The sequence below is a fragment of the Hyphomicrobium sp. GJ21 genome (assembly GCF_001006785.1).
GTDB lineage: Bacteria > Pseudomonadota > Alphaproteobacteria > Rhizobiales > Hyphomicrobiaceae > Hyphomicrobium_B.
On sequence record NZ_CDHO01000003.1, the window covers coordinates 1,412,036 to 1,468,736 of the forward strand.

Annotated in this window: 55 protein-coding genes and 1 pseudogene (2 of these 56 cut by a window edge); 28 read left to right on the forward strand and 28 right to left on the reverse strand. The window is 59.5% G+C overall.

From position 1 onward, the window contains the following. The 6 genes from HYPGJ_RS15055 to HYPGJ_RS15080 all read left to right on the forward strand — a co-directional run. Nucleotides 1-669, forward strand: the 3' portion of a protein-coding gene (locus tag HYPGJ_RS15055) for a DUF4238 domain-containing protein (RefSeq protein ID WP_046847855.1). 186 nt of this gene lie to the left of the window's left edge; only the last 669 of its 855 coding nucleotides appear in the window; the start codon falls outside the window, past its left edge; its stop codon occupies nt 667-669. A 55-nt stretch (nt 670-724) separates the two neighbouring features. Next, entirely contained in the window at nt 725-1,030 is a 306-nt protein-coding gene (locus HYPGJ_RS15060) for a dihydrofolate reductase family protein (protein ID WP_280136167.1), read from the forward strand. A gap of 541 nt (nt 1,031-1,571) precedes the next feature. Further along, complete coding sequence (locus HYPGJ_RS15065) at nt 1,572-1,784, forward strand: hypothetical protein (RefSeq protein WP_046847856.1); 213 nt, start codon at nt 1,572-1,574, stop codon at nt 1,782-1,784. 228 nt (nt 1,785-2,012) lie between these two features. Then, a complete protein-coding gene (locus tag HYPGJ_RS15070) occupies nt 2,013-2,195 on the forward strand; it encodes a hypothetical protein (RefSeq protein ID WP_046847857.1) in 183 nt (60 codons plus the stop codon). A gap of 9 nt (nt 2,196-2,204) precedes the next feature. Next, nucleotides 2,205-2,474, forward strand: a complete 270-nt coding sequence (locus HYPGJ_RS15075; RefSeq protein WP_037042825.1) for a helix-turn-helix transcriptional regulator — start codon at nt 2,205-2,207, stop codon at nt 2,472-2,474. Nucleotides 2,475-2,575: 101 nt separating this feature from the next. Beyond that, nucleotides 2,576-2,989: a nucleotidyltransferase substrate binding protein gene (locus HYPGJ_RS15080; RefSeq protein ID WP_028866884.1), complete on the forward strand. Its 414-nt coding sequence runs from the start codon at nt 2,576-2,578 to the stop codon at nt 2,987-2,989. Here HYPGJ_RS15080 and HYPGJ_RS15085 read toward each other — a convergent pair. From HYPGJ_RS15085 to HYPGJ_RS15155, 15 genes are all read right to left on the reverse strand, one after another. Further along, nucleotides 2,973-3,818, reverse strand: coding sequence for a hypothetical protein (locus HYPGJ_RS15085; protein ID WP_028866885.1), 846 nt, complete (start codon nt 3,816-3,818; stop codon nt 2,973-2,975). The two genes, HYPGJ_RS15080 and HYPGJ_RS15085, sit on opposite strands and share 17 nt — an antisense overlap. A 352-nt stretch (nt 3,819-4,170) precedes the next feature. Continuing rightward, on the reverse strand, nt 4,171-4,956 hold the full coding sequence (locus tag HYPGJ_RS15090; protein ID WP_052750926.1) for an abortive infection family protein: 786 nt from the start codon (nt 4,954-4,956) through the stop codon (nt 4,171-4,173). 91 nt (nt 4,957-5,047) lie between these two features. After that, complete coding sequence (locus HYPGJ_RS15095; RefSeq protein WP_052750927.1) at nt 5,048-7,333, reverse strand: S8 family peptidase; 2,286 nt, start codon at nt 7,331-7,333, stop codon at nt 5,048-5,050. A 227-nt stretch (nt 7,334-7,560) separates the two neighbouring features. After that, nucleotides 7,561-8,550 (reverse strand): ATP-binding protein, encoded by a 990-nt coding sequence (locus tag HYPGJ_RS15100; protein ID WP_046848459.1) that lies wholly within the window; start codon nt 8,548-8,550, stop codon nt 7,561-7,563. A 614-nt stretch (nt 8,551-9,164) separates the two neighbouring features. After that, nucleotides 9,165-10,070, reverse strand: coding sequence for an NAD(P)-dependent oxidoreductase (locus HYPGJ_RS15105; protein WP_046847860.1), 906 nt, complete (start codon nt 10,068-10,070; stop codon nt 9,165-9,167). Continuing rightward, nucleotides 10,067-10,900 carry a sugar phosphate isomerase/epimerase family protein gene (locus HYPGJ_RS15110; RefSeq protein WP_046848460.1) on the reverse strand — a complete coding sequence of 278 codons (834 nt, stop codon included), beginning with the start codon at nt 10,898-10,900 and terminating at the stop codon, nt 10,067-10,069. Before HYPGJ_RS15110 ends, HYPGJ_RS15105 begins: the two co-directional genes overlap by 4 nt. 34 nt (nt 10,901-10,934) lie before the next feature. After that, nucleotides 10,935-12,641, reverse strand: a complete 1,707-nt coding sequence (locus tag HYPGJ_RS15115; protein ID WP_046847861.1) for an FAD-dependent oxidoreductase — start codon at nt 12,639-12,641, stop codon at nt 10,935-10,937. After that, nucleotides 12,638-13,348: an SDR family oxidoreductase gene (locus tag HYPGJ_RS15120; RefSeq protein ID WP_046847862.1), complete on the reverse strand. Its 711-nt coding sequence runs from the start codon at nt 13,346-13,348 to the stop codon at nt 12,638-12,640. The genes HYPGJ_RS15115 and HYPGJ_RS15120 overlap by 4 nt, the downstream gene beginning before the upstream one ends. A 21-nt stretch (nt 13,349-13,369) precedes the next feature. Further along, nucleotides 13,370-14,323, reverse strand: a complete 954-nt coding sequence (locus tag HYPGJ_RS15125) for an NAD(P)-dependent oxidoreductase (RefSeq protein ID WP_046847863.1) — start codon at nt 14,321-14,323, stop codon at nt 13,370-13,372. A gap of 10 nt (nt 14,324-14,333) precedes the next feature. After that, nucleotides 14,334-14,756: a cupin domain-containing protein gene (locus tag HYPGJ_RS15130; RefSeq protein ID WP_046847864.1), complete on the reverse strand. Its 423-nt coding sequence runs from the start codon at nt 14,754-14,756 to the stop codon at nt 14,334-14,336. A 32-nt stretch (nt 14,757-14,788) separates the two neighbouring features. Beyond that, nucleotides 14,789-17,362: a branched-chain amino acid ABC transporter ATP-binding protein/permease gene (locus tag HYPGJ_RS15135; RefSeq protein ID WP_046847865.1), complete on the reverse strand. Its 2,574-nt coding sequence runs from the start codon at nt 17,360-17,362 to the stop codon at nt 14,789-14,791. After that, nucleotides 17,359-18,228 carry a branched-chain amino acid ABC transporter permease gene (locus HYPGJ_RS15140; protein WP_046847866.1) on the reverse strand — a complete coding sequence of 290 codons (870 nt, stop codon included), beginning with the start codon at nt 18,226-18,228 and terminating at the stop codon, nt 17,359-17,361. The genes HYPGJ_RS15135 and HYPGJ_RS15140 overlap by 4 nt, the downstream gene beginning before the upstream one ends. Nucleotides 18,229-18,267: 39 nt before the next feature. Next, a complete protein-coding gene (locus HYPGJ_RS15145; protein WP_197433601.1) occupies nt 18,268-19,503 on the reverse strand; it encodes an ABC transporter substrate-binding protein in 1,236 nt (411 codons plus the stop codon). 34 nt (nt 19,504-19,537) lie between these two features. Next, nucleotides 19,538-21,328 carry a thiamine pyrophosphate-binding protein gene (locus HYPGJ_RS15150; protein WP_046847868.1) on the reverse strand — a complete coding sequence of 597 codons (1,791 nt, stop codon included), beginning with the start codon at nt 21,326-21,328 and terminating at the stop codon, nt 19,538-19,540. A 30-nt stretch (nt 21,329-21,358) separates the two neighbouring features. Continuing rightward, a complete protein-coding gene (locus HYPGJ_RS15155; RefSeq protein WP_046847869.1) occupies nt 21,359-22,813 on the reverse strand; it encodes an aldehyde dehydrogenase family protein in 1,455 nt (484 codons plus the stop codon). Between the two features lie 131 nt (nt 22,814-22,944). Here HYPGJ_RS15155 and HYPGJ_RS15160 point away from each other — a divergent pair, with 131 nt between their 5' ends. Next, nucleotides 22,945-23,898: a LysR substrate-binding domain-containing protein gene (locus tag HYPGJ_RS15160; protein WP_046847870.1), complete on the forward strand. Its 954-nt coding sequence runs from the start codon at nt 22,945-22,947 to the stop codon at nt 23,896-23,898. A 426-nt stretch (nt 23,899-24,324) separates the two neighbouring features. Here HYPGJ_RS15160 and HYPGJ_RS15165 read toward each other — a convergent pair whose 3' ends face one another. Next, the gene (locus tag HYPGJ_RS15165) at nt 24,325-24,717 is read right to left on the reverse strand and encodes a hypothetical protein (protein ID WP_046848461.1); all 393 of its coding nucleotides are present in this window, start codon (nt 24,715-24,717) and stop codon (nt 24,325-24,327) included. A 430-nt stretch (nt 24,718-25,147) separates the two neighbouring features. Continuing rightward, nucleotides 25,148-26,557: a DUF2130 domain-containing protein gene (locus HYPGJ_RS15170; RefSeq protein WP_046847871.1), complete on the reverse strand. Its 1,410-nt coding sequence runs from the start codon at nt 26,555-26,557 to the stop codon at nt 25,148-25,150. A gap of 811 nt (nt 26,558-27,368) precedes the next feature. On the opposite strand from HYPGJ_RS15170, the gene HYPGJ_RS15185 reads away from it, so the two are divergent. Together HYPGJ_RS15185 and HYPGJ_RS15190 are read left to right on the forward strand one after the other, a co-directional pair. After that, on the forward strand, nt 27,369-27,683 hold the full coding sequence (locus HYPGJ_RS15185) for a hypothetical protein (protein ID WP_046847874.1): 315 nt from the start codon (nt 27,369-27,371) through the stop codon (nt 27,681-27,683). Nucleotides 27,684-27,711: 28 nt separating this feature from the next. After that, nucleotides 27,712-28,272, forward strand: coding sequence for a hypothetical protein (locus tag HYPGJ_RS15190; protein ID WP_046847875.1), 561 nt, complete (start codon nt 27,712-27,714; stop codon nt 28,270-28,272). A 75-nt stretch (nt 28,273-28,347) separates the two neighbouring features. On the opposite strand, the gene HYPGJ_RS15195 is transcribed toward HYPGJ_RS15190, so the two are convergent. Genes HYPGJ_RS15195 through HYPGJ_RS15215 form a run of 5 tightly spaced genes read right to left on the reverse strand, consistent with a single transcriptional unit; the run spans nt 28,348 to nt 31,888 of the window. Further along, nucleotides 28,348-29,727: a metallophosphoesterase gene (locus HYPGJ_RS15195; RefSeq protein ID WP_046847876.1), complete on the reverse strand. Its 1,380-nt coding sequence runs from the start codon at nt 29,725-29,727 to the stop codon at nt 28,348-28,350. Beyond that, nucleotides 29,720-30,019, reverse strand: a complete 300-nt coding sequence (locus HYPGJ_RS15200; protein ID WP_046847877.1) for a hypothetical protein — start codon at nt 30,017-30,019, stop codon at nt 29,720-29,722. Before HYPGJ_RS15200 ends, HYPGJ_RS15195 begins: the two co-directional genes overlap by 8 nt. 15 nt (nt 30,020-30,034) lie before the next feature. Further along, nucleotides 30,035-31,030, reverse strand: a complete 996-nt coding sequence (locus HYPGJ_RS15205) for a caspase family protein (protein ID WP_046847878.1) — start codon at nt 31,028-31,030, stop codon at nt 30,035-30,037. Nucleotides 31,031-31,047: 17 nt separating this feature from the next. Then, a complete protein-coding gene (locus HYPGJ_RS15210) occupies nt 31,048-31,374 on the reverse strand; it encodes a TIR domain-containing protein (protein WP_046847879.1) in 327 nt (108 codons plus the stop codon). 31 nt (nt 31,375-31,405) lie between these two features. Continuing rightward, nucleotides 31,406-31,888 carry a toll/interleukin-1 receptor domain-containing protein gene (locus HYPGJ_RS15215; protein ID WP_046848462.1) on the reverse strand — a complete coding sequence of 161 codons (483 nt, stop codon included), beginning with the start codon at nt 31,886-31,888 and terminating at the stop codon, nt 31,406-31,408. A gap of 219 nt (nt 31,889-32,107) precedes the next feature. On the opposite strand from HYPGJ_RS15215, the gene HYPGJ_RS15220 reads away from it, so the two are divergent. From HYPGJ_RS15220 to HYPGJ_RS15235, 4 genes are all read left to right on the forward strand, one after another. Next, nucleotides 32,108-33,277: a Fic family protein gene (locus HYPGJ_RS15220; RefSeq protein ID WP_082528932.1), complete on the forward strand. Its 1,170-nt coding sequence runs from the start codon at nt 32,108-32,110 to the stop codon at nt 33,275-33,277. A gap of 158 nt (nt 33,278-33,435) precedes the next feature. Beyond that, nucleotides 33,436-33,822, forward strand: coding sequence for a hypothetical protein (locus HYPGJ_RS15225; RefSeq protein WP_046847880.1), 387 nt, complete (start codon nt 33,436-33,438; stop codon nt 33,820-33,822). Then, nucleotides 33,819-34,787, forward strand: coding sequence for a caspase family protein (locus HYPGJ_RS15230; RefSeq protein ID WP_046847881.1), 969 nt, complete (start codon nt 33,819-33,821; stop codon nt 34,785-34,787). The genes HYPGJ_RS15225 and HYPGJ_RS15230 overlap by 4 nt, the downstream gene beginning before the upstream one ends. A 47-nt stretch (nt 34,788-34,834) precedes the next feature. Beyond that, nucleotides 34,835-35,863: a hypothetical protein gene (locus HYPGJ_RS15235; protein ID WP_046847882.1), complete on the forward strand. Its 1,029-nt coding sequence runs from the start codon at nt 34,835-34,837 to the stop codon at nt 35,861-35,863. Nucleotides 35,864-35,975: 112 nt separating this feature from the next. On the opposite strand, the gene HYPGJ_RS15240 is transcribed toward HYPGJ_RS15235, so the two are convergent. Together HYPGJ_RS15240 and HYPGJ_RS15245 are read right to left on the reverse strand one after the other, a co-directional pair. Then, nucleotides 35,976-36,863, reverse strand: a complete 888-nt coding sequence (locus HYPGJ_RS15240) for an ImmA/IrrE family metallo-endopeptidase (protein ID WP_046847883.1) — start codon at nt 36,861-36,863, stop codon at nt 35,976-35,978. A gap of 2 nt (nt 36,864-36,865) precedes the next feature. After that, nucleotides 36,866-37,192 carry a helix-turn-helix transcriptional regulator gene (locus tag HYPGJ_RS15245; RefSeq protein WP_046847884.1) on the reverse strand — a complete coding sequence of 109 codons (327 nt, stop codon included), beginning with the start codon at nt 37,190-37,192 and terminating at the stop codon, nt 36,866-36,868. A gap of 151 nt (nt 37,193-37,343) precedes the next feature. Between HYPGJ_RS15245 and HYPGJ_RS15250 the strand changes: the two genes are divergently transcribed. The 4 genes from HYPGJ_RS15250 (at nt 37,344) to HYPGJ_RS15265 (ending at nt 40,242) form a co-directional block, all read left to right on the forward strand. Next, a complete protein-coding gene (locus HYPGJ_RS15250) occupies nt 37,344-37,553 on the forward strand; it encodes a hypothetical protein (RefSeq protein WP_046847885.1) in 210 nt (69 codons plus the stop codon). A 10-nt stretch (nt 37,554-37,563) separates the two neighbouring features. Beyond that, nucleotides 37,564-38,286 carry a toll/interleukin-1 receptor domain-containing protein gene (locus tag HYPGJ_RS15255; RefSeq protein WP_046847886.1) on the forward strand — a complete coding sequence of 241 codons (723 nt, stop codon included), beginning with the start codon at nt 37,564-37,566 and terminating at the stop codon, nt 38,284-38,286. Between the two features lie 215 nt (nt 38,287-38,501). After that, entirely contained in the window at nt 38,502-39,341 is an 840-nt protein-coding gene (locus HYPGJ_RS15260; protein ID WP_046847887.1) for a type IV toxin-antitoxin system AbiEi family antitoxin domain-containing protein, read from the forward strand. Then, nucleotides 39,331-40,242 carry a nucleotidyl transferase AbiEii/AbiGii toxin family protein gene (locus HYPGJ_RS15265; protein WP_046847888.1) on the forward strand — a complete coding sequence of 304 codons (912 nt, stop codon included), beginning with the start codon at nt 39,331-39,333 and terminating at the stop codon, nt 40,240-40,242. Before HYPGJ_RS15260 ends, HYPGJ_RS15265 begins: the two co-directional genes overlap by 11 nt. A 465-nt stretch (nt 40,243-40,707) precedes the next feature. On the opposite strand, the gene HYPGJ_RS15275 is transcribed toward HYPGJ_RS15265, so the two are convergent. After that, the gene (locus HYPGJ_RS15275; RefSeq protein ID WP_083984148.1) at nt 40,708-41,079 is read right to left on the reverse strand and encodes a hypothetical protein; all 372 of its coding nucleotides are present in this window, start codon (nt 41,077-41,079) and stop codon (nt 40,708-40,710) included. A 142-nt stretch (nt 41,080-41,221) separates the two neighbouring features. Here HYPGJ_RS15275 and HYPGJ_RS15280 point away from each other — a divergent pair. Together HYPGJ_RS15280 and HYPGJ_RS15285 are read left to right on the forward strand one after the other, a co-directional pair. Further along, nucleotides 41,222-41,838, forward strand: a pseudogene (locus tag HYPGJ_RS15280) (IS5-like element IS1355 family transposase); the annotation flags it as partial. 65 nt (nt 41,839-41,903) lie between these two features. Further along, nucleotides 41,904-43,139: an IS701-like element IS1357 family transposase gene (locus HYPGJ_RS15285; protein ID WP_013214745.1), complete on the forward strand. Its 1,236-nt coding sequence runs from the start codon at nt 41,904-41,906 to the stop codon at nt 43,137-43,139. Nucleotides 43,140-43,396: 257 nt separating this feature from the next. Here the strand turns inward: HYPGJ_RS15285 and dcmR are convergent, their stop codons facing one another. Further along, entirely contained in the window at nt 43,397-44,194 is a 798-nt protein-coding gene (gene dcmR, locus HYPGJ_RS15290; RefSeq protein WP_013214746.1) for a transcriptional repressor DcmR, read from the reverse strand. Nucleotides 44,195-44,884: 690 nt separating this feature from the next. On the opposite strand from dcmR, the gene dcmA reads away from it, so the two are divergent. The 8 genes from dcmA (at nt 44,885) to HYPGJ_RS15330 (ending at nt 51,821) form a co-directional block, all read left to right on the forward strand. Next, on the forward strand, nt 44,885-45,751 hold the full coding sequence (gene dcmA, locus HYPGJ_RS15295) for a dichloromethane dehalogenase (protein ID WP_046847890.1): 867 nt from the start codon (nt 44,885-44,887) through the stop codon (nt 45,749-45,751). Nucleotides 45,752-45,928: 177 nt separating this feature from the next. Next, on the forward strand, nt 45,929-46,915 hold the full coding sequence (locus tag HYPGJ_RS15300; protein ID WP_013214748.1) for a CmcJ/NvfI family oxidoreductase: 987 nt from the start codon (nt 45,929-45,931) through the stop codon (nt 46,913-46,915). Between the two features lie 61 nt (nt 46,916-46,976). After that, nucleotides 46,977-47,522: a hypothetical protein gene (locus HYPGJ_RS15305; protein WP_244466186.1), complete on the forward strand. Its 546-nt coding sequence runs from the start codon at nt 46,977-46,979 to the stop codon at nt 47,520-47,522. Nucleotides 47,523-47,729: 207 nt separating this feature from the next. Next, nucleotides 47,730-48,062: a nitrate/nitrite transporter NrtS gene (nrtS, locus tag HYPGJ_RS19365; protein WP_173390158.1), complete on the forward strand. Its 333-nt coding sequence runs from the start codon at nt 47,730-47,732 to the stop codon at nt 48,060-48,062. A gap of 466 nt (nt 48,063-48,528) precedes the next feature. Then, complete coding sequence (locus tag HYPGJ_RS15315) at nt 48,529-49,698, forward strand: hypothetical protein (RefSeq protein WP_015822499.1); 1,170 nt, start codon at nt 48,529-48,531, stop codon at nt 49,696-49,698. Nucleotides 49,699-50,151: 453 nt separating this feature from the next. Further along, nucleotides 50,152-50,610 (forward strand): helix-turn-helix domain-containing protein, encoded by a 459-nt coding sequence (locus tag HYPGJ_RS15320; RefSeq protein WP_046847894.1) that lies wholly within the window; start codon nt 50,152-50,154, stop codon nt 50,608-50,610. Between the two features lie 2 nt (nt 50,611-50,612). Beyond that, on the forward strand, nt 50,613-51,203 hold the full coding sequence (locus HYPGJ_RS15325; protein WP_046847895.1) for a PIN domain-containing protein: 591 nt from the start codon (nt 50,613-50,615) through the stop codon (nt 51,201-51,203). Between the two features lie 279 nt (nt 51,204-51,482). Continuing rightward, complete coding sequence (locus HYPGJ_RS15330) at nt 51,483-51,821, forward strand: hypothetical protein (protein ID WP_046847896.1); 339 nt, start codon at nt 51,483-51,485, stop codon at nt 51,819-51,821. Nucleotides 51,822-51,831: 10 nt separating this feature from the next. Here HYPGJ_RS15330 and HYPGJ_RS15335 read toward each other — a convergent pair whose 3' ends face one another. Beyond that, the gene (locus HYPGJ_RS15335) at nt 51,832-52,569 is read right to left on the reverse strand and encodes a hypothetical protein (protein ID WP_046847897.1); all 738 of its coding nucleotides are present in this window, start codon (nt 52,567-52,569) and stop codon (nt 51,832-51,834) included. Nucleotides 52,570-53,136: 567 nt separating this feature from the next. Next, nucleotides 53,137-55,386, reverse strand: a complete 2,250-nt coding sequence (locus tag HYPGJ_RS15345) for a hypothetical protein (protein ID WP_046847899.1) — start codon at nt 55,384-55,386, stop codon at nt 53,137-53,139. Between the two features lie 376 nt (nt 55,387-55,762). Between HYPGJ_RS15345 and HYPGJ_RS15350 the strand changes: the two genes are divergently transcribed. Further along, a protein-coding gene (locus HYPGJ_RS15350) for a helix-turn-helix transcriptional regulator (protein ID WP_046847900.1) crosses the window boundary here: on the forward strand, nt 55,763-56,701 show its 5' portion. The gene runs 33 nt beyond the window's last position; only the first 939 of its 972 coding nucleotides appear in the window; its start codon is at nt 55,763-55,765; the stop codon falls past the right edge of the window.

Genomic DNA, 56,701 nt, shown 5'->3' on the forward strand with positions numbered 1-56,701 from the left:
CACGCCGTCGAGGCCAAGTTCCTTTCACGGCTCGATGATGAAGGCGCGAAGATCCGCCGCAAACTGATCGAGGGCAAACCACTAACAGGAGACGAGGTGGCGGTCTGGACGACCTTCGTCATGGGCCTGCGCGCGCGCCAACCCGCCATGGTTTCCAAGATCAAAAGCGCGGTGGCCGAGGCGATGAGGGAGAGCATCGCCAAAGACCCGGAACAGTACCAAGCGTTGGCCAAGGCCGTTGATCCGCCAACGCTGGAGGAGTGGGCCGAGCAGCATTTCCCGGGGCTCATTGAAAACTACGGGCTGTCCATGCTGGCCGATATTGCCGGCCACGAGGACGTGGCGGCCAAGGTTCGGAAGTTGTTGTGGGGCGTGATGGACGTCTCCAAAGGCAAGCACGACTTGATGCTCAGCGACCAGCCCTGTGTTTGGATTGGGGGCATCGACGCACCGCAGCTGATCATCGCGCTCCCACTATCACCAGCAAAGGCTTTCCTTGCCGTTCGGGGAGAGGCGACGGCCAATGCGCTTGTTCGCGCTGACACGGCGGAATTGGCCAAAAGATTGAATGAGAATTCGGTCGGCCAGGCTCAACGGCGCGTCTACGCTCGGGACGAAACGGCCGCTGACTTCGTCCGTGATGCGATGGTCAGAAAGAAGGCCTCTTAAAGCCCAGAGGCTTCGCTTACTACACCGTCGGTAGCCCGTCCGACAGATCGCGGGTTTGCGCTCAAACTGTTACAGTACTGAACAGGCCACCCTCAAACTAAAACACTACCGTATCGAGGCGGCACTTGCGCAAGCAAAAGCAGCTGCTGGTGATTTGGATGTGAAAATCGGCGGTGGCGTCTCTACCGTTCGCCAATACCTAATGGCGGGCGCAATCGATGAAATACATCTTGCGGTGTCGCCGGTCATTCTGGGCCAAGGGGAAAACCTGTTCGCTGGCGTTGATCTGCCTGGCCTTGGCTATCGTTTGGCGGAGGTGGTGCCTGCGAAATTGGCAACGCACGTGGTGATCGTGCGCTGAGTGGGGAATGAGGCTGGCGGTTCTTGACACGCCGGATGGCAGTAGTTGCTGGAAGTCCGGTGAGTGCGGCGTAACTTCATCGTATTTGATATGTAGAAGGAGCTTTAGTCGGCAAAGACGCGGAGCGATGGGAGACATATGGAGACGCGGACAAAGGCATGCTTCATCCTCGCGGCACTTGCTGTTGTGGTGGTCGCCACGACTGAGCAAGGTCAAGACATGGTGCGTGCTGTGAGCGCGTGGTTGCGCCCAGTACCCGTGTCGATCGCCATAGAAGGAGCAGCTTCGGATACCGCGGCGGCAACATTTTCGGGCGAAAAGCCCGACCGGCTTCCCGGGCCCACTGTCGGCATCATCGCGAAGCCGCCTAAAGTAAAAATTACCGCCACGATTAATTGCACTTGGGGAATCGCATGCCCAATCGTGGCTCCTGCTCAAGGGCCAGAGACACAGGCAGGTCACGGGAAATAGGTTTTAGGCAAAAGGACAGCCACGCGACAAGCAAAGCACCTGCCTGACTAACTATGAGGACGTCATCGGCATGTCGGAAGCGATCTCCTACGAAGAGTGGAAAGCCAAGCTCGCCAACGCGCTTGATGTTCAATTCAACTGGAAGCCAGGGTCTGGTCTGCTTTACGTCGCGGATGAAGCGGAAGAGGTGTGGCGCGACGCATACGACCATGGCCTCTCCCCGGATGAGATGGCTTACCAGGAGTTCGCGGGCATGCTTGCGGATGAGGGCGATCCTACGTGAAGGGCGCGGGCATCGAGGACGCGGCAAGGGATGGTGTTTGGGCGAGCCGCCAGCCCGTCAAGGGCGTCACTTACTCGATCATCACCGAAACGCCGGCGGGCATTTTCTGCGGCGAGAAGTGCGAAGGTGCAACAGGGGTCCTAAGGACGTCGCGGTGAACACATGGCCCGTGTGTACACCGTAGGCAACCGCTTTGCCGGGGTTGATAGCCCGGCGTAACCTTGGCGCATGGAACTGAGGGAATACGCGTTGCCCGCGCTGCAAATCATGGGCTTGGGAATTGTGTGGTTGTTCAAGGCGGGCGCCATCGCCGCGTGCATTGCGCTTTACATCATGTTCGAGTTGATGCGCGTTGCCTTGGTTGGCATGGTGTTCGGCCGGTTGCCGCGCAACTGGATGCGGTACTTGTAAGCCGCCGCGATGCCGAAGAATGTACCGACCAATTGGCACGCCGAAACCGGCAAGCGCATCCGGATTGCGCGCCTGGCTGTAGGCTTGAGCCAGGAGGACGTGGCGAGCGAGCTTGGCATGACGTATCAGGCTTTCCAGAAAATCGAGAGGGGGAAGACCAAGCTCGAAGCGCAAACGGCGGTGGTGCTGGCGGGTTTGTTTGAAATGGACGTCCGGGCGCTGCTTGGCCTCAAGGCGATGCCGCCCCGCATGAAGCAGCCTGTGGGTCTCTTTCGCTGAGCTCCTGTTGAAGGGAGACCGTTGAGGATGGTGCTGGCGTGGTCATGTGAATGATGCACGTGATTCATGTGTGGCCGCGAAGCGGTTAGTTTGACTGGGTGATGGAGCGAGCTGCCGAGGCGCTTGAAGCGGAGTTGCGCCGGTTGGAGTTGCGGCTCTGGTTGTTGTCGTCGATTGGTCCGATGGTTTTCATGGGTGTGCCCGCTTACCGCGCGTGGGCCGTGAAGGCGTTTGAGACGTCCTTTGAGCACGCGGCCGCACTTATGGAGGCGGCCCTGCAGGAAAGGGGTTTTCCCAAACCGTGCCGTGGCAACGAGCCTTTCCGGTTGTTGGTCGGGCGGGCCAAACGGGCGGGCATGGTGGGCAATGCCGGCGAATGGCGGCGCTACAGGGATTGGCGCAACGTCAGTGTCCATCATTACAGTGATGACGTGGCGCGCCGGGTTCTCAACGAGGTTGGCGCATTCATTGACTCTGCGCGCGCGTTGCTTGTGGCGGTCAGCAATTTCGGATGAAGCGCGCGACGATACCGTTGTGCCTGATGGAGGCATCACGGAGCGGGCCGTGCCTGCGGACCAGGAAGTCCCGCATCTCCCGCCACACGCGGGGGTACTGGTCCATCGATACGCTGAGGTGCATTTCCTTCACGCGGTCGCCGTCGATGGCGATGACGCCGAGGTGCCGGTCATTCTTCCTGAGCGCGTAGAGCGCGAGGCCGCGCTTGTGCGCCATCCAGTAGTGAAGGTACGGAAGATCGTCGGGCGATACTGTCCCTCTGCTGCCGGGCTTCAGATCACCAAGGCAGTTTCCGAGGATGTTACCCTCCTCCCAGATGTGGAAGGGGTGCGTGAGTTCCTCGATGCGGTAGCTGCCTTCGACGCCCCCTGTCCACACCGTCGGCCGGGAAGGGGCTTCGGACCGGGTGCGAAAATGTTCGATGCGGTCTTCGATGCTTTGATTGGCTTGCTCACGTGCGCGCTGAGCGGCCATCTGCGCGAGGCGAAGGAAGCCTGCCTTGCTCAAGACGGCGCGCGGGTGCTCGACCAGGAAGCCACCGATACTGCAGGCAGAGCGATGCGCAGAGGTATAGTCGAGGTTCCTTCCCTGCTTTGAAACAAAGGCGAGGATTTTGAAGTGGATGGCGGTTCGCACGTCATCAGGCAGGAACTCGTAATCACCCCCGTCGGCAAGGATCGTCATCACGCGGCGGGCGAGAGCGGCTGCGTGGCAGACGTTGACGTGGCCTGTGGGGATGGGGATTTGGCCAAGGCTGGATGGCTTGCCAAAGGCCGTCTTGCCGGCGACGACGTTCTCGGCCTCATACAGGCTTTCACCTTTTTCCATGACCCCCTCCACGCGACGGATACCAGGTGGAAGTGTAAGAAGCTGGTGGTGGTGGAGTGAGGCGCCTGGATGAATGCAACAGCGGTGAAGCGGGTGGTTTTCTTTCAAGCTGTGGGTAACGGGCCGCGAGGTGTGGTTGTGTTCGTTCCGGCGCGAAGTTGCGCAGGGATTAGACATTGGCGTGGCGGGCGCGGTATCCGGCTAACGCGCGTTACTGCCCATTTTGAGAATGGCGAAGGGTAACGATTCAGGGTGCTGTTCTAATTTCAGCCTGACATGATCAGGGGTGCACCAATTTCGCCGTGCGGGCCGAGGTCCTTTAAAAGCAAGGTCCATAGCTCGGACTAGCAGGCTATTCGAAACTTTTTCCTTCAATGGATTTGGCGAACCGAAGGAGGTTGATTACCGCCTCGAAGATGAAGCGCGCCTCATGGGGATCGACTAATTGGCTATCATGGGCGAAAGACGCATTGTTGCGAATGCCGTTGAACAGCTCGAAGATGTCGACGGTGGACTTGACTATCTTCTCGCTGATCGGACGCATACTGCCCGCCTTGCGAATGGGATTGAAGTAGCGCGCTGCGCGGGAATTCAAGCTTTCATTGGGGCTGCTATCCTCTCCCCGCAACGACAGCAAGTGAGCGAACTTTTTCATGCAGTAGGTGTGCAACCGGTCAAGCGCCGCTTCCGGCTTGTTTGCCTGGATGTCTCGCTCAATCGCGGCGATGAGTTCATGGAGGGTTTCGTTGTGTACGAATTTCTCAAGCCCATCGGTTTTTGCTAGGGAGGCTCCGGCGCGCAGGTTCGCAACGATGCGAAGGTAACGCTCATGTGCCTGAGGAAGCGGTTCAGGCTTGCTAAACATCGAGAGCATGTCGGAACGATATTTCCAAAGCGCTTCGAGGGCAGCCGCCGCTCGTTCCGGCGGGGCTGACTGGAGGTAGGTCCTGAGGCGCTTTCCCTTGGACCCACCGTTCACCGCGAATTCCGGGGCGTCGATGTCCACAGCAAGCTCGTCGGCGAAGAAATGGGCAAATGTCCGGTCGCTGAAATTGAGGACGTAACCCGATCCCATTTCGAGGACCGCGTCTAGGAACGCCATATCCAATCTAGCAATCTGCGGCTTCTTGAGATCCATCGTGAGTTCATTTGGTTTGTGATCAAATCCGGTAGCACGCCCAGTGTGCGCGAAAAATTACTTTGCGCACGTTATAGGCAGCCACTCCGCGTTAAGTGGAGATTGCGACAGGAACACCGATGAGATTGGCAACGGGCGTGTAAATGTCTGTGGTCTGGTCTGGCGTCTTGATTGAAACGATCAAGGAATAGCGGGCGATTTTCTCAAATCGCTCTTCCTTGGGGCGGGTTCGCCACCAACCGATTGTCGGGTAGATGGCGATGTGGGAACGGTTGGCTAGATCCTGCGCCGTTCCGGTCCACACGTTGGAGTGGATGGAGCCCCGCGAGGGTTGGTGTCCGCCAATGGTCCATCGGCCAGTCTCCCCAGCATGGTCCGCTTCGTATTCTTCTTCCTGCTCGTAGGCGTTGATGCGCTGACGAAATTGGTCCGGCGTCTCCGTGGCGCGCATGACCGCAAACCGCAACCCGTGCGAGCCATAACCGTACTTCTTGTCCCACCCGCGCTCGCCGGGGCTCGGCTCAACGAAATAGGAGAGCGTCACGCGCATTTCCACCTCGGTGCCTAGGGGTAGACTGCGCAAGACATCAGCCGGCCACGGTAAGGCGTGATGTTTGATTTCATTTGTTTTGATTGCCGATCCCTCTTTGAGGAAAGGCTGAATGGAATCTTGTGCGATAAGGGTGAGGCTGTTATTGGCGCTGGCAAAAAGTTCTTCCACATCAGGTGCGCCATAGCCGAAGGTGCGAAGCAAACGGTTTGAATCCGAGAAGCCCTGAGCGTTCTTGGACCGCTCGATCATCGCGGGCGTCCAGCGCGCGCTGTGCACCAGCATGCCGCGCAAGGTTTCGGGCGTAAAATCCGGATAGCGGGCGGCAAGTCGCGCTGCCAGGTTGGCCGCCAAGGCGGTTGCGGCACTCGTTTCGCCCATCGTTCGGAATGGCGGCTGTCCCGTGGCGAACTCATCACTGGTGGTCAACAGCATGAGTTCCGGCAACTCCATCGGTGTGGCGCCAGGACCGCTCCGGCCGAGATTGCCCGCTTCCATCACGATGTCCGGCTTGAAGGGCGGACGGGAGGCCGAGGTCCACGTGACAGATGTTGTGCTGGAGGGAGCCAAATCGCCGCTTTCCGCCACAGGAATCCAGCCAGGGCTTACCGCCTGATCGATGAGGACCTTTTCGGTATAGCCGCCGACGGTCAGCGCATTCCAAGCTTGGGCTGGGTCCTGCACAGTAGTGACTTCGTTCGAGTTCGGATAAGTGCCGTGGTTCGCCGGGTCCATGTTGCCGGCGGAAATCAGGAGAAGCCGCTGAACTTCATCGTCGGCGCCTGCGGCTAATCCATCGACCGCAGCGGACCAGGACGATGGCCGCCCTTGATTGGCATCCTTGGCGGTGACCGCCATGCAATAAACGCGTGAACGCTGGACGCCGGTCTCCAACCTGTTCACGCCCTCGACCGTCACGACGCCGTAGAGGTCGGGGTTGTGTGGATCAGCGGGCAGATTGATGAGCTTCAGTGACTCAAGGCCGTGTTCGAGGACCACATTGCCCTGGCCTGCAAGCACATCCGCGAGATCGCCATAGAGTGCGATGCCCGCCATCCACGTTCCATGCGGTCCGCCGTCATGCACGCCCCAGTCGGGCTTGTAGGTGTGGAGGTCTGTAGTTGCATTAATGACCGGAGCCAGCAGGGGATGGCCGTGGTTCACACCGGTGTCGAGCAGCCCAACAACCGGGGCACCGTTGCCGGGCGGCGTCAGGCGCCGCGTAAGGTTGCCAATCCACGCGCGTTGATCCGGCACGGTCAGGCCATCAAAGAAATCTGCCGCCACTTTGGCTTTGCGAACTTCGGCGATAACTCCCAACACGTCCGCGCCGAGCGAAAGCTGCTCGCGCGTGCCACGCACCAGAACCACAGTGCGGTCCACGAAATGCAGGGCATTCGAGGTGACCGTGTACCCAAGATCCGCGGCGGCATCTCTCAAGACGCTTTCCGACGACACCTCGTCGGAATCTGTCGGCCGCAACCAAACTTCCCATGTGATCGGCACATCTGCCGCCGGATATTGATCGGCCGGGTCGCTCCAAAGTTCTTTGAGGGTTGCAACCTTGATGTGAGAAATGCTTTCAGCAAGATCTTTATAGTCTGGCGGCTTTCGTGTTTTACCTGGAGCCAAGGGCGCATTCGGATCGGTGTCGCGGTATTTTTCGAGGCGCTTGATGAAGAGCCGGACCTTGTCATGCGGGACCAACACAGTTGCCACGGTCTTCTGATCGACCTCTTTGACGGTAAGGAGCTCGATTCCGCTGCGCTGAAGGTCTAGGCTTTCAAACTTCAATTCGAAGTCGGGCTCGCTCTCAAAGGAAAGCATGAGTGCGGGAGATTGATAAAACCCATTCCCATCGCTCCTTTCCACCCGAGTGGGTGTCGTTGCGACAGCCGTCTGCAACTGTTGAATAAGGCTGTTGCCATGGGCTACTCGGCTGCGGGTGGGCGTCCGAAATGAATTGCGAGGACTAAGCGTCGACGTGAACCGGCTTGCAGGCGCCTCTCCAGGCACAATGAGGTGGGGATGGCGCGGCACGGCCTAGGCTTTCCTTACGAACGCGCTTCACCGTGGGAGAAGGTGGTTTTGCGCTCATCGATTGCAGCAGCGATGTCGGTTTGCGTGATTTGTCGGCGCTCAATCAGTCCATGCTTGATGGCATCCTCGGCCGCGCGCGTAATATCTGCATAACTAAGGCCAAGAGCGCGGTCTGCTAGACGTGGCCACCTGACGTCCTTGGCTTTTGCTCCAGCAAGCTTGGATTTGAGAGCTATCGTAATCTCAGTTTTGTTTGGCAGGGAGTACTCGAGAATATTGTCGAAGCGCCGGAAGAGTGCGCGGTCAAGAATATGAGGATGGTTGGTGGCAGCCAGTATCAGGCTATCGGAGGTATCCTGCTCGACCATTTGCAGGAAGCTATTCACCACCCGTCGGATTTCGCCGACATCATTGGATAGCCCGCGCTCTGAGCCAATGCTGTCGAACTCATCGAAAAGGTAGACTGCGCGGGTTTGGGCTATGGCGTCAAAGACCAGCCTGAGCTTTGCGGCTGTTTCGCCCATATAGCGCGTGATGAGGCGGTCGAGGCGGACCACAAAAAGAGGAAGACCAAGTTCCCCGGCCAAGGCCGACGCGGTCATTGTTTTTCCCGTACCCGGCGGCCCGACTAAGAGAATCTTCTTGCGGGGGGACAAGCCGTGGGCGCGAATATCGGCGATGGTCTTATGCTCCCGCACGACGCGCTCCAATGCCAAGCGGAGCTTGTCGGCGAAAATTAAATCCTTGAGTCTCGTATTCGGGTAGGTCACCGACAAAAGATCAGCCACCTCGCCTTTTGGGCGTGCCAGCGGAATCGGCGTGACCCCGGCGCGGGGGAGCTTCACCTTGGCTTCGTCAATGAGATGCTTCAGCTCCTCAGCGAGCTTGCCGTGGCCCTGGCGGGCCTCGCCGGCGGCGATCTGCATGGCAACGGATTGAAATTGGGCATCATCACCCCGCGCATATGCCTTCAAAAGAGCCTTGATCTGATCGGCATTTGGCATGGGGCGGGCTCGGTTGGTCACGGTTGGATTGTACGGTGCTTCGACTCGTTAGGGAAGATGGCCAGGTTGCCGCCTCGATCAGGATGTTGGGCGTGGTGTTGCAATCCCCCGACCGCAATGGTTTCGGGGGCGCCTGGCCTGAGTTGCTTTTTTTATTTGCCGTGAAGTGTGAGCTGTGAGATGATTGGTCAATAGGTAGTGAAAATACTACCCGATCGGGCGCCTCATGGGGCGTCTTTTTTTATTCCTGTTTTATTTTACATAACGATCATTATGCGAATCAATCAACGATGCGAACTCACATCGACGCCCATCTCCCCAGATCAGCCGGACCTGCATTGATGCGATGTCGCATCCTCGGCCAAACTGTTGCGCCTCGGACTCGATGATCAGGCGCCCTGTGTCCCCCGTTGCGCAACGCTGGAACAGGGCAGCGTTGCGGCAGGATGAAAACAGCCGCTATTGATTTTCGACATAATGGCATCAAATGGATGACGTTTACCAAGGGTCTGCTTCCATGTCGACGGCGTGGTTTTTTCCGACAACCGTGTCTTAGCGGGTTTGGTCGATTAGATATCCGACTCTGCCTCAACTCGCTAAAAATGTAATACCTTCTATACCCTGGAAATGAGGTGCCGTTGATCGTACTCGGCAACGAATCCCAGGCGCTGTTGCGCGTGCGAAAGGTCATACAGCGGCGCAAACGGCTGCCGTCTATAGACCTCCGGACTGCGGATCTCGACGGCGCTCCCGTGCAGAAGACGCAACCGATCAAGCGTTGGCTCGGGTGAAAGCGTGACCTGCGACGAGAGATAGAATTTCTCGAAGCCGCCTTTCGGCATCCTCATCTCCATGGCGAGACGGAATGCGCGGGCGAGATCACGGGCATCGATGTGATGGTGAAGCGGGCCTCCTCCGGCCGATGACGGCCCCCCGGCCGCTGGCCCATGATAGTTCTCCGGATCCTTAGCACGGGCGACAATCTCCGGTGCCATCTCCGGGTAGGCGACAAAGACCGTCCGGAGAGCCACGACCGACATTCCGCGCAATGCGTAAGCTCGGGAGAGATCTTCGCCCAATATCTTGCTGACGGCATAGGGATCGGTGGCCAGCAACGGATGGTCGAGATCGAGTGGCGCATAGAGTGGCTGCAACATGCGACCTTCGCGCACCGTATAGCCTGCTACCGAATCGCTCGAACAGAATACGAAGCGCTCGATCCGGGCGGCCTCGGCAGCCTCGAGCACCGTGTAGGTACCTTGCACGTTGACACGCATGATGGTCTGCCCGTCCCCCGACCAGATATTCGGCACGGCGGCGATATGGAGAACGGCCTCGACGTCCTTTAGCGCGTCGGCGACCGCAACTGCATCCGTGACATCCGCGACACGCCAGTCGATATCAGCCTTGCCGCGTCGGCGATCGAAGCCGCGGACGCGATATCCACTGGACAACAATTCTTCGACGACAAACCGACCGAGGAGTCCGGCCGCCCCGGTAACCAGTACAAGCTTTGTCATGACGGGCGTCCCGTCGATTGTGGCGGAAAGCCTACTTTTGCCAGAAGGTGATGGCTCTGAGGGATCGCGGTCCCCGGATCATCCGCGAGGATCTCGAGCATCGTTGGTCCGTGGTAGCCGATCTCCTTGAGGGCGGCGGCGACCTCAGCGAACGGCACCGTGCCGGTGCCGATCGGATCATGACGCCAAATCTTCCTGGTCGTGTCGGAGACGTGCACGATGCGCAGGACGTCGGCGAGCTTCCGAATTCCCTCAGCGGGCGACTCACCAATGAAATAGGCGTTCGCGGCATCGTAAGTTGCGCCGAGGTCTTCAGATTTGAAACTGCGGACGAATGTCCCGAGGGTATTCGCATCGGGGAACGATGCCATCGGGACATTCTCGATGGCCAGCTTGATGCCCTTCGCCTGGGCGTAGGGCAGCAATTTCTCGATCGAGTCACGCATCCAGTTCGTACGAGCTTCGACGGTAGGCGGCGCCAACGGGCTCATTCGGCCGGGCACGGTCACCACCCAATGCACATTGATGTCTGACGCCAGATCGATTGTCTGCTTGAACATCTCGATTGAAGCCGCCCGCACCTCGGGCCATGGGCTCGCCAGGTTGTGATCAAGACTCGGAAGGTTCATCGCGCAATCGGAAGCCTTTACCTCGTCCAACAGCGCCGCGAGCTTGCGTCTTGAAGACTGGTCGAAGTCGGCAAGCGGCAGATGAGGAGGGTGAACCAGGAACTCGAATGTTCGGTAGTTGAGGTCCGCAAGCTGGCGCACGCAATCGATCACCGGCGTCGTCCAGGCGTAGGCGTAGGTATTGATGCCCATCGTGATCATGACCTGCTCTCCTTCAGTGGCATTACGCTCGTGGCTAACGCGCATCCTGGTGTGCCTTGACCGCTTCTTTGCCGGCGATCCATCCGAACACCAGAGCCGGACCCAGCGTAATTCCCGGTCCCGGGTAGGCCCCCTCCATGACTGACGCCATGTCGTTACCGCAGGCGTAGAGGCCCGGTATGGCCGTCCCGTCCGGTCTGAGAACCCGTGTCGAGGCATCCGTCACGATGCCCGCCGACATGCCCAAATCGGCCGGCACGACCTTGACGGCATAGAACGGTGCCTGCTTGATCGGTCCGACGCACGGATTTGGTTTCACGTCGGCGTCCCCGAGCGAGCGCTGGTAGACATCACCGCCGCGACCAAACTCCGGATCCTCCCCCTTCTCTGCCCCGACATTGAAATTGCGCACAGTCTCATCCAGGGCCGCGACCGGCACGCCGATCTGCTTGGCGAGGTCCGCAAGGGATGCAGCCTCGATGAGATAGCCAGACGCGATATCGCCTTTGATCGATGTCGAAAACGGCTTGATCTTGCCGAGACCGTATTTCCAGAGGAAGCCGCAGTCGCAGATCAGCCAGGCTGGAATCGCACTGTTGGCGTGCGAGAGTTGCGCACGAACGAACTCGTGGTAGGACAGAGCCTCGTTGACGAACCGCTGGCCATTGCAGTCGACGGCGATCAGGCCGGGTTTGGCGCGGTCGGTGACCGTGTGAGGAAAGACGCCTGCGCTGCCGTCCGCGCGGACAAAGGTAGAGGCCGGAACCCAGAACGCCCCTTCCCTTGTCGATGACGACAGGCTGGCACCCAAGGCACTGGCGAGGACGGCTCCCCGCGGCTGCGGACCGGATTTGACCGTTGCAGTCAGCGTTCCCGCAGCTTCGGGGACATAGTTGCGACGGATCTCGGGCTGATGCGAGATGCCGCCGGTGGCGAGAATGATGCCGCGGCGGGCCACGAGCCTGGTCGATCGTCCCTGCGCATCCTGTGCAACGACCAGCGAGACACGGCCGTCCGGTCCGAGCTCAAGGCTTTCGACGCCGACGCCGGTCCGTATCTCCACCTTGAGATCGAGTGCGGACCGAAGCAGGCGCGCGACCAATGCATTGCCGAGATACAACGACGTGCCACGGCGCGCCTTGAGGCGCTGGAGGAAGTAGTCCAACAGAAGCCGCGTGACGCGCAGGGTCGACGGCAGCGACTTCATCGCGCGGCGAAAGTGTGGAATGTCCTTGCGGCTGACCATCATGCCGCCGAACAGCGTGAACTCCGGCAGAGGGTCCCGCACGAGCCCGAATGCACGGCCCAACTGCCTGCCGTCGAACGGCACAGGTTCGAGAACGCGTCCACCCGCCGTTCCGCCCGGCAGGTCCGGATAGTAATCCGGATAGGTCGGCACGGGCTGGAATCGAAGCGACGTCGTCGCCTCCAGATCCCGCAGCGCGTCGTCGGCCCGCGCCAGAAAGGTCTCGAGCTTATCCCGCCTCTTGCCGGGCACGGTAACCGATAGATAGGTCCGCGCAGCCTCGATACTGTCGGGCTGCCCGGCTTCGGCCATCTTGTGGTTGACCGGTAGCCAGACCATGCCGCCCGAAATCGCGGTCGTGCCCCCCACGACATCCGCCTGCTCGAGCACGAGCACGGATTTTCCCGCAGCGGCCGCCGTACAGGCCGCGGTCAGACCAGCCGCTCCCGCGCCGATGACGATGGCGTCCCAGGCATCGGCCACCGCAGGGGTCATATCATGCCGCCGTTGGGCCGGATGATCTGCCCCGTGATCCACGAGGCGTTCTGCGAGGACGCGAACAGCACCACCTCGGCAATCTCTTCCGCGCGGCCAATGCGGTTCAGCGGGCTCATTGCCGCCGATCTTTGCTTGGCTTCTTCCGTCTTTCCCGCGCGGAACAGGTCAGTATCGACCGGCCCCGGAGCGACTGCGTTGACGCGGACTTCGCGGCCCGCCAGTTCCTTCGACATCGACCGCACGAGACTCTCGACCGCCGCTTTCGTTGCGGTATAGGGGCCTCCCCCGGGAATTCCCAAACCGGTCATCGATGTGGTCAATGCCACGATCGAGCCGCCCTTCGGCACGCGCCGCGCGGCCTCGGACAGCACATTGAACGCGCCGACGATGTTGACGTCGACGAGCTCCTGAAAATCCGCCAAGGGGAAGTCCGCCATCGGACGCGGCGGCCGGTTGATGCCGGCATTGGCCACGACAGCAATCGGCGCGACGCCGAAATCCGCGGTCACGCGCTCAAAGACATCGGCCACACCCTTGGCATCGCGGATATCGACCTTGTATGCACGCCCGACCGGCTTTGCGGGCGCGTCCGCCGCATAGGTGCTGGCCACCTGCCAGCCCGCGTTCTCGAACGCACTACAGCAGGCGGCGCCGATGCCGCGCGAGCCACCGAAAATCAGAACTACGGGTGAAGGCTTGGTCATTTCTGTTCCTCGAACTCTCGCTTACCGTAAGCTTGCCCGGGTCGCGGCGATCGTCGCCGCGATGCCCTTCTTGATGTCGTATTTCGGCTCATAGCCGAGCTCGGCGCGCGCACGGCTGATGTCGAGCGCCCCCTTGACGGCGGTCGGGACCACGCCGCCATGGCGATAGACACCGCTGTCGCCGACCGTAATGCGGGCCCCCGGGATCGCCTCATTGACCGCATCTGCGGTGTCCCGGAGCGTCGGAGCCTCGCCCGTTGCGATGTTGTAGGCATCGAAACGATGCTTCTCCTTGTCGAGCGCGAGCAGGGTGCCGTCGACCGTGTCGTCGATGAAAACCTGATCGACGGCCAGATTTGCACCCTCCGTCTGATGATAGGGCTCGCCCCGGAGTGCCGCCTCGATGAAGGTGCGCGGCAATCGCAGGCGCGGCAGGTGCGGACCGTAAACCCAGCACGTGCGTACGTTGATGCACTCAAGGCCGTGGTCGCGTGAATAGACCCGACCGTAATGCTCTGCTGCCAGCTTGGTGAGACCATAGACGCTGGCCGGCTTCTGCGGATGGTCCTCGTCGATCCTGGGTGCCTGGAAATCGCCGTAGGTCTCTTCCGTCGAGATATGCACGACACGCCGAACCTTGCGCAGCCTCATCGCCTCGAAGACGTTGATCGAACCTTCGACGTTGACGCGCAGCGTCTTGATCGGGGCGTCCGCTGCAAAGACGACGCCCACGATCGCTGCCGTGTGCACTACCGCATCGACCGGATGCTTTTCGAACAACCGCACGACCTGATGCCACTCGCCAAAGTCGACCGCCTCGGCCGACAGCCGGGAATTGCTCGCGGCAAGCGCGGTCATTGCGGGCGAAACCGCGATATCCGCGGCAACGACCGTATCACCCCGGTCGAGCAGCGCCCTGACGATGGCGCCACCGAGCCAGCCGCAGCCACCCGTAACGAGAATCTTCTTGCTCACGATTTTTCTCTCAACGCGGCTCCGGCTCTTCGTCGGTCGGCGGGCTCGTGATCACGAGGAACACCAGAGGGTCGATGCCCGTGTTGTGGAACTCATGCACGACGCCCGGCGGGATGAAGGTCACGTCGTTGGAACGCACCACGCGACGCTCGCCGTCCACGACCAGCACGCCTTCGCCGGCAAGCACGTGGTAGATTTGCTCCTGCACCTTGTGGACATGGGATTCCACATGCGCACCTGCCTCGTAGGTCGAAATGCGGTGATCGAAGAACCGGCTGCCCGTGGTTTCGGGCGTGACGATCGCCTTCGACAGAGCCTGGTTGAAGTGGCCCGGATACTGGATCCACTGCAGTTCGGCGAGGTTGCGAGTCACCGCGTATTTTTTCTTTTCCGCATCCGCAAATGCGTTTGGGGCGGGCGCCACGATAGTCATGCGTTGTCTCCAGTCGTTGATCGGTTCGAATTTCACATTGTCGCAGGGGTGCGCTGCCCCACCTCATCGGCCTGGACAACGCCGAGCAGCCGCTCGCACTGCGCCTTGTCCATCGCCAAGGTGCTTGCGGCACCACCGTAGGCTACACGACCATTCACGAGCACATAGGCACGGTCAGCCATCGCGAGGACGCTCTCCGCATGGTGCTCGACGATGACCATGCTCGCCCTCGTCGACAGTCGTCCAACGGCGTCGCGCACTTCCTGGACCACGGCGGGCGCCAAGCCTTCGAACGGCTCGTCAAGCAGGATGAGCCTGGACGGCACCATCAGGGCGCGCGCAATCGCAACCATCTGCTGCTCACCGCCGGAGAGGGTTTCACCGCGCGAACGGATTCGAGCTCCGACCTTCGGGAACAGGTCGAATATCTCCTCCATCGACGCGCCCCCCGGCCGCGCGGCAAGCCTGAGATTCTCCTGTACTGTCAGGTTCGGAAACAGCCGCCGCCCCTCGGCCACCAGCGAGATGCCGAGTCTGTTGATGTCGCTGGGCCGCAGCTTCGATATATCGCGGCCTTCAAACGACATTTGTCCTTCCGACGGGTGCAGAACACCCGTAACCGCGCGCAGCAGCGTGGTCTTGCCGACGCCGTTACGCCCGAGCAGGGCGACGACCTCGCCCTTGTGAACGGCCAGATCGACGTTCTCGAGCACGGTGCTGCCGCCATAGCCAGCGCTTATTCCCTTGAGCTCGAGGAGCGGGGCCTGGTCGGCCGGCACAGCCGCGCCGCCCTTCCTCGTCGGAAGAACCACAACTTGCCCGCTCTCCTGCACCGGATGGGCATCGCCGAGATAGGCGGCGACCACTTCCGGATGCCGTGCGACCTCCGCCGGCTTGCCGTCGGCAATCAGACGGCCCTGATGCAGAACCGTAATGCGGTCCGACATTGCCAGGACCCGATCAATGTCATGCTCGATCAGAAGGACGGCATGGGATTGCGCCAGACGGCGGATGAGTTCGCCGACGATGCGACGATCGGATTCCGCCAGACCCGCCAAGGGTTCGTCCAGCAGCAGCAGCTTGGCGTCGATCGCGAGCGAGACCGCGATTTCGAGGAGGCGCTTTTCGCCGTGAGACAGCGAGACGCAGAGTTCAGCCGCTCGTTCGGTCAGGCCGACGGCCTCCAGGAGGCCCCAGACCCGCGCATTGACGCTCTCCGAGGCATGTGCGTCGGCCCACAGGCTGAAATAGGTCCTGTTGGAGGCCTGCACCGCGACCCGCACGTTTTCGAAGGCCGTCAGATTGGGAAACACGCTGAGGATCTGGAACGACCGCGCAATCCCCAGCCGCGCCCGCTTGTAGGGCGGCAGGCTGTTGATCGACCCGCCCTCGAACAGGATCTCGCCGGAGTCCGGCTTGTAGCGGCCGGTCAGGAGATTGAAGAAGGTGGTCTTGCCCGCGCCATTCGGTCCGATCAGGGAGTGTAGACCCGTCCGGCTCATCTCCAGCGAGATGTCGTTCTGGGTGACGATGTTGCCGAAGCGCTTGGAAAGGTTTCGGACCTGAAGGATCGGCGCGCCCCCGTCGCCTGACCCTTTCGCGGCGGCCGGCGTATACGGCACGATCTTCGCGGGACGCGGTGAAATGCCGTCGCGCGTCAGCGTCCAGCGGTCGCGCCTGACAAGACGCTGGAAGATGCCTTGCACGCCTTCATGCGACAACAGAGCGAATGCGATGATAATGGGCGCAAAGAACAGCCACCAGTTCTCGGTCAGGGCGCTGAGGCGATCTTCGAGTACAATGAAAATGATCGAACCCCAGAGAGGTCCGAGGAAGTGATGAACTCCGCCCAGAGCCGCCATTAACACCGGATCGCCGGCGTGCTGCCAGCTCAGATTGTTGGCGTAAGCTCCCTGCAGCAATAGCACCATCAGACCGCCGGCGATCCCGATCGCCCCGCCAGCGATGACGAGGGCGACGAGTTTCGTCTGATACGTGTTGTAGCCCAGACTGGCGACACGCTCCTCGTTGTCGCGCAGCGCCTGCATCATCCGGCCAAACGGGCTATGAGCGATCCGCCACAACAGCCACAACATGCCGAGGACGACGACGAGCGCGAACCAGTGAAACTCGAGCGCCGAGGTAAACAGGGGCCGCGCGACATCCTGGATACCGTTCTCTCCACCAGTGACGTCCGTCCACTTGAACGCGATCTCGAAGGCGATCTGTGAGCAGGCGAGCGTGAGCAGTGAAAAGTAGAGGCCTCGCCGGCGGAGGATGACCGCACCGACCGTCAGCGCCAGCAGCATCGAAAAACCGGCTGCGACCAGAACGTCGCCCAGTTCGTTCCCGCCGAGAAGACGCGTTCCGATCAGCGCCACGGCGTAACCTGCAGTCCCGAAGAAGAACGATGCGCCGAACGGGACCAAGCCCAGATACCCGATCAGGAAGTTCACCCCGGCCGCATAAAGAGTGTAGATCGCAATCTGAGTCACTCTTGCAACCGGCATGCCGATGCCAAGCGCAATGGCCGAGGCAACAAGCAATACGGCGGCAATGATCGCAATGGGATGGCGCGACACACGCCCGAGCAACGCCCCTTTCATTCGAAGCGCTCCCAGCGTTCACCGAACAAGCCGCGAGGGCGCAGAAGCATGATCGCGAACATCAGCACGTACATCGAGGCCGTCGACGCCGCCGGCCAGAACTGGATGGTCAGAGCGGTCACGACACCAACGGCGAGCCCCGCCACCACGGCGCCCCGCAACGACCCAAGCCCACCAATTGCAACAATTACAAATGCGGGCATAACTGCATTCGCCGCCATCGACGGAGAGACGGTCCAGAGCGGGGCTGCAAGCAGCCCCGCGATCGCGGCAAGCCCGCAGCCCAGGCCGAATACCGCCGTAAGGACGCGGGGCAGCTTGATGCCGAGCAGCTCAACCATCTCGGGATCGCGACTTCCGGCACGCAGAATCCGCCCATAAGGCGTCCAGGACAGGAAAGCCCAGAGGCCGAGCAATGCCGTCGACGTCGCGGCCAGAACCGCCACCCGGTATTTTGTGATCAGCAATGGTCCCAGCTCGACGATGCCCGCGAGCGGCGGCGGCGGGTTGAATGGTTTGCCGTCCGCGCCCCAGGTTGCGCGAATGAGAGCCTCGATCAACAAGGCCAGTGCGAACGTCACGATGAGGCTCAGAAGAGGCTCGCGCCCGTAAAGCCGACGTATCAGCAGGAACTCCGTCGCCATGCCTATGGCAGCAACGACGATCGGAGCCAGGGCGACAGCTCCCCATCCGAACCAACGAAAGAGTTGCCAGGACACGTAAGCGCCCAGCGCGAAGAAAGCGCCATGCGCGAAATTGATGACGCCAAGAAGCCCGAACGTGATCGACAGGCCGACCGCGATCAGGACGTAGAGAAAGCCCAGGACGAGGCCGTTGGCGACTTGCGAAATGATGATGTCGGTCATGTTTCCAACTCGCCAACGGGTATCAAAACGGGGGCTACTTCAGAGCGCCGGCATGTTGCAGCCGATCTCTTCCTTGGTCCCGAAGGCTTTTTCGGTCTCTTCCGCCGTAGCGGAGGTGTCCTTCAGGACCTCGAAGAAATCCCACTTGTCGGTGATGTTCTTCTTGACCTGCACGATGACGGCAGGCCGGACCATCTGATGGTCCCATTCGCGGAAGTAGTACGGCAGCAATCCTTCCGTGTTTTTCCATTTCTCTAGAGCGACAATGATGTCCTGAGCTTTGGTCGACTTCGCAGCCTCGATCGACTCCAGCAGCGCGCGCATCGCAATCCACCCCGACCAAGTCTTGTCCGACGGCGGCTGGCCGTACTTCTTCTGGAACGCTTCGGTCATCGCCTTCTCGGCTGCCGTGTTCTTGGGATTGTTATAGTACCAGGGCTTGATGTAGATGCCGCTGGAGGCCTGCGGGCCGACGTCCCAGAAATCCGTATCGGTCACCGCTATGGCGCCGTACGGGATTTTCTCCTTCATCCCCATCTCATTCCACTGCTTGAGGAAGGTGGAGAAGTCGCCGCCGACAAGGCCGCCGATGATCGCGTCCGGCTTGGCTTGCCGTATCTTGAGGATGTAGGATGAGTAGTCAGCCGTGTTGATCGGCACCTCGTCGGAGCCCGCTTCGGTCAGCCCGGTCTTGCCCAGCAAGGCTCGCGACGATCGCAGTATGTCCTGACCGAACGCATATGAGGCTGTCAGGAAATAGACTTTCTTCCCGATCGATGCGATGTAGGGCATCAGACCGCTCGTCTGCACCGGGACTGTCGCCTGGGTACGGAAGACGTAGCGGCTGCAGCTCTTGCCCGTGATTTCGCTCGCGGCTGCTCCCGGCAGGATGAGCGGAATCTTCGCGCGATTGGCCACGCTCATCATGGCGAGCGCATTCGAACTGTAGTTGCCGCCCACGACGGCGACGACCTTATTTTCGTCCACGAGCCGCTGCATGTTCTGCTGGGAGCCTTGCGGGTCCGATTCATCGAGCCAGATGACCTCGATCTTGCGGCCGAGCACCTTGCCGCCGGCCTGTTCGACGGCCAATTCGCTGCCGCGCTCCAGGAACTGGCCGATCGACGAGCCGGGTCCCTGCTTCGAATAAATCATGCCGATCCTGATTGGATCATCCGTCTGAGCGCTGGCACCAGTTGCAGCCGCGAGGCTGGCGATTGCTGCAGTCGTCAAACGGGCAAGCAGCTTCCGGCAAGCACTATCCATCCAACCCATAACGTTCTCCTCCCTTGTTGATCGACTTATTGCTTCAGATCAGCCGCTGCGGTTTACCGAAGACCGGCTCCTTGTACGGCACGGGCGGCAATTGCCACGTCCCCGTGGACGGTGGACGCACCTCGGCATCGACATGCAGATCGATGACGCAAGGTCGGCGATTCTTGATCGCCGTTTCCACGACACCGCGCAGATCCTCGCTCCTGGTGACCGTGTAGCCATCGGCGCCGCAGGCACGCGCCCACGCTGCGAAGTCCGGATTGTATCGTTCGCCGCCGGGCCCCTGATTGCCCTTGTAGAAGGCGGTCCCGAGCTCCCTGCCTCCGAACATTCCATATTGAATGTCGCGGATCGCACCCCAGGCGAAGTTGTTCCACACGATCCAGATGCAGGGCAGCGAATACTCGACCGCGGTCGCAACCACATGGGGCGCCATCATGAAGCCGCCATCGCCGACGACCGCAACACAGGTGCGGTCGGGCGCCGCCAGGTGCGCACCGAGAACGCCGCACACGCCGAAGCCCATCGACGAATAGCCCCAGCTATTGAGCATGCTCTGCGCCCGGCGGGGCTTCCAGAACTGCATGAACCAATTGTGATGCACGCCGGAATCTAGCGACAGGATCACATCGTCGGGCAGGATGTCGGTCAGCGCGTCGACCACATATTCCGGCCGGATCGGCGTCGTCACGTCCTTGAAGTGAGGACGGACGAACGCGTCCCATTCGGCCTGCCAACCGGCAACCTCGGCGCGCCACGGCTCGAAGTTCTCCCGCCGAATGTCCTTCCGCTCGGCCATCCCGTCGAGCAGTTGCGCCGCGAAGGTCTTGGCATCGGCGATGACGCCGAGCGTCGGCGGATAGTTGCGCCCGAGCTCCGCGGGATCGATGTCGGCCTGGATAAGCTTGGTCTCCGGGAAATTCCAGGAATAGCCCGGGTGCCATGACGATGACGAGCGGTCGTCGAAGCGCGTTCCGATGCAGATCACGAGATCGGCAAAACGACCGGCCTGATTGGCCGGATAGGCACCGTTGCGCCCGATAAAGCCCAGCGTCAGCGGGTCGCCGGAGGGCACGAGACCCATGCCATTCGGAGACGTGATAACCGGGATGCCGTATTTCTGCTGAAGCGCCGTGATCTCGGGGCTGGCTTCGGACAGCGTCGTCCCTTGCCCGACAAAGAAAACCGGTTTCCTGGAAGCGCTCAGCAGGTCGAGCGCCTTCGCAATATCCGCGGGGCTGGCATTGGGGCGATGCCCGCCGTGCACGTGTGACGGCGCCGGCAGTTCGACGTCATCCTCCTCCTGGAAGACATTGTATGGAATATCCAAGTTCACGGGGCCTGGCCTGCCGGTCACCATCGTGTCGAAGCCCTGGCGCAACGCCAGGGGCAGCATGTCGACGCGCGTGGGCTGGAACGTCCGCTTGACCACCGGCCGCATGACCTGAGCAAAGTCGGCCTGATTGTGCGCGTAGAGCTCCTGGAAGGGTCCACGATTGGCCTGCGACGTCGGCACGTTTGCCGTGATTGCCATGAACGCCGATGAGTCCGACAGGGCTGTGATCAGCGGCATCACGATATTCGCCGAGCCCGGACCTGTTGACGTCAACGTCGCGACCGGACTGTGCTTGACGCGAAAGTAAGCGTCAGCCATATGGCCCGCCGCCTGCTCGTGCCGCGGCGAAATCAGGCTGATCTTGTCCCGCACCTGGTAAAGCGCATCGAGAATGCCTACATTGCCATGGCCGCAGACGCCGAAAATGAACGGCACCTTCTGCTTGACGAGATACTCGGCGATGACCTCGCCACCCTTCATCTTGCTCATTTCTTGTTCTTCTCCGGCTGCGTTTCTCGATCAGGCCAGGATCGTGACCATGCGCTCTTCGCTCATCTCCCGGATCGCATAATACGGGCCTTCCCGGCCAAAACCGCTATCCTTCGAGCCACCATAGGGCATGAGATCGACGCGGGAGCTGGGAGTTTCGTTGATGTGTACGCCTCCGACCTGGAGCTTCCGCGCCGCCTCGAGTGCATTCCCGATATGCTGCGTGAAGATTCCGGTCGCGAGACCGTAAGGGGTCGCGTTGACTCGCTCGATCGCCTCGTCGAACGAGTCGAACGGCGCGACCGTCAGGACAGGTCCGAAAACCTCCTGACAGCCCAGCGGTGTTGCCTTCGAGACGTCGGCCAACAGCGCCGGATGAACAACCGAGCCGCTGCGACCGCCGCCGACCAGAAGGCGCGCGCCGCTCTTCACGGCTTGTACGATCCAGGATTCAACTCGAACCGCAGCCGCTTCGCTGATGACCGGACCCACCACGGTATTTTCGTTCGCCGGGTCGCCGAACGGCAGCGCGGCGACGAGTTCCGCCAGACGGTGCTCGACCTTGTCCACGAGCGATCTGTCGATGAGCAGCACCTGGATCGACGTACAGACTTGACCTGCCTTGCGATAGCTCGCGTTTATGACCTTCGGCAAGGCGACATTCAGATCGGCATCATTGCAAAGAATGCAGTGCGCGATGGAGCCCAGCTCCATCTGGGTTCGGCGCAGACCGACGCGCTGCTGTATCGCGCGACCGACCTGCGTGCTGCCGGTGAACGCGTAGAAATGAATATTCTTTTCGTTGATCAACCATTGCGCGACCTCCGCATCGCCGTGGAGGACAGACAGCAGACCGGGCGGCAGGCCTGCCTCCAGCAGGCACTCCGCCATAATGCAGGATGTCATCGGCGTATGGAGCGACGGTTTCAGAATTACGGCATTGCCGGCCGCGAGCGCCGGGCAGACTTTGTGCGCAACGGTATTCAGGGGTGCATTGAACGGCGTGATCGCGCAAACCACACCAAGAGGCATTCTGAGCGTAAATCCGATCCGACCTACCTGCCCTGCGGCCGACTCCAGCGGAATCATGTCACCCGAGAGGCGTCGCGCCTCCTCAGCGGAGAGCCGGAACGTCGCGGCACATCGCTGCACCTCGCCCAGCGCATCGCGCCGAGGAAATCCCGCCTCCTGACGCAGCACCTCGACGAGCTGGTCTGCACGCGCCTCGAGCCTTGCCGCTGCACGATCAAGAATGGCGCCTCGCTCATAAGGAGAGAGCGCATTGGCCTTGAAAGCCGAAAATGCAGCCTCCACACACACGCCAACCTGTTCGGCACTTGGAAGTTGCGCCACCATCGCAGGACGATTGTGAAACTTGTCAAGGACGTCCACTTCGCTCGCGCCAGACTGCCATTTCCCGGCGATCAGGAGCCTGCAGGCGGGTAATTCCCTGGTCGACAGTCGCTGCGCGCCGATGGTTACCACCCCGTGCTCCTTCCTGTTCGTTCACGGATGCAAGCTAGGGCAGGTTTGACAATCGCAAAAATAGGGTTTTCCATTGATGGCTATAAGCGCGCCGTATAGCCAACTCGCGGCGCCTCGGGGATGAGGCTTCCATGGACCTTCGTCAGCTTCGCTATTTCGCTCAGATCGTTGAAAGTGGAAGTCTCTCCAAAGCATCCCGCTGCCTTTTCGTCGCCCAACCGGCGCTGAGCCAGCAGGTCGCCAAGCTTGAAGACGAAGTCGGGAAACCGCTGCTTCAGCGCTCCTCGCGCGGCGTCGTCCCGACGGAAAACGGGCTGGCCCTCTATCATCATGCCCGCTTCATGCTGCGTCAGATGGACCAGGCGCTGTCGATTGCGAGAAAGGATGTCACAGACCTGCAAGGCATGGTGTCCTTGGGTTTGCCACCGACTACTCAGCGGGCCATCGGACTTTCGCTGATGAAGCGTATCCGGAACAGATATCCCGGCATCCTGCTCAATGTCGTCGAAGGAATGAGCGGTCATGTCGCTCAGATGATCCGCCTTGGGCAACTGGACATCGCTATACTATTTACTAATGACGTCTCGTCCAAGCTGTGCGCCGAGCCCCTGCTGGAGGAAGAGCTCTTCGTGATCTTCCCGGAAAAAAGCGGCTATATCCCCCACAATCGAAAATCGGTCTCGATTTCGGAACTTGCCCAGATTCCCTTGATCCTGCCAACCAGCTCTCACGGCCTTCGCCGACGTGTGGTCGCGGAGTTCGAACAGCGGAACATGAAGCCGAACGTGAGCGTCGAAATCGATTCCCTGACGCTTCTGATGCAATGCGTGAGCGAAGGGATGGGTGCCACGATCAAGCCGATGTCCGCATTGCACGAGGCCGACGAGACGTTGGGCAAGTGGCGCGCCCTTTCCATCAGCGACGCTCCCATCACGCGAACGAACTATCTTTATTCGCTATCGGCAGAACTGATGACAGATGCCGCCCGGGCGGTTCTAGGAGAGACGCGGGAAGTTGCCCGCGAATTGATCGAAGGCCGAAAGTGGAAAGGCGTCCAATTGATCGAGCGACGAGAGGCCGCGTGACGAAGCCGGTTCGAGCAGTAGTAAAGGCGATCCGAAGCGTCGAGGATCATTCCTTCGAGCACGCGTTCGCGCTGTGACATGACCAAGCGCCGCGAGGCGGTCGATCGTTCGTTTGAATCCTGCAGCGCTTCGCTGAATATACCGGGATGAATCAGCGTTTGTTCCAGCAGACAGTTTCGCCAGTCTGGCGCGTTAGGTAAACCAGAATGACGGAGTGAGACGTAAACTGGTGGCGCGATTCAATGGTCTGTTCTTTAGCGACAAGGCCATGACTCTTTTGGATCGGCTTCCTTGGACTCTGTAGGTTATGGAACAACATCATGCTATGAGACGACATATTCATGCCAACTCGATTTCTGCATAACATAGATTATGGAATATATTCCTATCTCCCGAAAGACGAAAACCGCTGGTTAGCTAGGTTTATCACGACGCAATCGCTCGTCTTCGCCGGAGAGCGTCGCGTTGGCGTCGGCTTCGTTTCCGCATGCGTCGAGTTGGAGCTATCGAAGACATCGGTGACAAAGTCGTGGTTGGTGTCGGCTCCTCCGTTGCTTGGACCGGTGCAGGCCGAGCCTCCATGATCTCGAGAACCGCGCGTCCTTTATCAGTGACACGCCAGCCGCCGTTCATCCGCTCGATGAGACCTTGGGAGAAGATATCCAGGTCGGGCACGCGGGCCGCCAATCGTTTCGTACGCTCGCTCCAGTCCCGTCCGCTGGTCGCCAGAATCGCCATATCGCGCTTGAGTTCGGCCATGGCGGCGAACCCGCCTGGATAGCTGACCAGCACCTTGAGAACCGTCACCTGGAAGTTCACTGCCCCACCCGTACCCGGCTCCGCGAACTTACTCCCGCTACATCTTAGGAGAAGTCGATAGCCCTGTCGACCCACGACATTCACCCGCTGGTTTTTGTTGGAAATTCGCAGAGAGATCCGCGTTGGGCATGACAGTAGCTGAAGACTCCGAATTCAAGGTCCGCAAAGTATCCGCTGCACGGCGGCGCAGGCCGCCAGGGGACGCATTGCCGCCCTCACAGAGCTTCTCAAGCCGCCGCTCGTGCAGTTCGTCGCAAAAGTGAAGGACAATGTGATTGCGACCCTGGCAACGGCCGCTGTTGCGGCAATCGTCGCCTATGTTTGGTCATAGTCATATCTTCGGCTAACCGCCGCCCTTCCGGCGTCAGACCGTGAAATCGTGAATTCGATTACACGATTTCGCGCGCACGGACTCACTACTTTAACCGCCTCACTCCGCGGCTTCGGCAGGCGGGCTTTTAAGCTCCGCGAATTTCGCCGCCATCGTCGGATTGCCCCGGGTCAGCTTCTTGATCGTCACGTCCTGTGCCTTGTCATTGGCAAGGCGCAGGTTGCGATCCGCACCGATCAAGGCATCCTTGGTCTTCTGCAGGTGGTCGATCGACTTATCGATCTCGGCGATTGCCGTCTGGAAGTGCCGCGAAGCAAGATCATAGTTCTTTGAGAATGCTGCCTTGAACGTTTCGAGCTGGCTTTCAAACTGGGTGATGTCGACATTCTGCGCTTTCACGAGCGCAAGCTCGGTCTTGTACTTCAGCGAACTGATGGCCGCATTCCTCAGGAGCGTAATCATCGGCAGGAAGAACTGCGGCCGGATGACATACATTTTCGAGTAGCGGTGAAAGACATCGACGATGCCAGCATTGTAGAGCTCGTTGTCCGGTTCAAGCAACGAGACCAGGATGGCATATTCGCAGCCCTTCTCGGTCCGGTCCCGGTCGAGCTCCTTGAGGAAGTCTTCGTTCTTGCCTTTCGTGGCGGTTTTGTCACTCTCGTTCTTCATCTCAAACATGATCGAGATGATCTCTGTGCCGGCATCGTCGGAATCCCGGAAGATGTAATCGCCTTTGCTGCCAGTCCGCGCGTCGTTGTCTTTCTCGAAATACGCCCGCGGAAACGCCATCGAGCGCACCCGGTTGAACTCGGTCTCGCAGTGCTGCTCCAAGGTCTCACCGACCATCTTGGTCGAGAGGCGGGCCTTCATATCCTTGAGACGCTCGATCGCGTCATCGCGATCCTTGATCTGGGTTTCGTACTTGTCCTTGAGCGACTGCTCGGAGAGTTGCTTTTCAAGCTGCACCTGCTTGATGCCGTTCTTCAGCTCATCGCGCTCTTTCTCGATCGCACCGACCGCTTCAGTCACGGCGAGCTTCTTCTCAAGCTCGACGGCCTGAAGCTTGGCCTTCAGCTCCTGGATTTCTTTTTCCTTGGCAGCAGCAATCTTGTGCTGCTCGCTCGCCAGGAGCGCGTCAGCAAGCTCCGAGGCCGCCTTCTTTTCGCGCTCGGACTCGGCCAGCGCGTTCGCGAGCCTGTCCCGCTCCTTTTCGACGGCGCTGAGCGCTTCAGCAACCGCGAGCTTCTGGGCAACGCCACTCCCCTCAAGCTTGGACTTCAAGTCCTGGATTTCAGCGTCTTTAGCAGCCGTTGTCTTCTGCAGATCGCTGCTTACCTGGGCCTTGGCCAATTCAACGGCGCTCTGCTTGTCGCGCTCGGCCAGCTCCAGCCGTTCGTGGAGCTGCTCAGCGAAATCCGCGTCACGGACCTGCTTCAGGATATCCGCGTAACCGGACTCATCGACCTTGAAGGCCTTGTCACAGTGGGGACAGATGATCTCGTGCATGGTTCCTGGCCGGATCGTGGTGGCTGCTGTTGTCATTCAAAATGGGACGGGCCGACAGAATCGGCCGCACGAGAACAGAATTAGGACGAGCGAATTTGGAGGGTCAAGTCAAGCGCTGTGGTTTTGCGCATTTTGCTCGGGCAATCCCCCGCGCGGCGACCAACGAGGGCGCTAGGGATGAGTTGTCTCCCCTCGTCGCTGACGGCATCGAAGCCATGATCGCCTCGATCAGGGAAAGCTCGCCGTGGAAGCCGACCGTGATCCCTGGCGGGAAGCAATGAGGTTACAGATAGCGCTGGTTGGCTGCTGCGCTGTCGTGAGGTATGCTGCTCGCAGCGCTGTTAAGGGCAGCGCAGACCCCGTGCCTGAGCGGGGCCTTTTGTTTGATAAGGACTTCTGGATCGTGGAAGCCCAAAATCGTGTAATCGTGTGCCCGATTACACGGTCGCCGCTTTAACTTCAACGCCATCGTCAATTATCTTGCGCAAGAAACCTAAGAAGAAGCCGGAGATGAGTTAGACGAGATGAAATTCACGATCGGCGATGAGACTGATAAGGCGCTCTTCATCGCCCTGAAGCACGAATTTCTGCGCTGCGATGAGGCCTTCAGACAGTTCGCCTCCGCGGGGGAAGACCTAATCATGCAAGGGCAGGATCGGCGGCGGGCTTACAAGGCGCATGACGCCTACGCGAGATTCGTCCACCACCTTTATGAATTTGCGCTCTGCGCCATTGCACGCGATCGTCACGCCATTAGCACGCTGCAGGCTGTCAATGCTGACAAGTACATTGCCAGCTATTTGCAGAGTCATTGCCGAAGAGACGGGACGCCATCCTGGACGGCACGGCCCCCAGTTGGGAAAATCACATCAGCGCATTTCCCGAGAGCATCCCGCCATCACTGCCCACCGAATTTCGCCGCGCCAGGAACATTGCGCTCGCGCATGCTGGGATCAAGCGACCGAAGCTCAACATGTCGGATTTCTACGATCGGTTCCATAAGTTCCTGCACATCTTTTACAAGGATGCGCAGAGTTGGTGGGGCCGAGAGGCAGACGAATTTCCTGATCTGGAAGAGATCACGACGTTCTCGCTGATGATCTCGCAAAAGCCGCCGACCAGCTAGCGGCGAGCTGCGGCGACGATCGGGGCCGATGGGTCGTCCGACCAGCACGACCGACCAACTCCATCAGCTTGTCGAAGTGCTCCAGCGGTATGTCGGCCATGCTGGGAGCGATCCGGCGCCCCAAACTCTGGGTCGAAGCGCTGCGATCAATGCAGAGATGCAAGATGACATGGTGGTTCGGGCAAAGCCACTCGTACTCGTGATCGGGTTTATCGAAGCCATGTTCGAACTGCTCGTTCAGGGGCACGACATGGTGCGCCTGCGCGATTGGTTCGAATCCCCCGCAAACAAAGCAGGCTTGTCGGCGTCCTGGTTGAAATTCCAAACGGGCAGCAGCGATCCAAGCACGCTTTTGCGCAGAGCGCTCGGCGACCAACTTGCGCTGCACCGTGCCAATACTAGCCGCAAGCATGGCGCGCTGAGATGGATTCAGGAGCTGGTTCGCCCGCGATATCCACTCCTCAAATGTTTCGCCCTCAAGGAAGGGAAAGTTGGACGAAACTTCGAGCTTAAGTCCCTCGACAAGGGCCGCCGTGTTGACCCGCTGCATATCGGTTCTCCCGGGCCGATGATACAGAGCCGCCGCTGATTCGAGGACAGTGATTAGTGCAGACGATCGGGCAACAGCAGCGCCATCCGTGAAGGCTTCGCTGCCAGCCTGGGGCTAACGAAATGATTCGCTGTACATCAGTTCGCGGCCTTTAGCCGTCGATTGATAATACTCGGCTCTGCATAGATCGGCTTCGAGGCTTAGAAGCGCGTAGCCGTGATTGTAAACGCCTCCTCGCGTCGCGAGCCGCGACTGATCAATCAAAGCTGGTGTCTCTGTAAGACCGGAGACCGGTTTGTAGATCTCGTCAATGACGGAGACAGGGACAGCGCCGTGGCCCACGCAACGGCCTCGCTCCAGCCCGGCAAATGGCTGGTAGATGCTGAGAGTGTGCTCATGCCCCCAGAACCAGGCGGCAATCGCCTTTGTTGCTGTCATCTGCTGAAAAGCTTTGAGCAGCAAGGGATTGACTGCAGACCGCTTACCCTGCGGATCGGCGGCCCCAATGGGAGAGAAAGCAGAGAACAACTGGTGATGAGACAGCAGGATGGTCCGGCCGGAGAATTCCCTGATGCGGTCGCAGTGCCAGTCCAGCTCATCTTCTTCAAGGTAAGTGAGTGCGCCAGCGACAGCGGCCGGATTGTCATCGTGCAAACCGGTATCCATGGCGAGCAATTGCCATTTCTCGTCCGCTGATCGCAGACAGAAGAAACTGGCTGGCTGCGTGAAGGGCGCAGGGTTCAGCTTCGTTATGAGGTCGTAGAAACCCACGCCTCCACAGTACATATCGTGGTTGCCTGACAGCGAAAACACCGGCAACGCCTTGTCCTTGCGGAGAATGGAGTCGATCGGATCGATGAAGTTCGATTGACATTCCGCGGCTGTGCCCGAGTAGTAGATGTCGCCGAGATGCAAGAGTATATCGGGATGCTCATCGGCGATGCGCTGCAAGACCTCGATGGCAGGTATGGCTCCCGTGCCCCAGTCTCCCATCAACGCGATACGTGAGTTGGCCTTGATCTCGATCGTCTTCGGACCGACAGCGGGCGCCGGGACGTAAGGAATGGGCTTACGCTTGCCGTTCTCGAAAAAGCGCCTGTATTCCACCAGGGTGCTGAACCATGCGGGATCGCAAGTCCCGGCGGTGAACTCGTTCTCGAGTTGCTGGATGGCGTTGGCATCGGAGGCCGCCAGCGCTTTCATGTAGCGCCACCCCCATTCGGCACAGACCTCAGCAATGCCGGACTTCGACAGTTCTCGTGCAGAGGGCCCTGCTGGGGAAGCAGGCGCCACACCTCCCGTCGCGCGACTATATTCCCGCTCGGCGATGTCCGCCGCGATACCGGGGAGAGTGCTGACCATGGATCGCTGCAGCCCGGCACGGCTCCGGGGAGCCGCGGCCGCTCCCTTGTCGATTTTCTTGGCAATTTCAGTGACGGCCGATTGATACAGGGAAAGGAGCGGGTCACGGAAGCACTTGAATGATTCAGGCATTACCTTCGTTTTCTCCGCGAACGCGCTGCAGCCAACGCTTCAGGATCGGCAGATATTTCTGCACCTGCTCGCGGTCGCTGTCCTTTTCTTCGTTTGTGAGCTCTTCGTACGGGGTGTTGATCAGGCGTTCCCACCGAGCAACAAGCTCTGCCGGCAAGACCACTGAACCGTCGGGGCGGCGCTCGCCTTTTTCATGAACATAGCGCTGCCAGTGCGCCCAACGCCGATGCTCAAGCGCGGCAAGCTCTTCGATCAACGAGGCGAAGGATACAGTAAATTGCTTGTCGGACATCCCGCCTCCCCGGTCTCAGATGAGCTTGTCTGCTACCAATCGACGATAATGCTCGCCCAGAACTGTCAGCTCGCACGACTTGCTCTCCATCGCTGCATGCCACATGTGGGGCGCATCGACGGGCCGAACCAGATTCACTCTGACATAGTTCTGGAGCACCTTGAAGATGGCATTCCTTATCGGGTCGGGCGGCGGGATCGCTGGATCGTCGCGCTTTTCCTGTGATCTTTCCGGCTCATAGGACGGATCAAGCTGGAACTTGAATCCCGGTTGCGGGAAGTGGATGGCGAGCTGCAGAAGCTCTTCGAGAGCAATCGGCGGTGTGGCCTTGCGCAACGACACAAACGACCGGACGTTGGTCTTGAAGACGGGACGCTGACCACCCCATGGTCCCAGCGATTGGTCGATATGGGCGTATACGCTGCCGGGCGTGACATCGCCAACCAGATTGGCCGCCGCCCCGTTCAATGCATCGACAAGCAGGTTGGTGAACACGCCCGGCGCCCCGTTCCCGCCCTCGTATGAGTATTGGTTCTCGGTCGACGCGGTCAGAAGCGTCATGCCCTCGCCGATCTCCGCGAGACCGCCTTTGCCGGCCTGGTTGCCCGCGATTCCGCCATGGCAGCTATCCAGGATGATGATCTTGTTCGCCGCTTTCGATGCCTTCGCGAACGTCATCACATCACTGAGCGCCAGTCCGTCATCGCCGTCCCGGCAATCGCTTGCACAAAGGTAGCCGCCGGTCGTGTCGACGTACCCATGGCCGGCGAAATACAGGAGAGCGATCTCGGAAGGGTCTGCGAACAGTGCCTCGATGGCGTCTCGCAGCGCCCGCCGGGTGATCAGGTTGTGAGCGCCGGTGGCGGTCAGCACCTTCGGTGTCGTGAAATTCGTTGTTCCGTCAGCATTTCGGGCCAGAACGCCGGCTACCGCATCTGCATCACTCACACATCCGCTGAGCGGGGTGAGGTCGTGATAGTAATCGACGCCAACGATAAGAGCCTTGCGCATGTCCGGCTTACAGGGAGTCAGGTCGACACGCCCTGAATCTCCGTGCGGTCATCGCTGTAGGCCCAGATTCCACGAATCTTCTTGCCCTCTTCCTTCGCGCAGGCGATTTCCCACTTCTGCCCGGTCGAGGAGGTCGAGTTCTTGCTGACGAGGACGATGACGCCATCGGATCGGCGAATGCGCGTCCGCACCTTGTCTTTCCAGCCGCTGTCGTACGTCTCCTTCACCGACATATCGATGAACTCGTACGGAGCGCGCGGATGAAGAGACTGCCCCTTCAGCAAATCGCGTTGCTTCACGTCCTCGATTGCAAAGGCAACAAAAACAACTTTCGTGGCAGCCATGCTGTCTTCTCCTGATACCAAGGTTTGTTGCTCAAGGCTGCCCGAGAGAAGCCTTCAATGACGTATGAAACGATCGGAAGCCTTGCGCGCGGGCCGTCAATCGATCGCCCTTTTGGACGCGATTTTCGACCAGCAGTTCTGCGCGTTTTGATTCTCGGACATAGGCGTCAAGGTCCGCCCTTGTGCGGAGGTAAGGCCATTTCTGCAGAAATTCCGGCACCGTGGCGTTGCCGGAAACGAACGAGGCCAGAAATCGCTCTTTCTCGGTCGCGACCCCGATTTCCCACGGCACCCACCAGGAGGCTTGGGTTTGCGCACTGATGACCGCCAGCAACTGGGTGCACTTTTCCATTTGGGCCCGGATGTAGTCAGCGAGATCCGGCCCACTCTTTCCCAGTTGCGCGTCGATGACGTCCAGGTAGACGAAGAGGCCATTGGCGGTAAGATGTGCCGCAATGGCGCCAGCTTGCTCCGTGTCCTCTTTTTTGTGTGAAATAAAGACCTTAATCGGCATCATTTCCCTCCTGCCCGCGGGAACATTTATAGAACAAGGGCCGAGGGTGCAACCCTTGCTGCGCAGGAGGGGAACTTTTCCACAGAGGTAGTGGAGCAGGCAGCGGGTTACGAGGATTTTTGCCCGCCAAAGCGGCAATAAAACCGGCAAATCATGCTGTCTTAACTTATCTTAGTGCCTCTGTTTGCTTTACTATTTGGCGGCAAAGAAAGCGGCAAAATGAACGTATCAGCGATGGAACCCCTCCTGCCCGACGACCGGCAGGAACTCGAAGACCTGGCCACTGACCTGGTTGCCAAGGCCAGCACCCTGGCCGGCCGCCTTCATCCCGTCATGCGGGGTTCCGTCGGCGACCTGGTGCGTTCGATGAACTGCTATTACTCGAACCTCATCGAGGGCCACAACACCTTGCCTATCGACATCGACCGCGCCCTTCACGACGACTTCGCCAGGGACCCGGAGCGCCGCAACCTGCAATTGGAGGCGCGCGCCCACATCGAGGTGCAGCGGATGATCGATCGCGGTGAAGCCCCCTCGCCCGTGCTATCCGTCGACTTCATCGTCTGGACGCACAAAAACTTCTGCGAACGCTTGCCCGAGGAGCTGCTCGTCGCCGAACACCCCACCACTAAAGCGAAGATCAAGATGGTCCCGGGCGAGCTGCGGAAGGACCACGTCAAAGTAGGCGCGCACATCCCGCCCCCTCCCGCAGACCTCCCCGCGTTCTTGGCGCGGTTTGCCGAAGGCTATTCCTCAAAGCATCTTTCGCGGCTGCGCAAGATCATCGGCGTTGCCGCTTCCCACCATCGGTTGGCCTGGATACACCCGTTTCTTGACGGTAACGGCCGAGTGACGCGCCTGTTCTCGCATGCGCTCTTGCGCGAGCTGGATGTCGGTTCTGAGCTGTGGGCCGTTTCGCGCGGGCTGGCGCGACTCGTCGCCGATTACAAGGCCAACCTACAGGCGGCTGACGAACCGCGACGCGGCGATCTCGATGGGCGCGGCAATCTCACGATGGCCGGGCTCATTGATTTCTGCAAATTCTTCCTGACGACCTGCGTCGATCAGGTTGACTTCATGGCCGGGCTTCTGGAGCCAGAAGAACTGCTCAGGCGTATGGAGATTTGGACAGAAGAGGAAACCCGCGCAAAACGGCTGCCAAAGGGCTCCTGGCCTTTACTGCGTGAAGCCGTCATGGCTGGTGAGTACGCGCGAGGCCACGCGCCGGCACTCACGGGCTATGAAGAGCGACAGGCTCGGACCGTCCTCAATGCACTTATTGAAAAGGGCTACCTGGTCTCGCCGACCACGCGCTCACCTGTGAAGCTCGGGTTTCCGACAGCCCTCGTCGATCGATGGTTTCCAAGACTGTATCAACCTGCCGTCTAAAGCCGGGCAGATGAGCCATAATTCGTCGCGAGATACCTCCGGCTTGGGCGTTCCGCCGGCCCACCCTCGACTGTCGCCAGTATCCCACAAGGATTTCCCTTTGCAATTTGACGTAACTCCCGGCTTTCTCCACAATCGCGGCGAGAAGGAAGAATCATATGGCAACAAAGAACAGAATTTTCATCGCTTTCGCCGTCGAGGACAAATGGGCCCGGGACTACCTGGTAGGCCAAGCCAAGAACGAGAAGAGCCCATTCGAATTCGTCGACATGTCAGTGAAAGAGCCCTGGGACGAACAATGGAAAACAAAGTGCCGGTCGCGCATCAAGGGCTGCGACGGCACGATTGCGTTGGTTAGCAAGAACACCAAGAACGCGGCCGGCCAGCTCTGGGAGATCAAGACGTCGAAAGAAGAAAAAGTTGCCGTTCGCGGCATCTACACAACGTCAGATGAGCGCCCGACCTCCCTCCCCGCCGAGCTTTCCGGCGTGTCGGTTGTTGGGTGGTCCTGGGCCAACATCAAAGCCTTTCTCGACAAACTGTGAGCAAGCGCGCCTTACTCGTCGGCATCAACGAGTACGACAACGTCACGCCGCTTGGTGCCTGCGTTGCGGACGTGCAGGCTATGGACGAGCTCATCAGCTTTCATGCAGATCAGTCGAGGAACTTCGACACCCGTCTGCTGACGAGCCCGGGCAAACAGCGCGTAACTCGGGCGACGTTGAGGACGGCATGGGACGATCTCTTTGCCGGGTTCAACGGTGATGTCCTGTTCTATTTCTCCGGCCACGGCGCGACCACGTCGACGGGCGCTTACCTAGTCACCCAGGAGGGTAGCGAGGGCGATCCCGGTCTGGCCATGGATGACCTGGTCAATCTCGCCAACAAATCCAAGGCGAGTACTGTTCTTCTCATCATCGACTGCTGCTTCAGCGGTTCGACCGGCAATATCAATCCCTTTCAGAACGGCGGGATGGAAAAGGTCCTGCTGCGAGAGGGCGTAACGGTTCTTGCGGCGTCCCGGTCCGACGAACCTTCTATGGAGGTCAACGGTCACGGCGTTTTCACGAACCTCGTGTTGGGCGCGTTGCGTGGCGGTGCTGCGGACGTCCGCGGCCGGGTTTCCGCGGCCTCGATCTATGCCTACGCTGAGGCCGCGCTGGGAGCTTGGGATCAGCGTCCGCTGTACAAGTCTCACGCGGCGCATCTTGAGCCCGTGCGGCTTTGCGAACCTAAGGTCGACCATCGGACGCTGCGCGAGCTGGCGAGGTATTTTTCAGGGCCGGAGCACGAGTATCAACTCGATCCGACCTTCGAAGAGACCAACGTCGGGGCGGCAAAGCCCGAGAACGTCGCCATCTTCAAGAAGCTGAAGCAGTATCAGATCGCGGGCTTGGTCCGGCCGAAAGTCGGAACGGATCTGTATTGGAGTGCTGAGCGGTCGGGCTTTGTGCTTCTCACCGACCTCGGAAAGTTCTACCTGCAGCTTGTTCAGCGGGGTCGACTGTAGGCCCCCTGCTCTACGAGCATGAGCGCCAATAACGGGAGTGCGTTGACATGGCCGGCTTCGAGGACACTCGGCTTTTTCCGTACTACCTCAACAGCCGGCGCCTTGGCTTGCTCGCTGACGTCAATTTCGCAGTCGAAGCGCAAAACCCCCTCGTCGAAAATTCGGGCGAACGGGTACTGGCAATGAGAGACGTTACCGCCACGGCTCAAGAGCTGCTGCGACACGGTAGGTTTCCAAATCTCACCGAAGTTGTTGCCATGAAGGACGTCGAAGGCAAACGCGTCCTGGGTTTCGTGTGGGGCGTATTTTCGTTTTCCGGCGCAGCCGAGGCAAGCAGGCGGGCGCAAAAAGGAAAGCTGCCCAAGAACGCGACCCTAAGAGGAAACATACCTCTGGCGACAACCGAATACGAAATGTTTGGCGAAATGAGCAACGAGCATTTCTTCTCGGACACCTCGGTCGGGGTATTGAAGGGCAAGAAGCGCATGCTTGTTGCCGGCCACTTCGAATTCAATGGTCAAAAGGCCGAAGTCTTTCCTTACATCATCGGCGAAGAGATTGAAGGCGCTGTCCTTCCCATGCCCATCGCCACATCGATCCGCATCTATCCGCAGCAAATTGACCAATTCTCACGAGTTGAGCAGAGGCCGCAGCCAACAGCCGCTGACCTCAGAGCAATCGAGAGCATGCCCGAAGCAGCGGTCAAACAGGCCTTCGCCGACATCATTGGGGAGCCTTACGTGTCGAAGGATTGGGGTGGCGAGAAATCCGACCTGCAGACCGCGCGCTTGACGATCGACGACAAGCCGACGTCGGCAGCCTTTATCTTTAAAGGACCGTCCGTACCTGGCCCACTCCATCCCGGCAACATGGGCAAACGCGGCGATCAGCTCATCCGTGCGTTCGAAGAGCCGGTCGATCTAATCGTGGTGCAGCACTGCAACAAAATTGAGAACACAGTGGTTCGAGTCACGGAGAGCCTTGCTTACGATCCGCGCCGGCCACGACGGTACTGCATCATCGACGGTGCCGAGACAGCGCAAATTTTGTCTGCCTACGGCAAGCTGAACGGATAAAGCGAAAGGTAGCCTTACGATGGTCCCAGACCGTGTCGGAGCCAGCCTTTGGAAATCGCTTCCCGGCGTGTCATTGGAGATGAAGCCGAACATCGCAAAATCGCAAATGCGACTAGCGCCAGCGCGCCTGCTGATCTCTGAAGCGCTGCGTCGACGTCCGGTCATCATCCGCCTCTTCGGCCTCCTCGATTTCGAGCCAGAGCATCAACAGCGCATATCCGTCCTGCTGAGGATACACCTGCTCGAAGAGCTCCGCCCGTTGCCCTTGCTTGAGGTCGACCCAAAGCTCGGGAATGATCGATGACAATTCGCTGGCGACGCGCTGGCGCACATCCTTCGCGTAGAAGCTAGATGCCCGCGGCACGGGCTTGCCGTAGGCTGCCGAAATCCATGGGAATGTCGGTCCCTTGTGGGCGCGTCGGACGATGCCGTCCTTGATCACCACGATGGCCAGTTGTTCGGGGTGATAGCGGGCGTAGGCGCGGGCGGCCGCCTCTTTGCTGACGTCGAAATGTTTCGCGACCAGAGGGATGTGTGCAAGCGTCGGATCACCCTTCGGGATGAATTTCCGCAGCGACGGCGGCGGGATCAGGAGAAGGCCGGAGAACTCGTTCGCCTCGGCCTCCATGCGAGCATAGCGGTCGCCCTGGTCGGCCGACCATTTTGCCATGTCGGCCCGTGAGCAAAGGAATTTGCCGGGCTCTACCGGCTTGTGAGACACAATTAAGAAGTGCCCCAGCTCATGCCCGATGGTGAATCTGCGGCGCCCAGAAGGCGCCGCGCGGTTGACGAGGATGAAGCCAGTCGAACGGGCGTCGTCGGTCACAAGGCCGCCTTCAAAGCCCTCGGTCTCAAGCGGCGCGATCTTCTCGATATCGAGCTGCTTGGCCAGCTCTTCAATCGGCACCGGTATCGGCAGGCCCTTCTCGACGGACAGTATCTTGGTGACGAGGCCCATCGGTGAGCCCGTGTCGGCCAAGTCCATCCGCGAGATCTTCATGGCTACCCCTTGGGCTTGCGGCTCTTCAGGTGATCCATCATGGCCTGAATGGCCTGGCGGTCGGCAGGACTCAGCTCGTTCAACTCACGATACATGGCCACGACCTGCGGATCGGCCCCCTCGCCTGTCGGATTCTCGCCGATCAAGTCGGCGACGCTGACGTCGAAGCATTTCGCCAGCCTGGTCAGAAGCTCGATGGACGGATTGCTGCTCTTGCCGGTCTCGAGGTCCCAAATGTGCGCCTTCGACGCGCCGACCTCATCAGCAACATCTTGAAGTGACTTCTTTTTTTTGAGTCTTAATTCTTTGATTTTTGAAGCCAGCGCCATTCAGACCTCTCGTCGAATCGTAACGGCGCGGTTTAGGACCGCGCCGCTATCAGACGATTTTGTACCACACCAGTTGACGGGACGCAAACTGTACAGATATAGTTGTACGGAATCGTCGACTCAGTGTCGGGGATAGAAAGGATCAGTTTCGATGACTAAGCACTGCAATAGCGGCCTGGATGATCGCTGCCGCGACCAGGATGGCGAGATTCGCCAGAAGCGTGGCGACACCCTCGTGGGCACTCTGCGCAAGACCTACGGGCCCGACTTCGCGCCCAGCGTCCGCAGCGACATGCGCCTCGACATGCTGCGTGAACGCATGGGCGGCGCATCGCTGTCGCAGATTGTCAAAGGCAAGTAGGAGACGCAGCGTGGCTAGATGCACAGCACCAGTAGAAGGCCATCGCTCAGCCAGCGCTGCGGCGAACTGCCCGGCATGCCGGGGAAGTTGGGGGCGCCGCTACGGTGGCCACAGCTACAGCTCGTACTCGCCCCCATCTTACTACTCGTCCCCGTCGTACTCTTCGTCAGGAAGCAGCTCGGGCGGCCGAAGCAGCGGCGGTGGGTCTGGCAGTCGCGTAAGGGCCAGATGGTCGCGACCCGGCTCATCCGTGCTGTACACGCCGACCGAGGTGCGCGAGCTCACTCCAGTCCGCGAGGCCGTTGAGAAGCAAGCGACCCTTGACCTTCGAGATATGTTTCTTTGCCATGCGTGGGACGACCGGCAGGGCGCAGCCAAACAATTGCACGATCTGCTTGAGGCACGAGGCGTCAAAGTATGGTTCAGCGAAAAGGACGTTGGCCTTGGCGTTCCATTGATGCGCGCCATCGACAAGGGCCTGGCGAACTCGCGGATTGGGATCGTATTGGTGACCCCTGCGTTGCTGCAACGCCTCCCAAAAGAGAGCATCGCCGACAAGGAGCTTTCGGTACTGCTCGCCGGTGCGCGCATCGTTCCCGTTGTCCACCAGACGACGTATGAAGCTCTCAGGAACATCAGCCCTATGCTTGCCTCTCGGACCGGTCTCGACACTGCAGAAGAGTCGATGGCGGACGTCGCCACCAAACTCGCCGAGCTAGTTGCCCTCCCTTAGCGCGATTTCCAAAGCGGCCGGCCGGAATTCGCACAAGCAGTGCGCGCGCTGACATGGCTGCGGTTAGGCCTTCAGGCCCGTGGAGCACTACGAAATCACACGGTACTGGGGCCGCTGGGCCGGTTTACGGAATATTAATTTCACGTATCATAGCTACGTAAATCGCCTAAAACTTAAACTCGCGCTTGGTTTGAAAACTCGCTATTTTACGTAGTATGGCGACGCAATTACTAGGAAAGCTAAACCACCTCCGCCGGGATCTCCCGGAGGGGCTGCTCGTTGACGCGGCTTGGCTGAGCAAGCACGGCTACTCCACCAGTTTGGTCAGCAAGTATGTCGCGGCCGGCTATCTCGAACGGCCGGCCGGCCGTGTGTACCGGAAGCCGCGCGGCGCCTTGAGCTGGGAGCAGGCCGTCATATCCCTTCAGACACTTCTTTACCGCACGCCGCTGGCCGTCGGCGGGCGAACGGCGCTGGCGCTTCAAGGCTACGAGCATTACCTGCCTCGCGTCACGCAACAGGTGCACCTCTACGGACCATCCGCGCCACCCGGTTGGCTCTCGAAGCTTCCCCTCTCCGTCCACTTCGTCTTCCACAACAGCACCAGGTTCTTCTCGCCGGAAGCGAGCCTGCCGCCCCAAGGCGATCTCAACCGCGCAAACGTCGCGGCCGAGAAGGAAGCGGCCGAAAAGGGCTTCGTCATCCAGTCATGGGGGCAATGGCGCTGGCCGCTGGTGATCTCTTCGCCGGAGCGGGCGCTCCTCGAAGTGCTCGACGAGCTTCCCGATCACGAGAGCTTCGAGGCCGTGGACAAGCTGGTCGAGAGCCTCTCGACTCTAAGCCCCAGGCGCATGCAGACATTGCTGAAGGCGTGCCAAAGCGTGAAGGCCAAGCGGCTGTTCTTCTTCTTTGCCGATCGCCATTCGCATGCCTGGAAAAACAAGATAAACAAGGATCACGTCGATCTCGGAAGCGGCAAGCGCATGCTGGTCAAAGGTGGCGTGTTCGACCGCACCTATCAAATCACCGTGCCGAAAGGGCTCGATGCCGTTTAGCGACCAGTATCGCAGACAGGTCACTCTGCTAATCCGCGTCGTCCCGCTGGTCGCGCAGGAAGACTGCTTTGCGCTCAAGGGCGGGACCGCGATCAATCTCTTCGTCCGCGACCTGCCCCGCCTGTCCGTCGATATCGACCTCACCTATCTGCCGGTGCAGCCGCGCGACCAATCGCTCAAGGAGATCGAAGCCGCGCTCAGGCGCATCGCCGGCCGCATCAAGGCGCAAATCGCCGGGTGCCAGGTCACGGAAGGCTCGGCCGAACGCCGCGTCAACAAGCTGTTCGTCCAGCTCGGCGCCGCGACCGTCAAGATCGAGGTGACGCCGGTCCTTCGCGGCTGCGTCTATTCCGCGAAAACGCAATCCGTGACCGCGACCGTCGAGGACGAATTCGGCTTCGCTGAAATCCAAGTCGTCTCGCACGCCGACCTCTATGCCGGAAAGCTGGTCGCGGCGCTCGACCGGCAGCATCCGCGCGACTTTTTCGACGTGCGCGCTTTGCTCGCCAACGAGGGCATCACCGACGATCTGCGAAAGGCCTTCGTCGTGTACATGCTCAGCCATCACCGACCGATGGCGGAAGTCCTCGATCCACCGCGCCGGGACATGAAGGACGACTACGAACACGGCTTCGTCGGGATGACCGAAGTGCCCGTCCCCCTCGCCGAACTGGAAGAGACGCGCGAGGTGATGATCAAGGCTATCGTGGGCGACATGCCGGACGCGCACCGGAAATTTCTGGTCAGCTTCGAACAGGGCATGCCGGAGTGGGATCTGCTAGGGCTGCCCGGGGTGCCCAATCTTCCGGCCGTCAAATGGCGCCAGCTCAATCTCGACAAGCTCTCCAAGGAAAAACGTGAGGCGCTCGTAGCCGCGCTGGAAAAAGCGCTCGGCGTATAGCGGCTCGCTGCCGCACCTGATTGTTCGAAGCCTTCAGCTCACATCGATCGGGACGTGCGTCACACGTCTTTGCCGAGCGCAATCAGCATGTCCCGCCGCCACCAATTCTCGAAACCCCACGGCTTTTCGTTGATGCGCGTCTTTCGGCGAAGGCATGCGGGCAAGCGGTCTTCCGCGCTCCAACCTCATCTCACCACCAAGCTCGCCGCCGAATCCAAGTCCTATGCGGAGGCTTGGGGTCGCATCGACGGATCGCTGAAGACGCTTGGCATGGATCACATTGACCTGATGCTGATCCACAGCCCACAACCTTGTACCGAATTCAGCGACGGCGGTCACTTCGACGGATGCAACCTGGACGTTTCGCCTCCCGCTGCGCATCGGTGATATTCGGACTTCGCAGCGGCACTTCGCGGGAATCTTCGTTTCGCTAGCTGATGGAGCCCAGATCATCCTCGGATCCAATTATCTTGTTCGTTCACCGTCTCGTTTGTAATCGCGCCGGTCAACGTGGCCCGCCTGCTCTGCCCCGCGACGCCGGCTGCTGGCAAGCTCCGAAAGCTCATTCTTCAGCGCATGACGGCGGGTTTCGACGGCAGGCATGTCGTTGACGAATTGCCGAACTTGGCGAGCTAACTCGTGATCCGCTGCCACGCCGGAGCGCTGCAGCTCAGCAGCATAGTCGAGATATCGCCGCCGGATCGCGTCCTGACGTGACTTGGTCTGCTCGTCCCAAGGATGTTTGGCAGTACTGCCGCCCCTAACCTCCGAAATCACCTCCTTACGAGCGAGCCGATCGACATCGGGCGTGATTTTTCGCTTGCGTAAAGCGAGCACCGCGCCGCGATCGGCCTTTCGAACCCGCCCGCGGGTACGCCGCGGCGTTGCCTCCGCCGCGATCCCGCGAAGCCGGAGTTCGCCGGCAAACCGTTCTCGCCAGGCTTGCAGATCCGCCTTGCGCGGGTTGAGGCGCTTGCCGTCATAGGTCCACGGCTACTTCGATCTGTGGACCTATGACGGCACATTGGAGCGAATCCACCACGCGCTTTATGAGCAGTGTCGCGAACGAGCGCAGCGGAAAGCCAGTCCGACCGCGGCCATCATCGACAGCCAGAGCGTGAAAAGCGCAGAAAAAGGGGGGCGTGCATTGATCCGCACGGGTACGATGCGGGCAAGAAGATCAAGGGCAAGAAGCGGCACATTCTCGTCGACACGGTAGGTCTTCTGCTCCACGCCGTCGTTCATCCGGCCGACATTCAGGATCGCGATGGAGGCGTTCTCGTGATGGCCACACTGTTCGAGATGTTTCCGTTTTTGAAGAAGCTGTTCGTAGATAGCGGGTATAAAGGACCGAAATTTGCCAATGCGCTCGCGAAAGTTCGACCGCATATCGAGATCGAAATCGTCAAACGTTCCGATCAGGTCAGCAGCTTTGTGGTCTTGCCCAAACGCTGGATCGTCGAGCGCACCATTGCGTGGCTCAACCGCTGCCGCCGCCTTGCCAAGGACTGGGAGTGCCTCAACCGAAAGGCGTTGGCGTTCTTGCGCCTCGCCTCAATCCGTCTCATGCTCAGAAAACTCTGCAATCCGGCCTGAAGTGTCCGGACAGACTCTAACACTACAGTTGCCTTTTATGGAGATTTCTGAATCCATGGGCAACCATGATTCGAAGATCGTGGGCGCAGACAGCGTCGATTGAAGAGACGCTTGCGCTGTGGGCGGCGTCGCTTCGTGAGATCAAGAAACGGATACGTCCGTTGTTCAATCAAGATCGCGTTGCGAGGAATGCAGGCTTGTTCCTGGAAGGCCTTCTCGGAGATGAGCAACGCAAAACCGGCTGGATGCGCGCGGAGGCAGCTGGCGATCCTGGCCCTTGGCGGCAACAAGCGATCCTGGGGCGCAGGGATTGGGATGCGGATGGCCTGCGCGATATCGTCCGCGATTATGTCATCGAGCATTTGGCGGATCACGATGCGGTCCTCGTGATCGACGAGACCGGCTTTCTCAAGCAGGGCAAGGCGTCGTGCGGAGTGGCGCGGCAATATACTGGTTCCGCGGGCAAGATCACGAACTGCCAGATTGGCGTCTTCGCTGCCTACGTATCGCGCCACGGTCATGCGTTCATCGATCGCGCGCTGTATCTTCCGAAGGAATGGACCGACGATCCAACTCGCCTCAAAGCCGCATACGTGCCCGCCGATGCCGGCTTTGCGACCAAACCAAGGCTTGCGACGAGAATGATTGCACGCGCCATAGCCGCGTCCGTCCCATTCAAGTGGGTCGCCGGCGATACCGTCTACGGCGTTGGCGATATCGAACAGCAACTACGCAAAGCAGGCAAAGGCTATGTGCTCGGGGTCAGCAGTGCTCATGTATTTCAATCCTGGGGCAAGCGGCGATCGGTTGCCGGTGCGGCCGCGGACATCGCCCGGACGCTCCGCTCGTCCGACTGGAAAAGCCTGTCGACAGGGGCCGGAACCAAAGGACCGCGGCTGCATGATTGGTGCTATCTCGAGTTGGCCGATCTAGAAGTCGAAGAATCAAACGACACAAATCACGGTCTTTGGACGCGAGGTCTACTGATCCGTCGCCATATCGCCGATGGCGATCTCGCCTTCTTCACCACTTGGTGTCCAGCGGGAACATCCATCGAAACGCTGGTGGCGGTCGAAGGCCATCGGTGGGCGATCGAGGACAGTTTCGAAACCGCGAAGAACGAGTTCGGACTCGATCACAACGAGAGCAGATCCTGGCATGGCTGGCACCGTCACGTGTCCCTGGTGATGCTCGCCTTCGCCATGATGGCGGTGATCCGCCATCGCGCTAATCCGGTTGTGCCAAAAAAAAAGCAACGCCGAACCAAGACAAAAGCAAAGGCCTCACCACCCCGTCATTGATCCGTTGGTCAATCCAGGAAGTCCGCCGCATCGCCACCAGACTCGCTCGAAAGCGCATCCAGCCCGCACACATCATCGCATGGTCGCTCTGGCGCAGAGCCCACCAGGCCGCCGCTCAGCGGGCGCATTTCAAAGCAAGTAGGCAACTGTAATGCTAAGGCAAATCGTAGCTATCACAGATTGTGATGGTAAAAAGCGGTCGTCACCGGACACTTACCAGCCTACCGATGCTTGGCTGGGATCCTCCAAGGCTTGAACTAAATACAACAATCTCTCAGTGGATACTTGTAGGTATCTTCATGACTCTTGAGCGCATCAAGTATTCCCTTACTCGAAAAAACTCTAACATCGTACTGACAGAGACTTATTATCGGGAAGCGATGGCCAAGAGTGTTATTATATTCTAGCTCGTATTCATATACTTCCTGTTCGCTCCAGTCGACGGACAGCGCCCACTCCATATCACCAACAAGCCGCAGCTTTTGTTCACCGGAATATGTGGCCTTAAGAAACATCTCTTCCAGTTGATCGAGCATTTCCGCTTTATTTCTTTTAAGTGCGGGGAAAATTAACTGACCATCTTTAATGGCTTTGTGCACGTCGGGGTAAACCTCGCGCAAGACCTTTAGAATGTGAGCCTTGCCAGGTTGGGTGGCATTAAGAAAGCATATGTCCCCGGCCTTTAGGCCCTCTCTTAACAACGGGACAGAAAGTTTAAGACGGCCGGCAGGCCGTCCATAGATCGCGCAAATATGATCGTGGTATGCTATGTCCATTCCGGCGACTTGAGTTTTCGCCGCGTTCTTTACAGAGTCCGGTCGATCCGCGCCCTGGGCCGGGCTGGCCGTCTCCTGAGACACGCTGACGAAGGCGACAAGATCTTCACGCCGAAACCGCCGCGCCCGCTGATCCCCGACGCGATAGCAGGGCAGTTTTCCCGAATCGGTCCACCGCCGAAGTGATGCCTCGCTTACGTTGAGCAGGCTCGCTGCCTGTTTAATGTCTAACAGCTCCTCTTCGCTACGCTTCGCTGCGCGTGATCTTTCTTTGGTCATCCGTTTCTTCCTCGCAAGGCCCCTCTCCTGGGACGGGTAAGCCCCCGACGCCGACAGCCCGTCGAGACCCTTGTAGTTAGGCTATCCATCAGAATAGCGCAACGCTGCGTAAGTTTGATATATCGTGACTCCGAAACGCTGGAGGGACTCGGTGGGTCCGATGAGTAAAGCGCCTTCGGCCGCAACGTCAAAAGGTTTATGTCGGGAAGATGAGGGGTGGGCACAGCCCGCCACCACTCGGATCGGGCTCAGGCGCCGGGTGTGCAGCCGCCCGACTGATGTCACCGGAGTCGGTCAAGAGCCGACGCCGAGAGCCTCCCGTTACGCCTTCCTCCCCGCGCCCCATCCCCTTCGATATGCTGGTTAATCGCCGACGCCAGCCACGTCCAAAGCCCTTGTTTCCGCCAGGGCATTCGTCGCGGCGGTGGCCCTCGTCATTCGAAACGCGCGCAATAAGCGCTTGTGGTCGTCCCCGCAGTTGCACAAAAGGGCCTCCTGTTCTCGTGAATGACAACCGTGCGCTATCTGTTCTCGCTTTCGCTGCTAATAGCTACGCAATTCCGTCACATAGAGCTTGACAGAGATGCATAGCCTTGTATAGAACTAGCCCGCCGACATCTGGATCGCGCGCGACAAGCCAATAAGCGAGCGGCCTGATGCGGTTAGCAAACCACAGTAAGGGAGGATAACGTGAGTCCGAATCCAACGAACATACATACGGGTAAGACCTTGCGCCTTCTTTATCATCCGTGCTCCCAGCCATGCCGCTCAGTACATCAATTCATGTATGAGATTGACGTTCCCTTCGAGGAAGAAGTCGTGGACATCACCACGGACATCAACGAGAGGCAAGAGTTCAGGGATAAGTACAACCCGACGGGGCAGGTTCCGATTCTCGTTGATGGTGAGTTCACCGTTTGGGAGAGCGTAGCCATCGCGCGCTACGTGAACGAGAAGTTCGACGGCGCCGGCAACTGGTTCGGACGCGGCACGCAAGAGAGGGCGCAGATCAACCAGTTTCTACAATGGTACGCCTATACTCTCCGCCTTGGAGGTGGGGCGTTCCACTGGAACATCTTCGGCTGTTTGATCTATGGGGAGAAGCCGTACAGTCCAAAATTCACCGCGGAGCAAAACAAAGGGCGCACCCTTTTGTACGAAGCCATGGGGACGCTAGAGAATTACTGGCTGAGGGACCGCGAATATGTTTGCGGGGATGAGGTCAGCTATGCGGATTTGGCCGCTTTCCATGAGTTCGTGTCGCATGAGGCCGGCAAGATCATTCCGGACCGTGTCTGGCAAGGATTCCCCAAAATCGCGGCATGGTTCAAGAAACTATCTGAACGGCCTCACGCGAAGACCGTGAGCGAGTGGCAGTATACGAACGTCGGGAAAATGATCCGAGGCGAGTTAACGGCGAGTATGTTTAAGCGCAGGACGGCTGTGTTGAAGGGGACGGAGGTCTTCAGCGGACACAACCATGGAATTCCTTACTTGAACGAGAAGGTAGAGGACTACATCATGCGGGTTGAGAAGGAGGGCGCGGCAGTCGCTTAGACCGCGCTATCGCGCAGGATAACTAGCGTGCACGGCCTCGGCGCCGGCAAGGCTCGGAGCAAGATCCGATCCTTGTCGGCGATCCGGAAGCCCGAATAGACGGTGTCCGTCCGTTCTGTTCATCGCATTCCTTCGATGACCGGACAATGTCAATCCTTCGATAACCGGATAATGTCAATGCTCGAGTCACCTACCCATGGACGACTCACCTACCTCGCGAAATCCGTAGAGTCTTCGCTCTATCGCAACGGCAAGGTCTTCGCTCGCCGTGACCGTGACGGCAACGACGGCGCGCATCACGGGGCGGTGATGGAACATCGGGACGTTGTGATCAATGACGCGCGGCAGCGCAACCTCGATCAATCCTGGCGACAGTTCAATGTACGCGGTTTCGAACTGCTTCATCGGCCTCTGCAGCGACCTGAACTCCAGTTTTTTGATAACCGGCAGGTCGTTCGGGAGTACTACCCTGAGTGTGCCGAGATCGTAAGGCAGGCCACGAATGCAGCGCAGGTCTTTGCGTTCGATCACAACGTCCGCTTAGCCGAAAACATGGGCGGCGCGAAGCGCATCGCCGGTGGCCAACAGGTACAGAAACCGATCCACGTCGTGCATGGCGATTACACCCTCACGAGTGCACCACAGCGCCTACGTGATCTGGCCAGCCCGCCAGGCGTCAACGACACGCTGCGGGCCGTGCTTGGTCAGGGTGAATCGCTGCTCACGCCCGAAATCGTGTCTCGTACTTTGGATGAGGGCAAGCGGTTTGCCCTTATCAACGTGTGGCGCAGCATTGGTCTCTCGCCCGTAATGAGCGACCCCTTAGCGCTATGCGATGGGCAGAACGTTGAGCCCAATGATCTGGTAGTTTTCGAAATCCACTATCATGATCGCATCGGTGAAAACTATTTCGCGAAGTTCGGGCAGCACCATGAGTGGTGGTATTATCCGCTTATGACGCGGGACGAGGTAATATTGATCAAAACATGGGATTCTGCGGGAGGGCTTGCTCAATCAAATGGTCGGCACGCTGATTCCTATGGGGTCGATGGTAACGCTCCCTGCACATTCAGCTTTCACTCAGGGTTCAGCGATTCCAACACCCCGGCTGATGCGCCAGAAAGGCAAAGCATCGAAGTAAGATGCGTCGCCCTTTTTGACTGATGTCGAAATCGAAAATAGACCCAGGCGCCTCAGAATGTGGCTCACAGCGAAGGCTTTCACAATGTTAGATGGTAATGGCACAACACGATGGCCTTTGGCCGAGCTGCTGCAGTCCTCCACTCCTCACCCTGACTTCGGCGCGGGCGCGTTGTTGTTTGGCCAATTCGTAGGGGTCTGGGATGCGGACGTCAGGTTTATCGACTCGGACGGCTCGGTGTCGATCGATGGGCCCGGCGTCTGGTCATTTGGCTGGGTGCTCGACGGCAGAGTAATCCAAGACGTTTTGACCTACCCACGAGCAGGCAGCGCACGACCAGGCGAGCGCGGTATTGGCACGACCTTGCGACGCTACAATCCAGATGCCGACACCTGGGCAGTGATATGGTGCGGAGCGACCTCGGGCGTTTTGGTCACTCTGACCGCCAAGGCCGTCGACTACGGTATCCAGCTCGATGGCTTCGCCGCGAACGGCACGCCGCTCCGTTGGTCCTTCACGGATATCGCCGATGATAGGTTTCACTGGGGAGGCTACATCCTAGATCAGGAGGGTTCCTGGCGGCTCGAACAGGAAATGAACGTCCGGCGCCGCCTCGAACGCCCCTCCTAGGGCTTGTCGGATCCAGTCTTGTTAGGGGTGTGCGCAGGCCGTCAAGGTGCCGTCCGGAATGCGGTTGGAATTCGGCTTGGCGAATTCTCCGGGAACATGAAGTTATCGTTTCAGGCGGCAAGGTCAATTGGCTGATCGATGGGTTTTGTGGCGAGGGTTTGCCAACCATCGACCGGCGGGCAATAAACGGGGGATACGGCAATTAAAATGGCTCTAACTCATTCGCGAAGGCGCCCGACTGTCAGGCGGGCAATCTTCGTTTCGCTGGTGGTGGGAACGGTTCTCAACCTTATCAACCACTATGACGTATTTCTCACACAGACTTTGAGCTCATCGGTTCTGGTACAGATGGGCCTGACCTATCTCGTTCCGTATCTGGTTTCGACTTACAGCCAGGTCGCAGCCATTATGGAGGCCCATCAGGGTGGCTGGGGGTCTCCCCCAGCCGTCACTGATAGGGCGCCTGCCTCTTCAGGCGTCCAGGTTGCCTCACCTTTAGGGCCCCTGAATACGTTGCACAACTCTGGGCACCCAAGCTGAGCGGGTCGCCGAGGTTCTCGCCGCTATCATGTTCGAACAAGGGTGCCAGTCGTTCTTGGCATTCGGCCAGCACGCGCTCGCACCAGGCTTCCGGGCTGCCGTCCTTGTCGAACATGTCGCTTTTCACGACGGTCAGCAATTTTCCGCGGAGCTCGTTGGTGTCGTAGCTATATCCATCCAGCGAGGCCGTCCGCCAGTTCAGGTCCCGCGTGGCCGCCCCGATCGCGAGCGTAGCGAGCTTGACCTGTTTCCAATCCAGCCCGTCGACGTGCAGCAGGCGCCATGCGTCGTAGAGATTGTAAATCGGCGCGGGGTCTGGACGCCGATCTGCGCTGTAACGTCCTGATTTACTTCATATCAGCGGGGCGCATTGCCTCATCAATAATGTTACCGGAGAACTGATCGTCAGGAGTGGGGCGGCGATACCGAATCGGATCGGTATCGCCGATGGCAGGATGGAATCAGCATGGGTACGCGGCGCGAGATCACGGCGGCGGTGGTGGACCGCTATCGATCAGCGGGGCGGATGGATAAGGGGCGCATTCTCGACGAACTTTGCGCGGTGACGGGCTGGCATCGCAAGCATGCGGTTCGGGCGCTGGCCAGTCATGTCGGAATTTCGCCGGAGGCCCGGCGGCAGCGAAGCCCGACCTATGGCGCTCCTATCAAGGATGACAGCGCGTTCATGAACGATGTCGTCGTGCCCTGGTGTCGCGCGCAAAAAATCGAGGTGACGCGTTCGCGCGCCTATAAGAAGAATGATCAAGCTTTCGTCGAGCAGAAGAACGGCGCGGTCGTCCGACGGCTTGTGGGATACGGTCGCTTCGATGGCGGCGAGACGACGCGTGTGCTGGAACGTTTGTATGCTGCATCTCGGCTGCACACCAACTTCTTCCAGCCGTCCTTTAAGCTAAAGTACAAGCGACGCGAAGGCGCAAAAGTGATCAAGCGTTATCATGTTCCGGCCACGCCCTATGAGCGCGCACTAGCGCACCCGAAATTGAGCAGGGCCGTCAAGCGGCGTCTTCGAGAGATTTATCGCACGCTCGATCCTGTGGCTCTGCTGGCTGAGATGAGGGACGCTCAGGCGGAGCCTGGCACGCGCGTCGGCGCCCGCGCGAGTAAGCTCGCGGCAGTAGCCAGCCTACCGGCACCGACAACGAACGCAGCAGCGTTCGCGAAGAGGCTTGGCAATGATGTGCATCTGGGGGAGCAGCGCATCATCCATCGGCGCATGCACAAGCCATATAAAAAGCGTGTCAGAATGCCATCGATTCTCGATCCGCACCGCGCTGACATCGAGCGCTGGCTGGCGGCCGAGCCTCGTCTGACCGCGCTGGCAATCCTCGGTCGCCTCGCCGAACATTCCCCCGAAAAGTTTGGGCCGCCGCAGCACACCATCGTGCAGCGCTTGTTGCGATCGCTCAGACGAAATGCAGCCGAGGTGATCGTCCCTCGCATGGCGGGGGGTACGGCACCGGCCGCCATTGGTGATCCCGGGACTGGGGGCGGCGCTGCGTGTGATGGGCACTCCGCGACGCCCCCAGTCCCTCCGATCCTGCGAGCAATGACGCAACCTCGGACCGGCCGACAGTCGGAACTATATCCGTCAAGCGAAAGTAACATTCTCAGGTGAGGCAATACGCGGGGTCAAGGTTCGGCGCCGATTCACACCGAGAACGAGCCGAACCCAACTCGAGCACTTTTGCGGCCTCCAAGGTGAATACTCAGGCTGAAGCCATTGCACCGACTTCGTCGCTCCTGGCGGGGCGCGAGACAGAGCTCGACGCGTTATTGCCCAGCCGTTTAAAGGAATTTAGCCGCAAGGGTACGACACCCTTGCGGATTTTATCTTCGTCCAGTCTTCTGGTAAGATATTGATATTATTCGCATAACATAGATTTTGGAATTTATTCCTAGCCGACCAGTCCATGAGGCGCGGCAACGCCAAAAGTTCCCAATCAGCTTGGGACAAAGGGAGGGAGGCCCAGCAGCTGGCCAGGAACTTTAGGGGCGTTTCGTTTATTTCACTTGTTGCGTTTATTTCGAATATAGCCTATACAAAAGGCCGTATAGGGGAGAAAATACGATGACGATGCCAGCCTACGCTGAAGAGCTGGGAGGTACTCGCCTGCCTTCCGCGAGCGAGAAGGCGGCAGCCAACCAGCTTCGTCAGATACTCGCTTCGCATGCGACGGGAGATGCCAAACTGCGAGTGCTCGACGATGCACAGCAGGCTGCTGAGATAACCTTGTCGCCGGCCCTGTCGAGTCTCTTGATGGAATTGCTGCGGCATATCGGTCGCGGCGATGCGGTGACGCTTGTGCCTGTGCATGAGATGTTGACTACGCAGCAAGCTGCCGACATCCTGAATGTCTCGCGTCCGTTTCTGGTCTCGCTGCTCGAGAAGGACGAAATTCAGCACGTGACAGTGGGGCGTCATCGCAGGATTAGGGCAGAGGATCTATTCGCCTATAAGCGCACGCGTGATGAAAAGCGGGGCAAAGCGCTTGCGAATCTCGCTGAGCAGGACGCGGAGCACCTGTAAGCTTGTTTGCAAACCGCTTCACCGCATTCGTCGATGCGTGCTCGCTTGCAAGCGCGCTCAAAAGGAATCTGCTTCTCTCCTTGGCGGAGGCGGAATTTTTTCGTCTCCGCTGGTCGAGCCCCGTCCTGGATGAGTCCGAAACAGCTATCGAGGAAATTTTGACCGGCAAGGGCTTCGCCGACGCCGCGGCGCGCGCAGAGCGGGCGCGCGCCAGCATGGAAGCTGCCTTCGAAGACGCCATGGTTACAGATTTTGATAACTTCTTGCCGGTTGCGGCGGGTCTGCCCGATCCCAACGATCACCACGTTGTTGCTGCGGCGGCCAAGACGGAAGCCGCAATGATCGTAACGGAAAACCTTAAGGACTTTCCGGCGGCAATTCTTTCCGACCTGAACATGGAGGCGAAATCGGCCGACGCTTTCATTGCGGATACTATCGCACTCGACGAAGCTCGCGCTGTTGCAGCCATTCGGCGTATGCGCGAACGCTTCAAGAAACCGGAAATGACGCCGGCGGAGCTCTTGCTCGTAATGGAAGCTGCGGGACTGATTGAGACGGTTGACGTGCTAAGGCCGCACGTGGAATCCCTCTAGGTCAGTAGCCAACCAGACGGGCTTTTGGCAACGCGATCTTGATGCAAACTCGACTTCGGATATTCCATAATGAGTATTATGCGAAGGCCGTTGTCGCAACGCACGTCACATTGAATGTCGCAAGTAGTCGCCAGAAATGGCGGTATTCAGCCATTTTTTCGAAGATACACAGCGGATGTGACGCGGCAGGCATATTTCCTCGGGAAATGTTCACTGTGCTGATGGATATTTCCTCAGGATATGTGACATCGCGTGTCACTTCGCAGTAGACTCCTATCCATGAAGCCGATGATGTGTTTTGAACTTCGCGCCGCCCTCGAAGACATGGGGCTCAAGCCGACGGTTCTCGCAAAAGTTTGCGGCGTGAAATACCTCGAGGCCTGGCGCTGGATTCAAGGGGAAAGGAAAATCCCCCGCTCGGTGCGCATCATCCTGACGCTGATCAAGACGCGAGCTCCCTCCCTCGTCATGTCCGGCCAGCTTTTGGAATGGGAGGTCAAGCGCCATCACGTGTTCCGCGAGGGCGAGACCTTCAGGGATGTCCTCAAGCGCTGGCATCCCGACGTGAACCAGCGCGACACCACGGCGGAAATGCAGGTGATCAATCAGTTTCGATAGGTTCGGGGAATTAGTTGAGCTTCTGCCCTTTGAACTTCGCGTAGGACGCGAGCTTCGCCGCCGCTTCGAGTTCAATGGAGAACGACCGGGCCTGGTCCGCAAGGGCACTGAGCTTTGTCAGCTCTTGGCGGGCCGCATTCGAAGAAGTGAGCAGGCGGGTCCTGTCATCAATCGATAGGTCCCAATCCGCCGCGCGTTTCAGGACCAGCTCGATTCTTTCGATATCATCTTCGACGGTCCATTGGATGTGGTCGAGGGCTTCCTCGCTACGGGGTTGCCGCCTTGTGATGGCCTGGGTGAGATCGGCGATGATGTCGGCTTCGGGCCTCGCCCATTGACTGAGCTTCGCGATCCACAATCCAACCTCTCCGGCGTGGGCTGGCACGCGGCCTGACGGCGGTTCATCGGGAACGACCGTCATCGCTTCAGAGAGAGTAAGCAGTTTGCGCCAGTGTCCCTGCACCTTGGTGATGCGTGAGATGAGGTCCAACAGAAGGTCGCTTCGGCCGTGTTTGGTTTCGACCCACGCCGAAAGAAGCTCCAATCTGGAGGACGTGCGCGTGAGGTTGCGGATGATTGTTGTATGATTTCGGCGGTGAATCTTTTGCGGGACGGGTTCCGCTGGGCCTTCCGCAAGGGAGAGGCTGTAGAGGACTTCAAGCTCGGCCTCGCGCCACCAGTCCAACATTCCCATCAGCCAGATATCCGGGTCATCGGAGAGAAGCGGGTTTGGCGCGGTGGTGGTCATTGGGTCGGCATTTACACCGTATGCTGATGATTGCCAATGGTTAAGCTGCGCAGCCGTGGCGGAGCGCCGGATCGGGCGGCCCGCTTTACATCATCCCGGAGGACCGGCGCCGCATCCGCGAACTTCTGGAGCGCCCTTTTGACGCCGCGCACCAACGGCGTGGGCTTCTGCAGCGGATCGAACTGGCGATGTCGGAGAACAACCCGCACCCGAAGCTGGATGAGGCAACGTGTGAGCATGTCCTGCCCAAAAAGCCGGGGCGTGGCGGGCCGTGGTCCAAGACATTCGACCCGTCGGCGTCGCGGGAATGCGCCAATCTCCAGGGCAACCTGGTGCGCTCAACCGCCGCCACAACGAGGTTGCGGGCAACAAGCCGTTCGAGGAAAAGAAGCGTGTGCTGTTCCGGGTATCCCGGCAGCGCTTTTTCGAAACGGCGAAAGCATCCGCAGCTATGATGATTGGACACCGGCTGTCATCAAGAAGCGCACCCGCGAAATGGCGGGCCAGCTGGCGAGTGTGTGGGAGCTTTAGACAAGCGCGGCTGGGGACAGGGCGAAAGTCTTGTCCCTAGGTTGGAAGGTTGAGCGTCGAGGCCAAATTCCCTGTCTGGCCCATGAGGTCCAAAATCTTGTCGACGAGTGGGTACTGGCCTCTGTCAAATTGCAGAGGATAGGTGGCATCCACGAACTTGTGCGGGCGATGATCTGGAAGCGGAAGGCTGTGGGCCAAGGCAAGTGGCAGAATGTAATCAAGTGGCTGGGTGACGTCGTAGCGGTCGGATGGCCGCGACTGAAAGGGCGCGAACGCCGAATCCGCGAACTTGCTTTTGTAGGAATAGTACAGCGATAGGCGATGCCAACCGCCACTTTTGTCGGGTTGGGTCCGGGCGGTTCTCAGCAGGAGCCTCTCTGCGGAGTCACTGATCGCCAAGGCTTGAGTGGGCCGTATGGTTCGCCATGCGTGGGCATGGGAAGCAAGGACATTTGCGTATTTGAGTTCGATGTCGCCGATGACTTGCTGAGCGAGCACGTCACGGAAACATACCGCTGCGATGATGAGGTAATCGTCGCGGATGTGTGCGGTTTCGTGACCGGCCTCGGGCGAAAAGCCGTGGTGATCCCGGAGGTAACGTTGCCAAAAGGTCTCGCCAAGCAGGGCGAGTGCGGCCAGGTTTGTTCGGTCTGTGAGTACCGCGTGCAGGGCCGGGGCCGAGGCGACTCGGAATTGACGGTCTGCTTGGGCTTCGAGGTAAAGACGCTTGGCGTCCAGGAACACCAGGTCGGATGGGCTTATGCCGTCGAGAGGTATGGACTTGAACGGCAGCTTGGGCGGGGGTGCATTGTTGGCTTCTGCTGCAACAAGAACGAGGTGGAGGGCCTCGAGGCGACCATCCACGTCAGCGAGGCCCTGGGCAAGAGTGACGATTTCGTCGACGCAAGGGTTCGACTGCCCGATGTGACGTTCGAATGCTTCTGCCAGCGCCAGTCGGGGCGATGGTTCGCCAGAAAGTCGGTAGGAATCCAGCAGGTGCCGCGCGATGCTGGATGATCTGGAGGCAAGATCGGGGTCGCCGGCGAGAGTATAAGCGATAGCGATCTTTTGGTGCAGCAGGGCGCGTTCAACAAGGTCCTCGTTGTCGTTTGCGCCGAGCCGGTCGAGGGCGAGTTCATATCGATCAAGGGCTCGATCAACACGGAAGTCTGCGAGAGGGGTCCTGAAACCTGCGAGATAAGGGACGTCCTCTTCCCGAAAGGATGCTCTCCAGACAGCGGTGGTTCTCCCGTCGTCGAAGCATCGCAGAAGGGTTTCACCTGCATCGGTGAGTTCGGGAACCGCCGCGATGGCTATGGCGGGCCCGCCGTAGCCATACTCCGCTTCAAGGTCCATCCACTTGGCGACTTCCGCGAGATGGTCTGCCGCCTCGTGGTGGAGGGTGGCCCGCACTCGGTCGATGAGAGGGCTCAGCGCCGCTTGCCGTAAATGAAGGTTGTGGCGGTCGCCGGGCTCCGCGGCGCATAACTCTCGAAGGAAGGTGGCTTTCGCCTGGGTCTTGAGCCGTTGGATGTCGAGGCGGCCGTCGCGGAAATAGTGCTTGTGGGCAGCCACCGAGAGGTCGACCAACGGCCCGATGAGCCTTCCGGCGTTGGCCGGAGGGATTCGGAGCTGCGTAATCTTGCTGAGGCATGTGAGGGAGAGGTTGGCGAGATTATAGATGACGCCGCGGTGCGAAGGGTCTTCGTGATGAAGGGTGAGGTATTGGCGGAGCGTTTTCTGCCATTGGTCGGGGTTGAAGAGGTGACTGAGTTTGATGAGTTCGAGGCGCGCTTGAATGCCTGATGACCGGAACATCATGGCCTTGCGGTGAAGCTCAAGAGCGGACGAGGCGGTTTCGTCGGCGAATGGTTCGTCGATGCATGTTATGGCATGGGCGAGTTCGGAGCGCAGAGAAGTCAGGAGCTGGGGATTGTCCTTGAGAAAGGCCATGAGGTGTTCCAGCCGTCGTCTGGACCGGTATCGCGTGGCGTCGTGGGTGTCCGCGAGGTCGAAGGAGAGTGCCGCAAAATAATCCTCGTAGGGCGTGTTGAGGTTATCGGTTCGCACGGCGTTATTGGCGTGAGCAAGGCGCGCCACGTAATCCCCCGTAAGGTGGCTGAGGAGGGCAAGCCTCGTGTGAATGATCGCGGATTTCACATGGTGGTGCGGGTCGTTGGGCGACAGCGCTTTCAATGCGGCTGCGTAGTGCGGAATGGCCTCTTGGAATTGAATCGACCACAACAGCTCACGGCCTTCGTGATCGTCGAAAGTCATGTCGAGCATTGCCGCCCCTCCGTCTGCGAACGTTAAGCGGCACGGTTGAAGGTGGCGAAAGCCAGATTTCTCATCGACCCGCTAGCGCAGCGTCGGCTGTTTGCGGCGCCGATCATCGTGAGGTTTCAAGGCCTGGGCGTGAAAACGCTCGTGCTTGCGGCCTAGCTGATCAATTAGGCGACCGAATATCGCGGGCGTGATTAGCTTGCGGCAGGGCATGAATTCGAATTTTCCGAGCCGGTTCACGGTGATGTGGGCGGATATTCCGACTGCGGTCGATGAGTGACAGCGGGCGGGAAACGCACGTGATGAGGGTGGGATTATTTGCATCGCGCGAGAGATGTGCGACCTTTGGGCATTGTGGGGTGTAGGTGCTTATATTCGAATGCTTATTGAGTCCGTTATCCAGGCTCTCGCCGAGCCGGACTTGCGTGAAGGATGGGCTGACTATCTCGCCAGCGCCATTTCGAACTGCCATTTCCTCGGGGCGGTGAGCGTCCGGTTCGTTGTCAACCACAGTCCAGCGGTGTCCTTCATCATCGGCAGCGGGCCAAAACGCGCCGAACTCGAGCGGTTCCTTAGCCATCATCCAACGAGCCCGCCCGGGACCACGGCGAGGCGAGCGATGACGTGGACTATTCCCATCGTCGGGCTCGAACTGGCCGATTGTCCGGCGGGGCTTTACGCCACTGGCGAAACGAGCTCGGAAGTGAGCGAGGCCCTTGGGCAGTGGTCGGCGAAAGAGCCGCTCGACAAGGCGCTCCTGCATACACAGAAGATCCTTGAGGCGCGTGTGCGGCAGGTGAAGAAAAGCACCCAGGCCGAACGCAAGGACGCCGTTGTGCTGGTTGACCGCCGAGGCCAGATTCTTCACCACAACGAAAAGGCGGCGGTTCTCATGAACGCGCTGCCGGAGCTGATTTACGAGAGCCCGGAAAAACAGCTTATGTTTCGCTCGAAACGGGACAACAGCATCTTCCGCGCGGCATTGCGCAACTTTTTCCATTCCCCAAACGATGGGGGGAAAACCCGGGAGATCCTCGGACGCGAACTGATATGCCAGTTCTCGGAGGCTGACGTTGAGTGGCCGCCGAAGCAAATTGCCGCCGTGACCTTGCGGCGGATGAAACAGGAAATCGACATCGGCGAAGCGGAATTGATGACGGTCTTGCGGGCGACCGAAGGCCAGGCAAAGCTTGCGAAATACCTTCTCGACGGCAAAGGGCTGAAGGAATTCAGCCGGGATCAGGGCATCAGCCACGCCGGCGCCCGCTATCACCTCGGCCCCCTGATGCGGCGCCTGGATTGCCATTCGCAGGCCGAG

Coding starts and splice junctions, on each gene's coding strand:
- HYPGJ_RS15330 (WP_046847896.1), top strand. CDS start 51,483: ATGAAGCCGATGATGTGTTTTGAACTTCGCGCCGCCCTCGAAGACATG.
- HYPGJ_RS15150 (WP_046847868.1), bottom strand. CDS start 21,328: ATGAGCAAGATGAAGGGTGGCGAGGTCATCGCCGAGTATCTCGTCAAG.
- HYPGJ_RS15320 (WP_046847894.1), top strand. CDS start 50,152: ATGACGATGCCAGCCTACGCTGAAGAGCTGGGAGGTACTCGCCTGCCT.
- dcmR (WP_013214746.1), bottom strand. CDS start 44,194: ATGACCAAAGAAAGATCACGCGCAGCGAAGCGTAGCGAAGAGGAGCTG.
- HYPGJ_RS15065 (WP_046847856.1), top strand. CDS start 1,572: ATGTCGGAAGCGATCTCCTACGAAGAGTGGAAAGCCAAGCTCGCCAAC.
- HYPGJ_RS15135 (WP_046847865.1), bottom strand. CDS start 17,362: ATGAAAGGGGCGTTGCTCGGGCGTGTGTCGCGCCATCCCATTGCGATC.
- HYPGJ_RS15090 (WP_052750926.1), bottom strand. CDS start 4,956: ATGGATCTCAAGAAGCCGCAGATTGCTAGATTGGATATGGCGTTCCTA.
- HYPGJ_RS15120 (WP_046847862.1), bottom strand. CDS start 13,348: ATGACCAAGCCTTCACCCGTAGTTCTGATTTTCGGTGGCTCGCGCGGC.
- HYPGJ_RS15105 (WP_046847860.1), bottom strand. CDS start 10,070: ATGACAAAGCTTGTACTGGTTACCGGGGCGGCCGGACTCCTCGGTCGG.
- HYPGJ_RS15260 (WP_046847887.1), top strand. CDS start 38,502: ATGGCGACGCAATTACTAGGAAAGCTAAACCACCTCCGCCGGGATCTC.
- HYPGJ_RS15315 (WP_015822499.1), top strand. CDS start 48,529: ATGGGTACGCGGCGCGAGATCACGGCGGCGGTGGTGGACCGCTATCGA.
- HYPGJ_RS15285 (WP_013214745.1), top strand. CDS start 41,904: ATGATTCGAAGATCGTGGGCGCAGACAGCGTCGATTGAAGAGACGCTT.
- HYPGJ_RS15100 (WP_046848459.1), bottom strand. CDS start 8,550: ATGCCAAATGCCGATCAGATCAAGGCTCTTTTGAAGGCATATGCGCGG.
- HYPGJ_RS15305 (WP_244466186.1), top strand. CDS start 46,977: ATGTTAGATGGTAATGGCACAACACGATGGCCTTTGGCCGAGCTGCTG.
- HYPGJ_RS15335 (WP_046847897.1), bottom strand. CDS start 52,569: ATGACCACCACCGCGCCAAACCCGCTTCTCTCCGATGACCCGGATATC.
- HYPGJ_RS15265 (WP_046847888.1), top strand. CDS start 39,331: ATGCCGTTTAGCGACCAGTATCGCAGACAGGTCACTCTGCTAATCCGC.
- HYPGJ_RS15110 (WP_046848460.1), bottom strand. CDS start 10,900: ATGATCACGATGGGCATCAATACCTACGCCTACGCCTGGACGACGCCG.
- HYPGJ_RS15200 (WP_046847877.1), bottom strand. CDS start 30,019: ATGTCCGACAAGCAATTTACTGTATCCTTCGCCTCGTTGATCGAAGAG.
- HYPGJ_RS15160 (WP_046847870.1), top strand. CDS start 22,945: ATGGACCTTCGTCAGCTTCGCTATTTCGCTCAGATCGTTGAAAGTGGA.
- HYPGJ_RS15115 (WP_046847861.1), bottom strand. CDS start 12,641: ATGACCCCTGCGGTGGCCGATGCCTGGGACGCCATCGTCATCGGCGCG.
- HYPGJ_RS15205 (WP_046847878.1), bottom strand. CDS start 31,030: ATGCGCAAGGCTCTTATCGTTGGCGTCGATTACTATCACGACCTCACC.
- HYPGJ_RS15195 (WP_046847876.1), bottom strand. CDS start 29,727: ATGCCTGAATCATTCAAGTGCTTCCGTGACCCGCTCCTTTCCCTGTAT.
- HYPGJ_RS15245 (WP_046847884.1), bottom strand. CDS start 37,192: ATGGCGCTGGCTTCAAAAATCAAAGAATTAAGACTCAAAAAAAAGAAG.
- HYPGJ_RS15215 (WP_046848462.1), bottom strand. CDS start 31,888: ATGCCGATTAAGGTCTTTATTTCACACAAAAAAGAGGACACGGAGCAA.
- HYPGJ_RS15220 (WP_082528932.1), top strand. CDS start 32,108: ATGAACGTATCAGCGATGGAACCCCTCCTGCCCGACGACCGGCAGGAA.
- HYPGJ_RS15075 (WP_037042825.1), top strand. CDS start 2,205: ATGCCGAAGAATGTACCGACCAATTGGCACGCCGAAACCGGCAAGCGC.
- HYPGJ_RS15210 (WP_046847879.1), bottom strand. CDS start 31,374: ATGGCTGCCACGAAAGTTGTTTTTGTTGCCTTTGCAATCGAGGACGTG.
- HYPGJ_RS15145 (WP_197433601.1), bottom strand. CDS start 19,503: ATGGGTTGGATGGATAGTGCTTGCCGGAAGCTGCTTGCCCGTTTGACG.
- HYPGJ_RS15235 (WP_046847882.1), top strand. CDS start 34,835: ATGGCCGGCTTCGAGGACACTCGGCTTTTTCCGTACTACCTCAACAGC.
- HYPGJ_RS15190 (WP_046847875.1), top strand. CDS start 27,712: ATGGGTCGTCCGACCAGCACGACCGACCAACTCCATCAGCTTGTCGAA.
- HYPGJ_RS15140 (WP_046847866.1), bottom strand. CDS start 18,228: ATGACCGACATCATCATTTCGCAAGTCGCCAACGGCCTCGTCCTGGGC.
- HYPGJ_RS15225 (WP_046847880.1), top strand. CDS start 33,436: ATGGCAACAAAGAACAGAATTTTCATCGCTTTCGCCGTCGAGGACAAA.
- HYPGJ_RS15080 (WP_028866884.1), top strand. CDS start 2,576: ATGGAGCGAGCTGCCGAGGCGCTTGAAGCGGAGTTGCGCCGGTTGGAG.
- nrtS (WP_173390158.1), top strand. CDS start 47,730: ATGGCTCTAACTCATTCGCGAAGGCGCCCGACTGTCAGGCGGGCAATC.
- HYPGJ_RS15085 (WP_028866885.1), bottom strand. CDS start 3,818: ATGGAAAAAGGTGAAAGCCTGTATGAGGCCGAGAACGTCGTCGCCGGC.
- HYPGJ_RS15250 (WP_046847885.1), top strand. CDS start 37,344: ATGACTAAGCACTGCAATAGCGGCCTGGATGATCGCTGCCGCGACCAG.
- HYPGJ_RS15130 (WP_046847864.1), bottom strand. CDS start 14,756: ATGACTATCGTGGCGCCCGCCCCAAACGCATTTGCGGATGCGGAAAAG.
- HYPGJ_RS15070 (WP_046847857.1), top strand. CDS start 2,013: ATGGAACTGAGGGAATACGCGTTGCCCGCGCTGCAAATCATGGGCTTG.
- HYPGJ_RS15095 (WP_052750927.1), bottom strand. CDS start 7,333: ATGCTTTCCTTTGAGAGCGAGCCCGACTTCGAATTGAAGTTTGAAAGC.
- HYPGJ_RS15345 (WP_046847899.1), bottom strand. CDS start 55,386: ATGCTCGACATGACTTTCGACGATCACGAAGGCCGTGAGCTGTTGTGG.
- HYPGJ_RS15240 (WP_046847883.1), bottom strand. CDS start 36,863: ATGAAGATCTCGCGGATGGACTTGGCCGACACGGGCTCACCGATGGGC.
- HYPGJ_RS15170 (WP_046847871.1), bottom strand. CDS start 26,557: ATGCACGAGATCATCTGTCCCCACTGTGACAAGGCCTTCAAGGTCGAT.
- HYPGJ_RS15300 (WP_013214748.1), top strand. CDS start 45,929: ATGCTCGAGTCACCTACCCATGGACGACTCACCTACCTCGCGAAATCC.